Source organism: Nocardia cyriacigeorgica NBRC 100375 (genome assembly GCF_000308555.1).
GTDB classification, from domain to species: domain Bacteria; phylum Actinomycetota; class Actinomycetes; order Mycobacteriales; family Mycobacteriaceae; genus Nocardia; species Nocardia cyriacigeorgica.
Map to the genome: position 1 here is coordinate 1 of NZ_BAFY01000077.1, position 48,168 is coordinate 48,168.

General features: G+C 68.8%; 42 protein-coding genes and 1 pseudogene. 26 read left to right on the forward strand and 17 right to left on the reverse strand.

What is annotated here, in order from left to right; all coding sequences use genetic code 11:
* Positions 1 to 1,059 (forward strand): annotated as a pseudogene (locus RJ05_RS31325) (hypothetical protein); the annotation flags it as partial.
* Between the two features lie 105 nt (positions 1,060 to 1,164).
* Positions 1,165 to 2,970, forward strand: coding sequence for a dynamin family protein (locus RJ05_RS07390; RefSeq protein ID WP_051016324.1), 1,806 nt, complete (start codon positions 1,165 to 1,167; stop codon positions 2,968 to 2,970).
* A 68-nt stretch (positions 2,971 to 3,038) separates the two neighbouring features.
* Here RJ05_RS07390 and RJ05_RS07395 read toward each other — a convergent pair whose 3' ends face one another.
* Positions 3,039 to 5,009, reverse strand: a complete 1,971-nt coding sequence (locus RJ05_RS07395; RefSeq protein ID WP_036534717.1) for a glycoside hydrolase family 15 protein — start codon at positions 5,007 to 5,009, stop codon at positions 3,039 to 3,041.
* An 86-nt stretch (positions 5,010 to 5,095) separates the two neighbouring features.
* Positions 5,096 to 5,752: a class I SAM-dependent methyltransferase gene (locus tag RJ05_RS07400; RefSeq protein WP_036534719.1), complete on the reverse strand. Its 657-nt coding sequence runs from the start codon at positions 5,750 to 5,752 to the stop codon at positions 5,096 to 5,098.
* A gap of 95 nt (positions 5,753 to 5,847) precedes the next feature.
* Between RJ05_RS07400 and RJ05_RS07405 the strand changes: the two genes are divergently transcribed.
* Complete coding sequence (locus tag RJ05_RS07405) at positions 5,848 to 6,126, forward strand: hypothetical protein (RefSeq protein WP_036534768.1); 279 nt, start codon at positions 5,848 to 5,850, stop codon at positions 6,124 to 6,126.
* Positions 6,127 to 6,192: 66 nt separating this feature from the next.
* Here the strand turns inward: RJ05_RS07405 and RJ05_RS07410 are convergent, their stop codons facing one another.
* Positions 6,193 to 7,260, reverse strand: a complete 1,068-nt coding sequence (locus tag RJ05_RS07410) for a M48 family metallopeptidase (RefSeq protein WP_036534770.1) — start codon at positions 7,258 to 7,260, stop codon at positions 6,193 to 6,195.
* 69 nt (positions 7,261 to 7,329) lie between these two features.
* Between RJ05_RS07410 and RJ05_RS32870 the strand changes: the two genes are divergently transcribed.
* From RJ05_RS32870 to RJ05_RS07445, 8 genes are all read left to right on the forward strand, one after another.
* Positions 7,330 to 7,419, forward strand: coding sequence for an Ms4533A family Cys-rich leader peptide (locus RJ05_RS32870; RefSeq protein ID WP_368854415.1), 90 nt, complete (start codon positions 7,330 to 7,332; stop codon positions 7,417 to 7,419).
* A gap of 189 nt (positions 7,420 to 7,608) precedes the next feature.
* Positions 7,609 to 8,655 (forward strand): sulfate ABC transporter substrate-binding protein, encoded by a 1,047-nt coding sequence (locus RJ05_RS07415; protein WP_051016329.1) that lies wholly within the window; start codon positions 7,609 to 7,611, stop codon positions 8,653 to 8,655.
* 98 nt (positions 8,656 to 8,753) lie between these two features.
* Positions 8,754 to 9,602, forward strand: coding sequence for a sulfate ABC transporter permease subunit CysT (cysT, locus tag RJ05_RS07420; protein WP_051016330.1), 849 nt, complete (start codon positions 8,754 to 8,756; stop codon positions 9,600 to 9,602).
* A complete protein-coding gene (cysW, locus tag RJ05_RS07425) occupies positions 9,599 to 10,405 on the forward strand; it encodes a sulfate ABC transporter permease subunit CysW (protein WP_036534720.1) in 807 nt (268 codons plus the stop codon). Before cysT ends, cysW begins: the two co-directional genes overlap by 4 nt.
* A gap of 49 nt (positions 10,406 to 10,454) precedes the next feature.
* The gene (locus RJ05_RS07430) at positions 10,455 to 11,450 is read left to right on the forward strand and encodes a sulfate/molybdate ABC transporter ATP-binding protein (protein ID WP_036534722.1); all 996 of its coding nucleotides are present in this window, start codon (positions 10,455 to 10,457) and stop codon (positions 11,448 to 11,450) included.
* A gap of 274 nt (positions 11,451 to 11,724) precedes the next feature.
* A complete protein-coding gene (locus RJ05_RS07435) occupies positions 11,725 to 12,852 on the forward strand; it encodes an Hsp70 family protein (protein ID WP_228790234.1) in 1,128 nt (375 codons plus the stop codon).
* A 145-nt stretch (positions 12,853 to 12,997) separates the two neighbouring features.
* Positions 12,998 to 14,008 (forward strand): AurF N-oxygenase family protein, encoded by a 1,011-nt coding sequence (locus tag RJ05_RS07440; RefSeq protein ID WP_036534724.1) that lies wholly within the window; start codon positions 12,998 to 13,000, stop codon positions 14,006 to 14,008.
* A gap of 7 nt (positions 14,009 to 14,015) precedes the next feature.
* A complete protein-coding gene (locus RJ05_RS07445) occupies positions 14,016 to 15,602 on the forward strand; it encodes an FAD-dependent oxidoreductase (RefSeq protein WP_036534726.1) in 1,587 nt (528 codons plus the stop codon).
* A gap of 190 nt (positions 15,603 to 15,792) precedes the next feature.
* Here the strand turns inward: RJ05_RS07445 and RJ05_RS07450 are convergent, their stop codons facing one another.
* Positions 15,793 to 16,554, reverse strand: a complete 762-nt coding sequence (locus RJ05_RS07450) for an SDR family NAD(P)-dependent oxidoreductase (RefSeq protein WP_036534728.1) — start codon at positions 16,552 to 16,554, stop codon at positions 15,793 to 15,795.
* 497 nt (positions 16,555 to 17,051) lie between these two features.
* On the opposite strand from RJ05_RS07450, the gene RJ05_RS29255 reads away from it, so the two are divergent.
* Positions 17,052 to 19,376 carry an Hsp70 family protein gene (locus tag RJ05_RS29255; RefSeq protein ID WP_138445777.1) on the forward strand — a complete coding sequence of 775 codons (2,325 nt, stop codon included), beginning with the start codon at positions 17,052 to 17,054 and terminating at the stop codon, positions 19,374 to 19,376.
* 295 nt (positions 19,377 to 19,671) lie between these two features.
* Here RJ05_RS29255 and RJ05_RS07460 read toward each other — a convergent pair whose 3' ends face one another.
* Complete coding sequence (locus tag RJ05_RS07460) at positions 19,672 to 21,213, reverse strand: class I adenylate-forming enzyme family protein (protein WP_234012312.1); 1,542 nt, start codon at positions 21,211 to 21,213, stop codon at positions 19,672 to 19,674.
* 39 nt (positions 21,214 to 21,252) lie between these two features.
* A complete protein-coding gene (locus tag RJ05_RS07465) occupies positions 21,253 to 22,224 on the reverse strand; it encodes a phosphotriesterase family protein (RefSeq protein ID WP_036534730.1) in 972 nt (323 codons plus the stop codon).
* 160 nt (positions 22,225 to 22,384) lie between these two features.
* Between RJ05_RS07465 and RJ05_RS07470 the strand changes: the two genes are divergently transcribed.
* Both RJ05_RS07470 and RJ05_RS07475 read left to right on the forward strand, forming a co-directional pair.
* Entirely contained in the window at positions 22,385 to 22,966 is a 582-nt protein-coding gene (locus RJ05_RS07470) for a QsdR family transcriptional regulator (protein ID WP_036534732.1), read from the forward strand.
* Positions 22,967 to 23,055: 89 nt separating this feature from the next.
* Complete coding sequence (locus RJ05_RS07475; protein ID WP_036534733.1) at positions 23,056 to 23,859, forward strand: HAD family hydrolase; 804 nt, start codon at positions 23,056 to 23,058, stop codon at positions 23,857 to 23,859.
* Positions 23,860 to 23,990: 131 nt separating this feature from the next.
* Here the strand turns inward: RJ05_RS07475 and RJ05_RS07480 are convergent, their stop codons facing one another.
* Positions 23,991 to 24,410: a VOC family protein gene (locus RJ05_RS07480; protein WP_036534781.1), complete on the reverse strand. Its 420-nt coding sequence runs from the start codon at positions 24,408 to 24,410 to the stop codon at positions 23,991 to 23,993.
* A 90-nt stretch (positions 24,411 to 24,500) separates the two neighbouring features.
* Between RJ05_RS07480 and RJ05_RS07485 the strand changes: the two genes are divergently transcribed.
* Complete coding sequence (locus RJ05_RS07485) at positions 24,501 to 25,472, forward strand: helix-turn-helix transcriptional regulator (protein ID WP_036534735.1); 972 nt, start codon at positions 24,501 to 24,503, stop codon at positions 25,470 to 25,472.
* Between the two features lie 126 nt (positions 25,473 to 25,598).
* Here RJ05_RS07485 and RJ05_RS07490 read toward each other — a convergent pair whose 3' ends face one another.
* The 6 genes from RJ05_RS07490 to RJ05_RS32875 form a co-directional block, all read right to left on the reverse strand.
* The gene (locus tag RJ05_RS07490) at positions 25,599 to 26,447 is read right to left on the reverse strand and encodes a sirohydrochlorin chelatase (RefSeq protein WP_081597215.1); all 849 of its coding nucleotides are present in this window, start codon (positions 26,445 to 26,447) and stop codon (positions 25,599 to 25,601) included.
* A 2-nt stretch (positions 26,448 to 26,449) separates the two neighbouring features.
* Complete coding sequence (locus RJ05_RS07495; protein WP_036534737.1) at positions 26,450 to 27,745, reverse strand: sulfate adenylyltransferase subunit 1; 1,296 nt, start codon at positions 27,743 to 27,745, stop codon at positions 26,450 to 26,452.
* A 1-nt stretch (position 27,746) separates the two neighbouring features.
* A complete protein-coding gene (cysD, locus tag RJ05_RS07500) occupies positions 27,747 to 28,676 on the reverse strand; it encodes a sulfate adenylyltransferase subunit CysD (RefSeq protein ID WP_036534738.1) in 930 nt (309 codons plus the stop codon).
* A gap of 72 nt (positions 28,677 to 28,748) precedes the next feature.
* The gene (locus RJ05_RS07505; RefSeq protein WP_036534740.1) at positions 28,749 to 29,468 is read right to left on the reverse strand and encodes a phosphoadenylyl-sulfate reductase; all 720 of its coding nucleotides are present in this window, start codon (positions 29,466 to 29,468) and stop codon (positions 28,749 to 28,751) included.
* Between the two features lie 31 nt (positions 29,469 to 29,499).
* Positions 29,500 to 31,281, reverse strand: coding sequence for a nitrite/sulfite reductase (locus RJ05_RS07510; protein WP_036534742.1), 1,782 nt, complete (start codon positions 31,279 to 31,281; stop codon positions 29,500 to 29,502).
* A gap of 151 nt (positions 31,282 to 31,432) precedes the next feature.
* The gene (locus RJ05_RS32875) at positions 31,433 to 31,534 is read right to left on the reverse strand and encodes an Ms4527A family Cys-rich leader peptide (RefSeq protein ID WP_368854416.1); all 102 of its coding nucleotides are present in this window, start codon (positions 31,532 to 31,534) and stop codon (positions 31,433 to 31,435) included.
* A gap of 212 nt (positions 31,535 to 31,746) precedes the next feature.
* On the opposite strand from RJ05_RS32875, the gene RJ05_RS07515 reads away from it, so the two are divergent.
* On the forward strand, positions 31,747 to 32,175 hold the full coding sequence (locus RJ05_RS07515; protein WP_036534744.1) for an SgcJ/EcaC family oxidoreductase: 429 nt from the start codon (positions 31,747 to 31,749) through the stop codon (positions 32,173 to 32,175).
* A 96-nt stretch (positions 32,176 to 32,271) separates the two neighbouring features.
* Here the strand turns inward: RJ05_RS07515 and RJ05_RS07520 are convergent, their stop codons facing one another.
* The 4 genes from RJ05_RS07520 to hemW form a co-directional block, all read right to left on the reverse strand.
* Positions 32,272 to 33,015 (reverse strand): 16S rRNA (uracil(1498)-N(3))-methyltransferase, encoded by a 744-nt coding sequence (locus tag RJ05_RS07520; RefSeq protein WP_036534746.1) that lies wholly within the window; start codon positions 33,013 to 33,015, stop codon positions 32,272 to 32,274.
* The gene (gene dnaJ / locus RJ05_RS07525; protein ID WP_036534748.1) at positions 33,016 to 34,167 is read right to left on the reverse strand and encodes a molecular chaperone DnaJ; all 1,152 of its coding nucleotides are present in this window, start codon (positions 34,165 to 34,167) and stop codon (positions 33,016 to 33,018) included.
* Between the two features lie 174 nt (positions 34,168 to 34,341).
* Positions 34,342 to 35,373 (reverse strand): heat-inducible transcriptional repressor HrcA, encoded by a 1,032-nt coding sequence (gene hrcA / locus RJ05_RS07530; RefSeq protein ID WP_036534750.1) that lies wholly within the window; start codon positions 35,371 to 35,373, stop codon positions 34,342 to 34,344.
* A 222-nt stretch (positions 35,374 to 35,595) separates the two neighbouring features.
* Positions 35,596 to 36,756: a radical SAM family heme chaperone HemW gene (gene hemW, locus RJ05_RS07535; RefSeq protein ID WP_234012468.1), complete on the reverse strand. Its 1,161-nt coding sequence runs from the start codon at positions 36,754 to 36,756 to the stop codon at positions 35,596 to 35,598.
* A gap of 483 nt (positions 36,757 to 37,239) precedes the next feature.
* Between hemW and RJ05_RS07540 the strand changes: the two genes are divergently transcribed.
* The 10 genes from RJ05_RS07540 to RJ05_RS29265 form a co-directional block, all read left to right on the forward strand.
* Positions 37,240 to 38,328 carry a PhoH family protein gene (locus RJ05_RS07540; RefSeq protein ID WP_051016334.1) on the forward strand — a complete coding sequence of 363 codons (1,089 nt, stop codon included), beginning with the start codon at positions 37,240 to 37,242 and terminating at the stop codon, positions 38,326 to 38,328.
* Between the two features lie 63 nt (positions 38,329 to 38,391).
* Positions 38,392 to 38,940: an rRNA maturation RNase YbeY gene (gene ybeY, locus RJ05_RS07545; RefSeq protein ID WP_014349758.1), complete on the forward strand. Its 549-nt coding sequence runs from the start codon at positions 38,392 to 38,394 to the stop codon at positions 38,938 to 38,940.
* Positions 38,937 to 40,271 (forward strand): hemolysin family protein, encoded by a 1,335-nt coding sequence (locus RJ05_RS07550; RefSeq protein ID WP_036534756.1) that lies wholly within the window; start codon positions 38,937 to 38,939, stop codon positions 40,269 to 40,271. Before ybeY ends, RJ05_RS07550 begins: the two co-directional genes overlap by 4 nt.
* Positions 40,264 to 40,614 (forward strand): cytidine deaminase-like protein, encoded by a 351-nt coding sequence (locus tag RJ05_RS07555; RefSeq protein ID WP_036534758.1) that lies wholly within the window; start codon positions 40,264 to 40,266, stop codon positions 40,612 to 40,614. Before RJ05_RS07550 ends, RJ05_RS07555 begins: the two co-directional genes overlap by 8 nt.
* Complete coding sequence (era, locus tag RJ05_RS07560; protein ID WP_036534761.1) at positions 40,607 to 41,530, forward strand: GTPase Era; 924 nt, start codon at positions 40,607 to 40,609, stop codon at positions 41,528 to 41,530. The genes RJ05_RS07555 and era overlap by 8 nt, the downstream gene beginning before the upstream one ends.
* 142 nt (positions 41,531 to 41,672) lie before the next feature.
* Positions 41,673 to 43,190: a serine/threonine-protein kinase gene (locus tag RJ05_RS07565; protein WP_051016326.1), complete on the forward strand. Its 1,518-nt coding sequence runs from the start codon at positions 41,673 to 41,675 to the stop codon at positions 43,188 to 43,190.
* Between the two features lie 16 nt (positions 43,191 to 43,206).
* On the forward strand, positions 43,207 to 44,463 hold the full coding sequence (locus RJ05_RS07570) for a DUF7373 family lipoprotein (protein ID WP_036534762.1): 1,257 nt from the start codon (positions 43,207 to 43,209) through the stop codon (positions 44,461 to 44,463).
* Positions 44,460 to 46,028, forward strand: coding sequence for a serine/threonine-protein kinase (locus tag RJ05_RS29260; protein WP_051016327.1), 1,569 nt, complete (start codon positions 44,460 to 44,462; stop codon positions 46,026 to 46,028). The genes RJ05_RS07570 and RJ05_RS29260 overlap by 4 nt, the downstream gene beginning before the upstream one ends.
* A 271-nt stretch (positions 46,029 to 46,299) precedes the next feature.
* Positions 46,300 to 47,748: a hypothetical protein gene (locus RJ05_RS07580; RefSeq protein ID WP_051016328.1), complete on the forward strand. Its 1,449-nt coding sequence runs from the start codon at positions 46,300 to 46,302 to the stop codon at positions 47,746 to 47,748.
* Positions 47,749 to 47,792: 44 nt separating this feature from the next.
* Positions 47,793 to 48,168: type 1 periplasmic-binding domain-containing protein (locus RJ05_RS29265; protein WP_506330599.1), on the forward strand; the 376-nt coding region annotated here is incomplete at its 3' end.

The following is a 48,168-nucleotide window of genomic DNA, read 5'->3' on the forward strand; positions in this document are numbered from 1 at the left end:
GTCGCTCCCGCGGCCCCTGCGCCCGCACCCGCGCCGGTCGCGCCCGCCGCAGCCGTCGCGCCCGCCGCGATCGCTCCGGTTCCGGCGCCTGCTCCCGCGGCCGTCGCCCCGGCCGCCGTGGCTCAGCCGGTGGTGGCGACGCCGTTGCAGACCACCATCCAGCCCGATGCCGCGACCTCGCCGATCGCGAACGTGATCGCGCCGCCGCCGGGCCCGTCCCCGCTCACCGCACCCGCCGCCGCGGTCCCGGCGATCTTCGAGCGCTCGGTGCCTGCCGACCGGCCGGCGCCGAAGACCGGCACCGACGACCCGACGCAGATGACGCCCGGCACCACCCCCGGCGGGACGACCACGGTCACCTCGACGGTGCCGACCCCGACCACACCGGGCATGACCACCTCGCCGGACCCGAGTACCTCCACGCCCGATGTGAGCGTCACCAAGCTGCCCGGCGCGAGTGTCACCACCCGGCCGGGCGGCTCGACCTCCGACGATCCGATCACCAAGACTCCGGGTGCGAGCGGCAGCCAGCCGAGCACCCGTCCGTCCACGTCGGACCCGGACGACGACGTCACCACGCCCGGAAACACCGGCGGCGCCACCACCCGCCCGCAGACCACCGACGTCCCGGAGCCGACCACCCGGCCGCAGCCGACCGTCGAAACCCCGACCACGGCGGATCTGCCCTCGACGGTCGATCGGCCCACGGCGGACGTGCCCACCGCCGATGTCCCGACCGCGGACGTGCCCACCGCCGACGTTCCGACCGTGAGTGCCCCCCGGCCCACGGCTCCGACCTACGATCCGCCCAGCCAGGCGCCGACGGTGGACATCCAGCCGAACAACCCGGCGCCGACGATGAAACCGCAGGTCGGGGTGAAGCCGATCGCCGATCACGACTCCGGTGTGCATGATCCGGCGTTGCTCGCGGCGGCCTCGTTCGCCGATCACGGCCTGTACGGCCTGGCCGGCGGTGAGCTCAGCGGCGCCCTGCTGCCGGAGACGGCCATGGCGCAGACCCACCATGTGGTCGCGCACGTGGACCACGTGATCATGTGACCGGGCGAAGCGGGACGGGTTGACGGCGCTCGCGGGCGCCATGATCGAATGAAGGCCGACAGCGTGCGAGAGATTCGACGACAGCGACGATAGTAAGGAGCAGGGTTGTCTGCCGCAGCCGGACTCGAGGCCGCGACCGTGAAACATCCGGACGCCATGGCCCCGCTCATCCGGATCATCGACGAACTGCGGGAGCTGACCCGGTCCGCCGGCCGTGACGATCTCGGCGGCCGGCTGAGCATGGTCCGGGGCAGGGTGAGCGATCCACGGGTGCGGCTCGTGGTGGTCGGTGACCCGAAGAGCGGGATGAGTAGCCTGGTCAACGCCCTGGTCGGGGCGAAGATCAGCGCCACCGACAGCCCGATCAGCGTTCCGGTCATCATCGAGCACGGCCCGGAGCCGACCGCCACCCTGGTGCGGTCGCTGGGCGGCGGCCGGATCGAACGTCAGCCGGTCGACCCGCTCGACCCGGCGCCCGCGCTCAACGCCAAGGGCGTCATCCGGGCCGAGTTCACCCAGCCCAGCCCGCTGCTGGCCGAGGGCGTGGTGCTGATGGACGCACCGGGCGCGGCCCGCGAGGACAACACCACCTGGTCGATGATCGCCGCGGCCGACGCCGTGCTCTACGTCGGTGACGCCGCCGCCGAGCTGACACCCGAGCAGATCAGCCATTTGCAGCGCATCCAGCAGATCTGCCCGACCGTGGTCTGCGTGCTCAACAAGATCGACGTGCACCCGCATTGGGCACACACCCAGCAGCGCAACCGTGATCTGCTCGACGCCGCCGGCCTCGGTTTCGCGGTCGCGCCGGTGTCGGCGGAGATGCATCGCCAGGCCGGACTGGTGGGCAACTACCAGCGCGATATCGAATCCGGTTTGCCGCAGCTGGTCGATCATCTGCGCGATTTCATCGTCAACCGCGCCGATGAGGTCGCCATCGAAGCGGCGGCCGGCGATATCCGCCTGGTCTGCGATCATCTGGCCGCCTCGCTGCGCACCGAAGCGGAAACGTTGCGCGATCCGCGTCGGCGTTCGGAGATCACCGCGCAGCTGGCCGCCGCCCGTGACGAGGCCGATCAGCTCCGTCAGCGCACCGCGAACTGGCAGGTTACCCTCGCCGACGGCAGTACCGAGCTGATGGCCGATATCGAACACGATCTGCGCCACCGTCTGCGCAGCCTGGTCCGCGACGCCGAGGCCGAGATCGCCCAGACCGACCCGGCGCGGCGCTGGAGCGAGTTCGGCGCCGACCTCGATGCCCGCATCTGCGAGGCCGTCGAGGAGAACTTCGTGATGGCGCACTACCGTTCGGTGGAGCTGTCGGAGCAGGTGGCGGCGAAATTCCCGGCCGATCACCGCGCGCCGCAGCTGCCGGAGGTGCGGTTGGAGAAGCCGGGGGAGGTGCTCGAGCAGGTGGCGCCGCTGGAGCCGCTGGAAAGTGCGAAGACCAGCATCACCCAGCAGTTCCTTTCCGCGCTGCGCGGTTCCTACGGCGGCATCCTGATGGTCGGTCTCGCCACCAGCCTGCTCGGTATGTCGCTGGTGAACTGGTATTCGGCCGGCGCCGGTGTGCTGCTCGGTATCAACGCGCTGTGGGACGACCGTCGGGCCCGCAAACAGCGGCGTCAGGCCGAAGCCAAGGTGGCGGTGGCCCGTCTGATGGACGATGTGGTGTTCCAGGTGAGCAAGGAATCACGGAACCGCCTGCGCGCCACGCAGCGTGCGCTGCGCGACCATTTCACCGAGATCGCCACCGACGTGCTGCGCAGCGCCGACGAAGCGTTGCGGGTCGCAGAGGAGGCGGGAGCCAAATACGGCGAGGGCGGCCGCGACCGGCTGGACCGGATCGACGCCGATATGGCGACCTTGCGGTCGGTGCGCGAGCGCGCCGACGCCTTGGTCACCGCCTGAGCCGGGCGCGCATCGCCATCGTGCCGTAGCGCCCGCCCGGGCGATCGCCGATGCCGGCGGCGGGTTCGCTACCCGTGCTGAGTAGCCGGGGTGTGCGCGGGCCGGAACCGTCCGGCCTCACCCGCCTCCTCGGCGCGGATGACGTGGGTGACCGCATTGATCAGCGCCAGATGGGTGAACGCCTGCGGGAAATTGCCGAGATGACGGCCGCTGTGCGGTTCGATCTCCTCGGCGTAGAGCCGCAACGGGCTGGCGTAGCCGAGCAGTCGTTCGCACAGCTGCCGGGCCCGCGGCAGTTCACCGATCTCCACCAGCGCCGACACCAGCCAGAACGAGCAGATGGTGAAGGTGCCTTCGGTGCCGGAGAGCCCGTCGTCGGTGGTCTCGGTGCGGTAGCGCAGCACCAGCCCGTTCTCGGTGAGCCGGTCGGCGATGGCGAGCACGGTGGCGCGGATGCGGTGATCGTCCGGGGGCAGGAAACGGGTCAGCACCGCCAGTAGCAAGGAAGCGTCGAGGGTGGTGCCGCCGTAGGTCTGGGTCAGGACGCCGTCGGCGTCGACGCCGTGGGTGAGGACGTCGTCTTTGATCTCGTCGGCGATGGCATACCAACGGGCCGCGATCTGCAGCTCGCCGTGCAGCTCGGCCAGTTTCGCGCCGCGGTCCAGCGCCACCCAGCACATGATCTTCGAGGAGGTGAAATGCTGCGGCTCCCCGCGCACCTCCCAGATGCCGCGGTCGGGTTCGCGCCAGTGCCGGATCGCCGCACCCACTTGACGTTCCAGCAGCGGCCACAACGTCTCCGGCACATGCTGACGCGATTTGACGTGCAAATACACCGAATCGAGCATGGTGCCCCAGATATCGTGCTGGTCCTGGGCGTAGGCGCCGTTGCCGATGCGCACCGGGCGCGCCGAGTCGTAGCCGGACAGGTGGTCGAGGGTGGTCTCGGTCAGCGTGCGTTCGCCGCCGATGCCGTAGAGCACTTGCAGCGGAACGGGTTCCCCGTCCGGGCCGGTGGTCGCGTCGTTGAGGAAGGCGAAGAAGTCGTCGGCCTCGCGGTCCAGGCCGAGGGTGTAGAGGCCCCACAGGGCGAAGGACGAATCCCGCACCCAGCTGTAGCGGTAGTCCCAATTGCGTTCCCCGCCCGGTGTTTCCGGCAGCGAGGTGGTGGGCGCCGCCATCAGCGCGCCGGTGGGCGCGTAGGTCAGGCCCTTGAGGGTCAGCGCGCTGCGCTGCAGGTAGCTGCGCCAGGGGTGATCGGGGAATTTGCCGAGAGTGATCCATTGCCGCCAGCATTCGGTGGTGGTCCACATCTTCTGCGCCGCTTCGGCGAAGGTCTGCGGGGCGGGCAGCTCCGACCAGGTCAACGCCACATACACCTGATCGCCCTCTTCCATCCTGGTGCGGGCGCGCGCCTCCCGGCCCTCGATGCCGAGGCGCAGGTCCGTGGTGAGCACCAGCGTCGGACCCGCGCTCGGGTCGGCGGCACATTGCGCGGTGGCCTCCTCGTAGACCTTGCCGGTGTACTCCCAGCGAGCCGTCTCCCGGTGATAGTCGAAGGAGGGCTCGCAGCTCATCTCCAGTTCGACCGTGCCGCTGACACATTTCACGGTGCGCAGCAGCATGTGCTCGGCGTCCCAGTCCATCGGAGTGCGCCGATGCGTTTTGCTGCGCTGAAAGTTGTTGTGCCACGGCCCGAGAACCAGCGCGTCGCGCACGATCAGCCAGCCGGTAGCCGTCTGCCAGGTGGTCTCGAGGATCATGCCGCCCGGCAGATACCGCCGCGCCGCCGGCACATTGCGCCCGTAGGGGCCGATCCGGAAATGGCCGGCATTGCGATCGAGCATCGCGCCGAACACGCTGGGCGAATCCGGGCGTGGCACACACATCCACTCGACCGAGCCGTTGCTGGCGATCAGGCAGGTGGTTTCGCAGTCCGACAGGAAGGCGTAGTCATCGATCGGCGGAAAATTCGAGCGGCGCCGGGATTCGATGAGCGAATGCGCCGTCTGCTGGACCTGCTCCTCGGGGATCGCCATAACCTCATGATCGCGTCAGAGCCGGGGTGCGTCCACCGCAGCGCGCCGGTGGCCGCACCCCGCACCCGCCACCGGCGCGGACGGTGTCAGGCCCGGCGGATTCGGGCCAGCCAGGCGGCGGTATCGATCGGTCCCTCCTGCGGCAGTCCGAGCCGGGCGACCTCCTCGGCGACCACTTCGGTATTGCGGCCGCGATACCGGGCCGGACGCAGGTCCTCGAGCTCCCAGCCGTCGGCGAACGACTCCCGGATGATCGACTCGCTGATCCGTGGACCGAAACCGGGCTCGGCATCGGAGAGCGCCAGGATGTGCACCAGCCCGCCCGGCGCGCAGATCGCGTGCAATCCGCGCACGTAGCCGGCCCTGGCCTCCGGGTCCTCGCCGAAGACGTGGAACAGGGCGCTGTCGACGATGGTGTCGAAGGGGCCGAAATCCTGCGGGCGGTGATCGGCGATGGCCAGCACGTCGACCACATCGAACCGGGCGTTCGGCACACCCTTGGTGGCGGCGTTGCGGCGGGCGTAGTCGACCGCGCTGGGCGACAGGTCGATACCGAGCACGTCGTAGCCGAGTGCGGTGAGCAGAATCGTGTGCTCACCGGCGCCGCTGCCGGGATCGAGCACCCGTCCTCGAATCGCGCCGGTGCGCTCGAGCTCGACGATCGCCGGCTGCGGCTCGCCGATCACCCAGGGAGCGGTGTCGTTGTCGTAGACGGTGTTCCAGAATTCCGCTGCTCGTGTCATGTGCTCCAGGTTGCACTCTCAACCCTGGTTGAGGTCAATGCTCGGCGTGTGGCGAGGAGGCGGGCCGCTATCCGGCGTCGATTAGGCTGGTGATCGTGGATCGCATAGCGGGTTGGTGGGACGGCTTCGAACTGTGGGTGGCGGGACTTCCGTTCATCCCCCAGTTCCTGGTGGTGCTGGTGGGCATGGTGCCGATCAGCTTCGCCATCGCCTACCTGCTCGACCGTGCGCTGAAGACCGTCCAGCACCGGGTGGCCCTGACCCAGCATCGGATCCGGGCGGGCCGCTACCGTTCGGCCCGGCTGGCGCAGGCCGCCGCCCCGGTGGAACCGCTGGTCGAGACCCGCGAGCACGCGCAGAGCGGAGCCCGGTGATGCCGCGTTCACGGGTTCAGCTGGCCCTGGTCGCCCTGCTGGTGCTGGTGCTGGTGGCCTGGTTCTTCACTCGCTGACCGAATCCGCACCGCGTCGCCACTCGGTGAACCGTTTACCCAGATCGGCCACCGCACCGCCGACCTCCTGACCGACGGTGTTGACCGCCGCGCCCACCTCACGGCCCAGATTGCGCACCGTGCGGACCAACGGATCCTCGGACTGATCGAAGGTGTCGCGATAGCTGCGCGCCGCCTGCTTGATCTCCTCGCTGATCTTGGCGTTCTTGTCGTGCGCCCGGCGCGGGTAGTCACCGCCGAGGATGCGTTCGTAGTCACCGCTCTGGATCCAGCGCCGCAGCTCGGCGGCGCGCAGCACCGAGAACGGATGGGTCTGCAATTCCAGGTTCAGCAGCTTGAGCACCCCGTCGCGCAGGTCACCGGAACGCTCGTAGTCCTCGGCCTGGGCCAGGAACGCGCCGAGATTCATCTCGCCGACCCGCGCGCCGCCGGCCAGCTTCATATGCACCCGCACCGAGGCCTCCACATCCTGCCCGCACAGCAGGCCGGCGCGATCGCCGGAGAGTTCGGATTTGCGGCTCCATTCCATCAGCGCGGCGACGATGGCGCGCAGGGCCCAGCCGCCGATCGGCATCCAGCCCATGCCGTCGGCCATCCGCAGCAGATGCATCAGCATCGTCCTGTAGACCGCATGTCCGGACAACGCATGGCCGAGCTCATGACCGATCGTGAAACGCATCTCCTCGTGGTCGAGCAGATCGACCAATCCGGTGGTGAGCACGATGAACGGCTTGTCCATCCCGATGGTGAAAGCGTTCACCTCGGGGCTTTGCACCACGAACAGCTCCGGTGTGGTGGGTGCGTCGAGGATCTCGGCACAGTCCTGGCGCAGCAGGTGCAAGGAACGGAACTGGCGTTCGTCGACGCGGACCGCGGTCGCCAGATACATCAGCCGGTACTGGCGTTCGCGCAGCAGCCCCGACAGGGTGCGCAGGACCAGGTCGAACCCGCCGAGCGAACGCAACGCCACCAGCGCGGTGCGGTCGGCCGGGTGTTCCCAGGCGCGCGTGCTGATTTCGGGCAGCCGGGTGCGCAGGCGGTCCGGGCTGGTGGTCATGGTTGGTCCCCCGTCGATCTGGGATTCGTCGATTCGAATCGGCTCGAGTGCTCTGCTACAGTCTGCCGGGTGTCGACGAGTGTTGTTCCGCAGGTCCGCCATGAATTGGCGTTGATCGCGGTCGGCTGCCTCGTCGTCGCGGATATTCACTGTCGGTGATCGGATCCGGGCAGTTCTGCGCGTCCCCTCCTAGACTGGTGCGCACCTTTTTCGCAGCAATGCCCGAACCCAGCGGCCCTTCCGGCCGGCAAGTCGCGCCACTGCCGTAACGGCAGGTCTGTTCTCGATCCCGATGTGTTTCCGCCATCCCCTTCCCAGGTCATGGCGGCCCCGAGAAAGGTCCAACCCATGTCACGCACCAGCCGGCTCACCGCACGCCGACGCCGCGCCGCCATCGCCCTCACCGCGATCGCGGCGTTCGCGCTCAGCGCGTGCAGCGGCGGCGCCAGCGATTCGGTCGACGGCCACGTCGCCGACGGCAGCGGCGGCACCATCAACCTGTATGCCTACGCCGTGCCCAAGCCGGGTTTCGACAAGGTGATCCCGGCCTTCAATGCCACCGAAGCGGGCAAGGGCGTGGCGGTCCAGCAGTCCTACGGCGCCTCCGGCGACCAGTCCCGCAAGGTCAAGGACGGCGCTCAGGCCGACGTGGTGAACTTCTCCGTCGAACCCGATGTCACCCGCCTGGTGGACGCCGGACTGGTCGACGAGAGCTGGAATGCCGACGCCACCAAGGGCATTCCGTTCGGCTCGGTGGTCGCGATCGTCGTCCGCGAGGGCAACCCGAAGGGCATCAAGACCTGGGACGACCTGCTGAAGCCCGGCGTCGAGGTGGTGACCCCGAATCCGTTCAGCTCCGGTTCGGCCAAATGGAACCTGCTGGCGCCGTACGCGGCGAAGAGCGAGGGCGGCAAGAACCCGCAGGCGGGCCTGGACTACCTGTCGAAGCTGATCTCCCCGGAGCACATGCGGGTACAGCCGAAGTCCGGCCGCGACGCCACCGAGACGTTCCTGCAGGGCACCGGTGACGTGCTGCTGAGCTACGAGAACGAGGCGATTTTCATCGAACGCAACGGTGATCCGGTCGAGCACATCGTCCCGGCCGACACGTTCAAGATCGAGAACCCGGTCGCGGTGCTGAACAACAGCCAGAACAAGGAGAAGGCCACCGCCTTCCGTGACTTCCTGTTCACCGCCGAGGGGCAGCGGGCCTGGGCGCAGGCCGGGTTCCGTCCGGTCGATCCGGGCGTGGCCGCCGAGTTCGCCGCCGACTTCCCGCAACCGGAGAAGCTGTACACGATCGCCGATCTCGGTGGCTGGAAAGCGGTCGACGCCGACCTGTTCGCGCAGGGCACCGGCAAGATCGCCATCATCTACGACAACGCCACCAAGTAGACGGGTGATCCGGCACACACGCGATACTCGACACCGTGACAGACAGTAGTAACAGCGCCGGAACCGAACCCGCGCCCGGTTCCGGCGCCACCACAGAGCTGAGCAAACCCGCCGCCGCGGGCTCGCGGGGACCGAACTGGTCGTGGCTGCGGGTGACGGGCTCGGTGGGCCCGCTCGGCATCGCGACGGCGGTGCTGTGGCTCAGCATCATCGTGCTGTTGCCGCTGGCCGCACTCACCGTCAGCGCCTTCGACGAGGGCTGGGCCGGCTTCTGGGATGCGGTCACCTCACCGGTCGCGCTGGCCTCGCTGCGGGTCACCGTGTTCGTCTCGGTGATCGTCGCGCTGATCAACGTGGTGATGGGCACCCTGATCGCCTGGGTGCTGGTGCGCGACGATTTCCCCGGCAAGGGCATCGTCAACGCGTTGATCGACCTGCCGTTCGCGCTGCCGACGATCGTGGCCAGCATCGTGCTGCTGTCGCTCTACGGCCCCGAGAGCCCGATCGACATCCACCTCAATGCCACCCAGCCCGGCCTGGTGGTGGCACTGGCCTTCGTGACGCTGCCGTTCGTGGTGCGGTCGGTGCAGCCGGTGCTGATCGAGGTCGACAAGGAGGTGGAGCAGGCCGCACTGTCGCTGGGCGCGGACAACTGGACCACGTTCCGGCGGATCGTGCTACCCACCCTGACCCCCGCGATCATCAGCGGCGGCGGCCTGGCCTTCGCCCGCGCCATCGGCGAATACGGCTCGGTGGTGCTGATCGGTGGCAATATCCCGCGCGAGACCCAGATGGCCTCGCAATACATCCAGCAGCAGATCGAGATCGACCGGCCGGTCGCGGCCGCCGCGGTCTCGGTGGCGCTGCTCGTCATCGCGTTCGTCTCGCTGCTGGTGCTGCGGTTGTTCGCCGAGCGGTCGGCCAGGAAGGAGCAGGAGGCGCGATGAAACTCTCGACTCCGGTCCGGCTCTCGCTGCGCGTGGTCGCGCTCGGGTACCTGTTCATCCTGCTGGTGCTGCCGCTCGGGGTGATCCTGTACCGCACCTTCGGCGACGGGATCGGCGCGTTCCTCGATTCCATCAGCACGCCTGCCGCCATCTCGGCGTTCAACCTGTCGATGATCATCGTGGCGATCGTGGTCCCGGTGAACGTCGTGTTCGGCATCATCACCGCGCTCGCGCTGGTGCGCGGGCGTTTCCCCGGCCGCAGCCTGGTGCAGGGGATCGTCGACCTGCCGTTCGCCGTATCACCGGTGGTGGTCGGTGTCGCGCTGATCATGCTGTGGGGCGCGGGCGGCTGGTTCGGCGGCCTCGAATCGGCCGGTTTCCGGGTGATCTTCGGGCTGCCGGGCATGGTGATCGCGACGATCTTCGTGACGCTGCCGTTCGTGGTGCGCGAGGTCGAGCCCGTGCTGCACGAGATCGGCGACGATCAGGAGCAGGCCGCCGCGACCCTCGGCGCATCCCAGTGGCAGACCTTCTGGCGGATTACGCTGCCGGCGATCCGCTGGGGGCTGACCTACGGTGTCGTGCTGACCGTGGCCCGCGCGCTCGGCGAGTTCGGCGCGGTGATCATGGTGTCGTCCGGGTTCGCCGGCGTCTCCCAGACCCTGACACTGCTGGTGCACGCCAGGTACATGGACGACCACAACACCTTCGGCGCCTACAGCGCCGCCACTCTGCTCATGGGCATTGCCCTGGTCACCCTGCTGCTGATGACCCTGCTCGAACGCAAGCGGGGCAACAAATGATCGGCACTGCCGTGCGCAGGGCACCGATGTCGACTGCCGGAGGCAACCAATGATTACCGTGACCAACGCGCGCAAGAATTACGGATCGTTCGCCGCGCTGGACGACGTCAGCATCGACATCCCCTCCGGTGAGCTGACCGCGCTGCTCGGCCCGTCCGGTTCCGGCAAGTCGACGCTGCTGCGTTCGATCGCCGGCCTGGAGACGCTGGACTCGGGTGTCGTGGTCATCTCCGATCGCGACGTCACCCGGGTGCCGCCGCAGAAGCGCGATATCGGCTTCGTCTTCCAGCACTACGCGGCCTTCAAGCACATGACCGTGCGCGACAACGTGGCGTTCGGGCTCAAGATTCGCAAGCGGCCGAAGGCCGAGATCGCCAAGCGTGTCGACGAGCTGCTCGGCATCGTCGGCCTGGACGGTTTCCAGCATCGCTATCCGGCGCAGCTGTCGGGTGGTCAGCGTCAGCGCATGGCGCTGGCGCGGGCGCTGGCCGTCGATCCGCAGGTGCTGCTGCTGGACGAACCGTTCGGCGCGCTCGACGCCAAGGTGCGCGCCGACCTGCGTACCTGGCTGCGCCGGCTGCACGACGAGGTGCACGTCACCACCGTGCTGGTGACCCACGATCAGGAAGAGGCCCTGGATGTGGCCGACCGGATCGCGGTGATGAACGCCGGGCGCATCGAGCAGGTCGGCACCCCCGAAGACGTCTACGACCGGCCCGCCAACGAGTTCGTCATGTCCTTCCTCGGCGCGGTGGCCCGGCTCAACGGTCATCTGGTGCGCCCGCACGACATCCGGGTGGGCCGCGATCCCAGCATGGCGCTGGCCGAGCACGAGGGCACCGCGGAATCGGCCGGGGTCACCCGTGCCACGGTGGAGCGGGTGGTGCACCTGGGTTTCGAGGTGCGGGTCGAGATGCGCAATGCCGCAACCGGCGATCTGTTCGCGGCGCAGGTGACCCGCGGCGACGCCGAGGCGCTGCGGTTGTCCGAGGGCGAGACCGTCTACGCGCGGGCCACCAGGATCCCGGAATTGCCAACCAGCTGAGCGCTTCTCGGCGCTCGACGGAGCAGTGGGCAGTGTCCGGCCGGCAAACCGGGTCAGGTCATCCGGCGTGTCCGGTTCGCTTCCGCGCGGACGTCGGCGTGTCAGCATCTCGCCTGCGACCGTGCTGGTGAGAGCACCGGAGGAGCGTCGATTCACCAGGGTGGGGGAGAGGCGATAGAGGACAACCTGATGTCCGGTGGTTGGCAGGCCGATCGCGGAATGATTGCCTGATGGGCGTTCGAAGCATGTCCGCTCGGCGATCAGGTGGATTTCGATGGCGTTTGGTCTCGGATTGAGCATCGGCACGGTGAACACGGTTTCGGCAGTCGCGCAGGATGATTCGGTGAAGGCGCCGCCCGGGCGCCGCCGTCGCGCGGTCCGGCCACCGGCCCGCACCCACCGCACCACCCTCGCCTTCGACAGCACGGGCACGGCCAGGCTCGGCATCATTCCCCGGCACGGCCGGGTGGTCACCGAATTCGCGGATCTGACCCAGCGCGGCGCGACCGCGGCCCGGATCGGCAATCGCCGCCTCACTCCCGCCGATCTGGTGGCCGTCGTCGCCGACTGCCTGATCGCGGACGCCCGCGACGACCTGCACGACGACCCGGCCGGTATCACGCTGACCCACCCGGTGGGCTACAGCGACGAACAGGTGACCGCGCTCCGCACCGCGCTCGACGTCGCGGGGTTGGAGCGGGTGGCCTTGGTGGCCGAACCGGTCGCCGCTGCCGCATGGCTGGAGGCCGAGCACGGTCCGCTCATGCCCGGGCTGGCCCTCGTCTACGACCTGGGCGGGGCGAGCCTGGATGTGACGCTGGTGCGGGTCGGGGCCGGATGTCCGGACAATCCGGTGATGGGCACGCTGCGGTCCAGGGATTTCGGTGGGCGCGCGTTCGGGGCGTCGATGACGGCGGCGGCCGGCCACGGCCGCTCGGGCGGTGCCTCGGCGGTACCGGGCTGTTCCTCGGTCCAGGATGTCGCGGGTGAGCTGCGCGCCGAGCATGTGCGCGACTCGTTGGAGCTGGTCTATCGGTGCCTGCGGTTGGCCGATGTGACGATGGCCGACGTCGACCGGGTGCTGGTGGTCGGTGGTGCCGCACGCCCGGCCGAGGTGGCACTGGTGCTGGGTGCGGAGTTGGCCCGGCCGATCGTCACCGCGCCGGATCCGGAGCGCACCGTCGCCACCGGCGCCGCGCTCATGGCCAGGCAGGCGGCCGTGTCCGCGGAGCAGGCGACCCGGGCGCCCGGATCTCGTCCCTGGGGCTTCTCCCGGCGAGGAGCCCGCAGGAGCGCGCGTCTCGCGGCCGCGGCGGCGGTCTGCGGGGGTGCCGTCGCGCTGACGCTCGCGGTGCCGGGTGATGCGGTCTTCGCGGCGCTGTCCCAGCTCGGAGCGGGGTAGCGGCAAAGACGGCGCCGGGCGGCGAGGCGGACGCGTTGCCAGAATCCGACCCGCCGCCCGGACCAGCCCATGTTGACGTGACTCTCGGTTGATGTAACTATTGGGAACAGTAATAGGTATTCCCGACCGAGAGGCAGTGACGACGATGTCCGCAGCCACCACGACACCCGACACCGACCCGGTGGTCGCGCAGGCCCAGGAGTACGCCCAGAAGCTGCTGCTGCTGTCGGAGGGCTCGGTGAACCGGCACTTCGATCCCTTCGAAGACATCGACTGGGAGAACCCGGACTTCGACGCCGACACCAAGCCCGAGCGCTGGATCCTGCCGCAGTCCGCCGATCCGCTCGGCCGCCACCCCTGGTACCTGGCCCTCTCGGACGAGCAGAAGATCGCGGTCGGCAAGTACCGCCAGTCGAACGTGGCCAAGGTCGGCCTGCAGTTCGAGGCCATCCTGATCAGCGGCATGATGCAGCACGTCTTCGGCCTGCCCAACGGCTCGCCGGAATTCCGCTACTGCTCCCACGAGATGATCGAGGAGCACAACCACACCCTGATGTTCCAGGAGATGGTCAACCGCATCGGCATCGACGTGCCCGGCATGGGCCCGCTGGTGCGCCAGCTGCGCCACCTGGCCGTCCCGGTCGCGGTGCTGACCCCGAACCTGTTCTTCATGGCCGTGCTCGCCGGCGAGGAGCCGATCGACCACATCCAGAAGGACATCCTGCGCTCGGGCGAGGACGTGCACCCGATCATGCGTGGTGTCATGGCCATTCACGTCGCCGAGGAAGCGCGCCACATCTCCTTCGCGCACGAGTTCCTCAAGCAGCACGTGCCGGAGGGCAACGCGGCCAACCGCTTCGTCCTCTCCATCGCGATGCCGATCATCATGTGGATCCTCGGCCGCGCGATCGCGACCCCGCCGCGCAGCTTCTTCGACGAGTTCGACATCCCGGACTCGGTGCGCAAGGAGCTGTTCTACGGCTCCAAGGAAGCCAAGCAGGTCTTCAGCGACTACTTCGCCGACGTGCGTTCGCTGGCCAAGGAGATCGGCCTGATGAACCCGATCTCCAAGCGCGTGTGGAAGCTGCTCGGTATCGACGGTCACGCGACCCGCTACCGTTCCGAGCCGCTGCGCGTGGTCGGCAAGGCTGCGTGAGGTAGCCGTGCCCTACGTTGTCACGCAGTCCTGCTGTAGCGACGCCTCCTGCGTCTACGCCTGCCCGGTCAACTGCATCCATCCCACGCCCGACGAGCCCGACTTCCTGAGCGCGGAGATGCTCTACGTCGACCCGCAGGCGTGCGTGGACTGCGGCGCCTGCGCCTCGGCCTGCCCGGTGGACGCGATCACCTCGTCGAAGAAGCTGACCGAAGAGCAGAAGCCCTTCATCGAGATCAACGCGAATTTCTACCGGCAGTCGCGCCCGCGGCCCATCCTGGCCAAGCCGGTGCCCGCGCCGGAGATCCGCACCGAACGCGAACCGCTGCGGGTCGCCATCGTCGGCTCCGGCCCCTCGGCCATGTACGCCGCCGACGAGCTGCTCACCCAGCCCGACGTCACCGTGACGATGTTCGACCGGCTGCCGGTGCCCTACGGCCTGGCCCGCCACGGCGTCGCCCCCGACCACGGCAAGACCCGGCAGGTCAGCAGGCTCTTCGACGTCATGTCGGCCCAGCCCGGCTTCGGCTCCTACCTGAATGTCGAGGTGGGCAAGCACATCTCGCACGAGGAGCTGCTGGCCTACCACCACGCGGTGATCTACGCCGTCGGCGCCTCCTCGGACCGCAAGCTCGGGATTCCGGGCGAGGGGCTGGCGGGCAATGTGTCGGCCACCGATTTCGTCGCCTGGTACAACGGCCATCCCGACCACGCCGGCCGCAGCTTCGATCTGTCGAGCACCCGCGCGGTGATCGTCGGAAACGGCAATGTGGCGCTGGACGTCGCGCGCATCCTGACCATCGACCCGGAATCGCTGGTCGGCACCGACATCTCGGAGACCGCGCTGGACGCCCTGCGCGAGAGCCGGATCGAAGAGGTCGTCATCCTCGGCCGGCGCGGACCGGCGGAGTCGGCGTTCACGGTGCCGGAATTCGTCGGCCTGCTCGGTTCCGATGTCGATATCGTCATCGAGGGCGAACTGCCCGAGATCACCGATGATCTGCCGTACCAGGTCGAGCAGAAGCTGCGCCTGCTGCATTCGGTGCGCAACCGCCCGGTCGGGCAGCGTCGCCGGATCGTGTTCCGCTACCTGTCCTCGCCGACCGAGATCCTCGGTCCGGACCAGGTCAGCGGGATCGAGGTGGTCCGCAACGAGCTGGTCACCGATGCCGACGGCAACGTCCGCGCGGTGGCCACCGATCAGACCGAGCGGCTCGACGCCGGACTGGTGCTCACCTCGGTGGGTTACCGCGGTGTGCCGTTGCCCGGTCTGCCGTTCGACGAGCGGGCCGGCGTCATCCCGAACCTGGACGGCCGGGTGCTGGACCAGCCGGGCGGGTCGGTGCTGTCGGGCACCTACGTCACCGGGTGGATCAAGCGCGGTCCCACCGGATTCATCGGCACCAACAAGTCCTGCGCCCAGCAGACGGTGCAGCAGTTGGCCGACGATTTCAACGCGGGCCGGTTGCGTGAGCCGTCGGGTGGTGCGGCCGGATTCGACCGCCTCGTCCGCAGCAGGCAGCCCGACTTGCGGGCCGGCGGCGCGGTGCTGCGTCCGACCGGACCGGTTCGCCGCCTGCTCAATCGGATCTGACCCGATCCGAGCTGATACCGCCGATCGCGCCGGAGCCGAGTGCTCCGGCGCGATCGCCTTGTCCGGCCGCTGGAGTCCCGGCATCGCGGTGCGGGGACGCCGCACCGTATCGTTCGTGTTCCCCGAGGCCCGGAGGTCGCCTCGCCCGCCTCGGCCGATGAGGGGCCGGTGCGGGCGAGGCGACCGCTGTTCACTTGGCCGTGAAACCGCCGTCGATGGTGAGCGCCGCGCCGGTGACGAAGCTCGACTCCGGGCTCAGTAGATACGCGCACAGCGACGCGATCTCCTCCGGACGGCTGATGCGGCCCAGCGGATGCAACGCCGCGATCGCGGCCTCGCCTTCCGGGGTGGCGCCCATCGAGTTGCGGAAGGCCGGAGTATCGACGGCCCCGGAGACCAGAGCGTTCACTCGCACACCCTGATCGGCCGCTTCCAGCGCGACGGCACGCGACAATCCGACGACGCCGTGCTTGGCCGCGACGTACGGAGCCACCGACGCCATCCCCACCACGCCCAGGTTGGACGCGTTGTTCAGGATGGCGCCACCGCCGGAGGCCGCCAGCGCCGGAACCTGATGGCGCAGACCGTAGAAGACGCTGGTCAGGTTGAGTTCGAGTTCGTTGCGCCAGGCGGCATCATCGATCTCGGCGACCGGCCCGTACGCGGTGACGGCTCCGACATTGTTGAACGCGGCGTCGAGCCGGCCGAACTCGTCGACGGCCACTCGCGTCAGCGCGGCGACTTCCTCCTCGTTGCGGACATCGGTGGGTACGAACACCGCGCGCCCGCCATCGGCTCGGATCTGCTCGGCCACCCGCCCGCCGGCTTCTTTGCCGCGCGCACCGAGGACCACCGCGGCGCCCTCGGCCGCCACCCGCCGCGCCACCGCCTCGCCCACGCCCGAGGTGGCTCCGGTGATCAGGACGACCTGGTCGGCGAATCGTTGTCCCATGGAATTCGGTTTCCCTTCTGGTGCTTACCTTTTGATGTGCGCTACGACGTCGTGCTGACCAGTCAACTCGGTGGCGGCTGCTGCTGCTGGCGGGAATCGGTCGTTGCGTTGACGTGTCACTCAACACACTGGAAGCGACCGCTCGGTCGAATTCGGCTATACGGGCAACGCTTTGGTTACCGACTGGTAGGTGTGTACTCGACGGGCGTCCGAAGCGTCGTTCCGCTTGCGCGCCTTCGGGTATCGCCGAACGCCGAATGATTGCGGAGTGCGACACGAGATCTCCGAATCGCATCGATCCAGGGGTCTGAACTCATCCGACGCGATCCCGTGAGCAGGGCTTTTGCGGGATGGTCGCAATCAGTTGAACCTTTCATATCAAATGGGCATCCGAACGGAGTCGAAACAGCTAACCTGTGGGAGCTGTTTGGAAGACGACCGCGGCCCATGGTTCTTCACATGAGGGACGTGGTCTCGGTGCGTTGACGGGATAGCGAATGACTACAGGGCTGGGCTTCAGCATCGGCACAGTGAACTCCGTCTCGGCGGTGGCGACCGCCGAGCAACCGCGGCCGACGGTGCGCACCAGGCGCACCACCGCCGCATTCGACGGCAGCGGCGTCCGCCTCGGCGCCATCCCCGAATTCGCGGGAGCCGTCACCGATTTCGCCGATCTCGCCCGCGACCCCGACTCGGTGACGATCGGCGGGCGCATCTGGTCACCGGCGAACATGATCGCGGCCGTGGTGCACAGCCTGCTCGCCGCCGCCGAACCCTCGGCGGGCGTGGTCGCCACCTACCCGGCGGCGTATTCGAACAAGCAGGTCGCACTGCTGCGGCAAGCGCTGGAGTTGTCCGGCATCGGCCACGTGGAGCTGGTGCCAGAACCGGTGGCCGCGGCCGAATGGCTCGAACGCGAACACGGGCCGCTGCCTTCGGAATTCGTGCTGGTCTACGACCTGGGCGGCAACAGCCTCGATATCACCGTCGTCCGGGTCGGCCCCGACTGGCCCGATCATCCGATGGTCGGCAAACCGGTGCGCTGCTACGACTTCGGCGGGCGCCCACTCGGCGCGATGATCGCCCGCTACGCCGGCGGTAAGACGAAGGCGGCGGGCAGGGTCGCGATGACCTCCATCGTCGACACCGACGGCCTGCGAGTGGAGCAGGTCCGCGATTCGCTGGAAGTGGTGCGGGCCGCGGTAGGCGCCGCCGGAATCACGATGTCCGACATCGGCCGGATTCTGGTGATCGGCGGTGCGGCGCGGCCGCCGGAAGTCGCCCGCACGTTGTCCGAACTCGGCAAGCCCGTGATCATGTCGGCCGATCCAGGACAGACCGTCGCCGCGGGCGCCGCCTACATCGCCGCGCGCACCGCCACGCCGGCGGCGCCGGGGGCGAGCTTCCATCCGCCGGTGTTCTCCGGTGCCGCAATCGTTTCGGCGATCGCCATGTCGGCGGCCACGATGTTCGGCAGCGGCACCGTCGACACCCAGCTCTCCCCGGTGCTCGACCGGTTCCCGCGCTTGGACATCCCACGCGACGCGCTGCTCATCGAACTCGACGGCAGCGCCCTGACCGATCACGATCTCGCCCGCCATCTCCACGCCGTCGGCTACACGGCGTCCGGCGTCGTCCGTACCGTCTCGGCCGTGCCCGCGCGGTTGACCGGCTATGCCGGAATGGTCTCGCCCTCGGCGTATTCCCGGCCACACGGCCCGACCATGGCCGAGAGCCGAGGCAGTACCCGCATCGATTCCCATTCCGATACCAGGCACTGGCGTCATCGGACCGACGAATCGGGCACGTATGCCGACCCGGCACGGTTCCGCAATCCGATGCCGTTCGGCCAGCCCGACCGAACGGTGCGTCCGCCGAGCGATCCGGTCGACGGCACTCCATCGACACCCGGCCTACCCGGCGCCGGTGACGGGTCGAGTCCTGTTCCCGGAACACCGGGTTCGGTACCCGGTGGCGCAACCGGCCCCGGTCCCGCTGAACCCGGCACCACCCCCGGCGTTCCGACCGCACCGGGCGATACGACGGTGCCGGGCGGCACAGCTCCGGGCGGATCGACCGGCGGCATTCCTGCCGGTGACCCCACGCCCGGTGGGATGGATGTGCCCGGTGGTTCGACCGGGAGCGACGGGCCAGGTGACACGCCGAGCGGTGGGGGACTGGGTGATGGCGCGTCCTCGGGCACCGATTCGGGTGATGGGGGCTCCGCCGGCGGCGGGACCGGCGGTGCGGCGTCGGGCGGCGCGACCGGCGGATCATCCGGAGCCGGCAGCGGGGGCTCGACTTCGGCGGGAACCGGCTCGGACGGCTCGGGGTCGGGTGGGTCTACGTCGGGCGGATCTTCCTCCGGTGGTTCCGCGTCGGGCGGGTCCGCGTCGGGCGGTTCGACGTCGGGCGGGTCTGCGTCCGGTGGTTCCGCGTCGGGCGGATCTGCCTCCGGTGGCGCTACATCCGGCGGTTCGGCCGGCGGGTCGACGGCGGGCGGATCATCCTCGGCAGGCGGCTCGACCGGTGGAAGTTCCACTGGTGGAGCCACTTCCGGTGGAAGCTCGGGCCGCTCGACCGGCGGCGGGTCGCGCGGTTCGAGCGACTCGGATGGCGGTAGTGCATCGGGTGGATCGCGCAGCGGCGGCTCGCGGAGCAGCTCGGGCGGCGATTCCGACGGCAGCAGCTCGTCGGGCGGTTCGCGCGGCGGTGGCTCCAAGGGCGGCTCCGGCGGATCACGCGGCGGCTCCGGCGGGTCCGGTGGATCGGGCGGGTCGGGTGGTTCCGGCGGCTCGGGTGGCGGTTCGGGCGGCCGCTGAATTCTGATCGCCCGCAGCAGGCGCCGACGGTGCCGCGCCGGTAGTCCGGTGGCGGACCGTCGGCCGCTGGCTCCGGCTCCAGCGTCGAGGGGTTCTGGTTGTGGCAGCCGGGTAGTCGCCACAACGGGGAAGCAGGACCCTTCTCGAATCCCATGACCCAGCGCCGGTTCTGGTGGCCTGGTGCGACTCGCGGTGACGGAGAGCAGCTTTCGGCGACCGAACCGGTCTACTCACCTCGTTGCGGTTCACGTTGACCGGCTCAACCGTCTGATGCCAGGGCGCCCTCGGTGGTGGCTCACCGCAGCGGCGCGCCCCACCGAATCTGCTCACGCAACTGCGCCTTGAGCAACTTGCCGCCCGCATTGCGCGGCAGGGCCTGGTCGACCACCGTGACGTACTGCGGAACCTTGAAGTCGGCCAATTGCTCCCGGCAATGCGCGATCACGGCGTCGACGTCGACCTCCGCGCCATCGGCGAAGAGCACCGCACCGACCTTCTCGCCCATCACGTCATCGGGCACGGCGAGGACGGCCGCGTCCGCGACGTGCGGCGCCGCGAGCAGCGCCGCTTCCACTTCGACGCTGGAGACGTTCTCGCCGCCGCGATTGATGATGTCCTTGATCCGGTCGACGATGTGCACGCGCCCGGCCGCGTCGACCCGCACGACGTCGCCGGTGCGCAACCAGCCGTGCAGGAAGGCCGCATCGGTGGCCTCCGGCCGATTCCAGTACCCGCCGGTGACATTGGCGCCGCGGGCCAGCAGCTCGCCGACCCCTGGATCCGCATCGATCGGCGCCACCGCAAGCCGCACCGACGGCACCGCGTAGCCGACCGAATCGGCGTGGTCGACGGCATCGCCGTCGGGGAGCACCGTCATCAGTGAGGCGGTTTCGGTCATGCCGTAACCGTTGAACACGATCGCGGCCGGGAACGCCGCCTGCAACTGCCGGACCAGCGCGGGCGCGATCGGCGCGCCGCCGTATCCGACCCACCGCACCCCGGACATATCGGTGCCGGCGAAGTCCGCGTGCCGCAGCATCAGCGCGTACATGGCGGGCACCGTCACGATGAACGAGATGCGTTCGGCGGGTACGGCGGCGATCATCGCGGGCACATCCCGCCCGGGCATGATCACCGAGGTTCCGCCGAGATAGGCGGCGACCAGCAGTTGGGAATTGCAGCCGGTGACGTGGAACAGCGGTACCGAGATCAGCGTCCGCAACCGCGCGCCGATATCGCGGGGCAGGTCGAGGCAGCGAACCATGTTCTCGGCATTGGTCAGGAACGCCTCATGGGTGGTCGGCACGCCCTTCGGCTTTCCGGTGGTGCCGGAGGTGTAGAACAGCGCGGCGATATCGTCGTGACGTAACCCTTCGGCGAGGTAGGGCTCGCCGTCGGGCAGCGGGGTGCCGGGCGCCAGGTCCACCCGCACGCCCGCATCCGCCAGCACGAACTCTATTTCGGGTTCGGCCGAGCGGGTGTTGACCGCGACAGCGATCCCGCTGGCCAGCACCACTCCCCAGAAGGCGAGCACCCAGTCGGCGCCGGCCGGGTAACGGATGGATACCCGATCCCCGCGAGTGAGCCCCTCCGCGCGTAAGCCGCCGGCGATCCGCGTGGCCCGATCCCATAGCTGCCGGTAGGTCAATCGCTGCGCGCCGGTTTCCACGACCGCCTCGGTGTCGGGGACGGTCTCGGCGCGGCTGCGCAACAGGTCGGGCAGGGTCGCGAGCAGGTCGGCGTAGTGCGGTACGCCGTTGGCGTCGAGGGTGATGCCCGCGGTGTCGAACGGGTTGTCGGTACGGGCGATTTCGATCACGGTGGCGTCAGTGGTCATGGTGTCTCTGCTGGAATTCGTCGGTGACCGGTCGGTGAGTCATGCGGTGAAATACCGGCGGGGATTGTCGACCAGCATGGTGGTGATCTGTTCCTCGGTGACGCCGCGCGCCCGCAGGGCGGGCAGGACGTCGTCGCTGATGTGGGTGAAAATCCAGTTCGGCACGGCCGCGGCCTTGCCTTCCTCGCTGAACCAGTCGATGAAGCACGCCGCGTCGTGGGCGAGCACCATCTTCTCGGCGTAACCCCGTTCGGCCAGCGTGGCGACCGTGGCGACCCGCTCCTCGAACGGCAGCAGCACGTCGAGTCCGAAACGGTCCATCCCGAGATACGAGCCCGCATCGGCGATTTCACACAGGTAGTCCAGGTCGGTGCTGTCGCCGGAGTGCCCGATGACGACCTTGGTCAGGTCGGCGCCCTCGTCGGCGAGGACCTTCTGCGCCACCAACCCGGAGCGGGTGTGCGGATTGGTGTGCACGGTGATCGGCGCACCGGTTTCGACGTGGGCGCGGGCCACCGCGCGCATCACGCGCTCCACCCCTGGGGTCAAACCCTGCTCCTCGATTGCACATTTGAGGAACGCCGCCTTCACCCCGGTGTCCGCGATGCCCTCGCGGATGTCCTTGACGAACAGCTCGACCATCGGTTCGGGCATATCGAACAGCAGTCCGGGGCCGGTGTAGTGGAACTGGAACGGCACCTCGTTGTAGGTGTAGATGCCGGTCGCGGCCACGATGTTGATGTCGACCTGTTCGTTGATGCGCTGAATTCGCGGCAGGTAGCGGCCGAGCCCGATCACCGTCGGGTCGACGATCGTGTCGATGCCGCGCGCCTTGCACTGCCGCAACTTCTCGACGGCATCCGCGACCCGCGCGTCCTCATCCCAGTGGTTCGGGTAGTCCGGATAGTTCTGCTGGATTTCGCTGCCGAGAACGAAGACGTGCTCGTGCATCAACACCTGCCCCAGGGCATCGGTGTCGACGGGGCCGCGGACGGTTTCAACTGTGGGCATCGGGATTCCTCTGCGCTATCGCCGGTCGAAGAGGTGCGAATGTGATGCGCACCACCCTTCGTGAGACACTGATGGAGCGTGTCTCACCTGTCGGTCATCCGTCAACCCCCGCTCGGGGGGTTGGTTCGCGGTACGTCTCCGGATATGAGGAGATGGACGGGTGATCGCTACTTCCGAAGGGCGTCGTGCGATCGATGCCGCCACGAAGCTGTATCTGGCGGGAGAACCGCTGGACATGTCGGTGCTGGCCCGCACGCTCGGGATCGGCCGCGCGACGTTGTACCGGCATGTCGGCAACCGCGACGAGCTGATCGCGACGGTGCTGGCCGAGGCCACCGAGCGCACCTACCGCAAGGCGATCGCCGCGGGCTCGGGCACCGGCGCCGAGCTCATCCTCGATGTGCTGGAACGGCTGATGCGGGCGGTGTCCGGTTCGGCGCCGCTGCTCGCGCTGACGCGCCGCGAGCCGCAGGTGTTCATTCGGCTGGCCCTGCTGCCCGGCGTCATCGAATCCACCTCCGCGCGGTTGATCGCGGAGATGCTCGACGAACAGCAGCGGCTGGGGCATCTGCGGTTGCGCATGTCGAGCCGGGTGCTGGCCGATGCCATCGTCCGCATCTGCGATGTGCATCTCTACGCGCCGTTGCTGGGTGGGGACGTGCCGCAGATCGACACCGCGCTCGACATCGTCGCCCTGCTCCTCGGGCACGACCGGCACCCGCCGGAAGGCCCGGCGGAGTAGGTATCCGATTTCCCCTGACGCATCACGATTTTCGGTACTGCCGGATGAATCCGGATGTCGAATATGCACTCGGACGGCACAATAGGTAAGTGGAAGCCAATGGGGGAGCGCCTGAGCTGATCGCGCTGGACGTCGATGGAACGCTCATGCCCACCGGTGAGCCGATCAGCGAACGGGTCGTCGCCGCGGTACGGGCCGCCGTCGACGCGGGCGCGCACGTCGTCATCACCACAGGTCGCACCGTGCTCAAAACCCGGCCGGTGCTGGCCGAACTCGGTCTCATCGAGGGGCACGCCCTGTGTTCCAACGGTGCCGTGCACATCGACGTCGCCGGTGGTGATCCGCTCGCCGTGCATGCCTTCGACCCCCGACCGGCCGTGCGGGCACTGCGCGATCTGTTCCCCGAGATGATCCTTGCCGTCGAACGAGTCGGAATCGGCACCTGGGCCACCGGATTCAGCCCCGGCGAATACGACGTCGGCGGCGAATACCTGGTCGTCGACGACCATACGCTGTGCAGTGCCCCGACACCGCGGCTCAACGGCTGGTGGCCGGAAGGCTCCACCGAAGAACTGCGCCGCCTGCTCACCTTCCTACGCGTGCCCGACGCCGGCTGGGTGTACGGCGAATACGGCCCCTGGCTGACGGTCTCGCGGCTCGGAGTGTCCAAAGGCTGGGCGCTGGAACGTTTGCGCACCGCCCTCGGAGTTCCCGCCTCGGCCACACTGGCCATCGGCGACGGGTACAACGATCGGGAAATGCTCGGTTGGGCAGCGCATTCGGTGGCCATGGCCAACGGCCCGGCCGAGATCCGGGACCTGGCCGATGAAGTGACCGCCGATGTCACCGCGGACGGGGTCGCGAAAATCCTCGAGCGCTGGTTCCGTCCGTAGACCGGGGCAGTGCCCACGATCTTCATTGCCCCGGAGTCCGAGGCGGTGGTTCCGCGGGCCGGCTCATCCCGCGGTGCGATTCGAGGACCCGGCCCGCGTGCACGGTGACGCGAGCCGGATCGCGCCCGAGATCAGGCGGGCGCCGTCGCCGGACCGGTCTCTGCGAGCACCTCGAGATAGTGCGGATTCGACATGATGCCCAGCACGTTGCCGAACGGATCGACCACCGAGGCGGTGATGAAGCCGGTGCCGTCGCCGTGCTCGGTGATCGGGTCGTAGACGGTGGCACCGAGTTCGAGCAGTCGGTCGAACGCGGCCTGCAGGTCGTCGACATGCCAATGCAGGATCGCGCCACCGGGCGTCTTCCTGTCCCCGGGTGCGTACGCCCCGGCGATCAGCCCGAATTCCTGCTGATAATCGCCGATGCGGAACTCGTAGTAGCCGCCGGGCACGTGAAAGTAGGGCGGGATGCCGAACACGTCGGTGTACCAGTCCTTCGCGGCCTCCAGATCATCGGCGTAGAAATTCACGGTCGCCATGCCTCGCAACATCGTCGTCTCCTTCGGTTCGGTGGGTGATGAATCCATCCTCTCGGTCAAAGTGCGCACCGAATGAGCACTTTTACCGGCAGAATGAGGTGTATGCGAGCCGACCGTCTGGTGGCCACCCTGCTACTGATGCAGAACCGGGGCAGGGTCACCGCCGCCGAGATCGCCACCGAACTCGAGGTGTCGGTGGCCACCGCCCGCCGCGATCTCGAGGCGCTGTCGGCGGCGGGGATCCCGGTGTATCCGCAGCCGGGGCGGGGCGGCGGGTGGCAGTTGATCGGTGGTGCCCGCACCGATCTGAGCGGGCTGACCGCAGGCGAGGCGCGGGCATTGTTCCTGCTCGCGGGCCCATCGGCGGGCGCCCAGCCGGAAGCGAAAGCGGCACTGCGCAAGCTCGTGCGTGCCTTGCCGCAGACCTTCCGCGGCGAGGCCGAAGCCGCCGCCGATGCCGTCGTCATCGACCCATCACGCTGGGGCGCCACCGAACGCGCGCTTCCCGTCGAGGTCCGCACGCTGCAACGAGCTGTGGTGCAGCGCAACAAGGTTCGCCTGAATTACCGCACCCGCACCGGAGAGCAGTTCGAGCGCCTGGTCGACCCACTGGGCCTGGTCGACAAGGATGGCATCTGGTATCTCGTCGCCGGCACCGAGCGCGGCAGGCGCACCTACCGTGTCGACCGGATCGGCGAGATGGCCGTGACCGATGAGCCGGCCGAGCGCCCGGCGGACTTCGATCTCGCCCAGGCGTGGGAGCAGGTGGTCGACGAGGTCGAGCGGCACCGTTCCACCGTCGCCGCGACAGTGCTCATCAGCGAGCGTCTGCTGCCGATCCTGCGCGATCAGCAGGGACGCCACTGTGTGGTGGACGGCCAGGTCGACGACGGGCGCATCCGAGCCCGGGTCACCGCGCCGACGGCCTGGATGGTCGCCCAGCAACTGGCCGGCTGGGGTGACTCGATCGAGGTTCTCGGGCCCGACGAGGTGCGGGCCGAACTGGCGAGGATCGGGGCTCAGCTCGTCGGACGCTATGGCGCGACGTCACCGTCTGCCACGCACCTCTCCTGAGCGAAGCCTCGCGAGCCGTGCCGCGAGCCAGTGGGGTGGTGCCGAATGCGAACGCGCGGGCCGACGACATCCGGAGCGTCGCTCATAAACCGCGCGAACGCGAGCCCGACAGCGGTCGAAACCGATTCAGGCAGTACGCAACAGGGATACACCGACGGCGGCGCGATAGCGATCCAGGATGACGTCGGTCAACGCCGGATGCGGGCCGAGCACACGGGTGTGTTCGAGGTCTGGTGCCTGCCGCATCAGCCGGTCGGTGAGCAGACCGGGTGCGAGGAACCAGGGCGCCACCAGGACCCGTTCGGCGCCGCGCGCTCGCAGCCGGGCGGCGGCCTCGGTGAGGGACGGGCCGGTGGTGGCGAAGCAGATCTCGGTGGCCCATCCGGTAGACGCGGCCAGCATTCGAGCGACCTCGGCTGTGCGCACATTCGCCGCCTTCGATGAGGAGCCCACGGCGGCGACCGCTATGCCGAGGCGTGAATCGGACGGTGCGGCCACCGAACTCGCGCCGCCACCGACCTGGCCGGCGCTCGAGTCGGCGACGGACGGTGGCGCACCCGCACCGAGTTCTGCGACCACCCGGTCGCGCAACGCCGAGACCAAGCGCGTGTCCGCACCGAGAACGTCGGCTTGGATCAACTCGAGCCGCGGATGCCGGGCCGAGGCGCCCGCGAGCATCCCCGGCAGATCCACTCGCGCGTGAAAGGCGCTGCCGAGCAACAGCGGCACCACGATCGCGCGCGTGTGGCCGTGCGCCGCGACGGCATCGATCACCTGATCGACCGACGGCGCGTTCAGATCCAGAAAGGCCAGTCGCACATCCAGATCGGGGCGCGCCGCCGCCAGTTGCTCGGTCACCGCGGCCATGGTGGCCGCCGAGCGCCGGTCGCGACTGCCGTGCGCGACCGCGATCAGTGCGGGCGCGCCGAAGCCGCCCGCACCGTGCGCGGTTCTCGCGTGGACAGCCGCGGTCACCGTCAGGCCCCGGTTCCGACCTCGACGGCGGTCAGCGCATCGCCCACCAGGCCCGCGGCCAGGGTGTTGCCGCCGGCCGGGTCGATCAGCAGGAAGCTGCCGGTGTGCCGGTTGACCCGGTAGTCGTCGGCGGCGATCGGCTCGGCGACGCGCACCGAGATGCGGCCGATGTCGTTGAGCTCCAGCGCTTCCGGGTTCGGCGCCGCGGACAGCCGCTGTTCGTCGAAGCGTTCGATCAGCTCGCCGACGATGGCCTGGGTGGTCTTGGTGCCGTGCTTGAGCAGCAGCCGGGCACCGGGCCGCAATGGCTTGTCGCCCAGCCAGCACACGGTGGCGTCGAAGGTGTCGATCGGCTCCGGCGCGTCGGCGGGGGAGGCGATGAGATCACCGCGGGAGATGTCGACGTCATCGGCCAGGATCAGGGTGACGCTGCGCCCGGGCTGCGCCACGGCCAGCTCACCGTCGGGGGTGTCGATGCGTTCGACGGTGGTGCGGATACCCGAGGGCAGCACCACCACTTCGTCGCCCGGCGCGACCGAACCGGCCGCGATCTGACCCGCGTAGCCGCGGTAGTCGGGGTATTCGGCGGTGCGCGGGCGGATGACGTACTGGACCGGGAAACGCAGGCCGAGCGAATGCGTGCCCGAGCTGTCGGCGTCGACCGGCACCGATTCCAGGTGCTCGATCAGCGAGGGACCGTCGTAGTAGGGGGTGTTGTCCGAGCGCGTGGCGATATTGTCGCCGTGCAGCGCGGAGACCGGGATCTCCAGCACATCCTCACTCGACCAGCCCAAGGTGCTGGTGAGCTTGTTGAACTCGGCGGAGATCTCGGCGAACACCGTGGCCGCGTCGTCCACCAGATCGATCTTGTTCACCGCGAGCACCAGCTTCGGCACACCCAGCAGCGCGAGCACCGCGGCGTGGCGGCGGGTCTGCTCGATGACGCCCTTGCGCGCGTCCACCAGCAGGATCACCAGCTGCGCGGTCGACGCGCCCGAGACGGTGTTGCGGGTGTACTGCACGTGGCCCGGGGTGTCGGCCAGCACGAACGAACGCTTCGGCGTCGCGAAGTAGCGGTAGGCGACGTCGATGGTGATGCCCTGCTCCCGCTCGGCGCGCAGGCCGTCCACCAGCAGCGAGAGATCCGGCGTCGACAGACCCTTGTCCACCGATGCGCGGGTGACGGCGTCGATCTGGTCGGCCAGCACGGATTTGGTGTCGTAGAGCAGACGTCCGACCAGGGTGGACTTACCGTCGTCGACAGAACCGGCGGTGGCCAGCCTCAATAGGTCGGACATGTCAGAAATAACCCTCTCGCTTGCGGTCTTCCATGGCGGCCTCGGAGACACGGTCGTCTCCGCGAGTGGCCCCACGTTCGGTGAGTCGTGACGCGGCGACCTCGGCGAGGATCGCCTCGTTGTCGGCGGCGTCGGACAGGATGGCGCCGGTGGTGGAGCCGTCGCCGACGGTGCGGTAACGCACCGAGCGGGTCTCGAGCACCTCGCCCTCGGCCGGGCCACCCCAGACGCCGGGCGTCATCCACATGCCGTCGCGCTGGTACACCGGGCGCTCGTGGGCGTAGTAGATGCTGGCCAGGTCGACGTTCTCGCGGGCGATGTAGCGCCAGATGTCGAGCTCGGTCCAGTTGCTCAGCGGGAACACCCGCACGTGCTCACCGGGGGCGTGGCGGCCGTTGTAGAGGTTCCACAGCTCGGGGCGCTGCCGCTTCGGATCCCACTGGCCGAAGGCATTGCGCAGCGAGAAGATCCGCTCCTTGGCCCGCGAGCGCTCCTCGTCACGGCGGCCGCCGCCGAAGACGGCATCGAAACGGTTCTCGCTGATCGCGTCCAGCAGCGGGACGGTCTGCAACGGGTTGCGGATGCCGTCCGGACGCTCGGTGAGCCTGCCGTCGGCCAGGTAGTCCTCCACCTTCGCCACGTGCAGGCGCAGCCCGTACCGCTCGACCACCTTGTCGCGGAACTCGAGCACCTCGGGCAGGTTGTGCCCGGTGTCCACGTGCAGCAGCGCGAACGGCAGCGGCGCGGGCCAGAACGCCTTGAGCGCCAGATGCAGCAGGACCGTGGAGTCCTTGCCGCCGGAGAACAGGATGACCGGACGCTCGAATTCGCCCGCCACCTCGCGGAAGATGTGGATCGATTCCGATTCCAGTGCCGCGAGGGTGTCGAAATCGGTGAGGCCGAGGGTACGTTCGCTGATTGTTTCGGTCATGAGCTGTGTCCTATCTGCCTGCCCGAGGGCCCTGCGTGGTTACGCAGGCTGCCTTCTCCGGGCCTGACTCGGTCAGGCGGTGTGCAACCCGCATTCGGTCTTGGCGAGGCCGGCCCAACGGCCGCTTCGCGGATCGGATCCCGGCTCCGGCTTCTGCGTGCACGGAGCGCAGCCGATGGACGGATATCCCTCTTCCACCAGAGGATTGACGAGGATCGAGTGCTTGTCGATGTAGTCCTGCATCTCGTCGTCGGACCACGGCGCGATCGGGTTGATCTTCACCAGGCCGAACGCCTCGTCGAAGGAGATGAGCGGTGCGTTGGCCCTGGTCGGCGCCTCGACCCGGCGGATGCCGGTGACCCAGGCGTTGTAGCCGGCCAGCGACTTCTTCAGCGGCACCACCTTGCGCAGCCGGCAGCATTCGCCGGGATCGCGGGCGAACAGGTCCTTGCCCAGCAGCTGGTCCTGTTCGGTGACCGAATGCTCCGGACGCACGTTGATCACGTTCACCCCGTACACGGCCTCCACCGCGTCACGGGTGCCGATGGTTTCGGCGAAGTGGTAACCGGTGTCCAGGAACAGCACGTCCACGCCGGAACGTACCTGTGCGGCCAGGTGGACCAGCACACCGTCCTGCATATTCGACGCGACGATGTAGCCGGTGCCGAAGGTGTCCTCGGTCCAGCGCAGCAGGTCGATCGCCGAGGCGTCCGGGCCGAGTTCGGCGGCACCGCGTTCGGCGATGGCGCGCAGCTCGTCCTCGGACAGCTTGTTCGCGAGTTGTGTTGTCACTGTTGATCTCCCGTCACCTGATCAGGCGTGCTCATCGCAGATCGGCCTCGTCGGCGCGCACTGCCCACTGCGCGAAACGCTCGCCCGCGTCGCGGTTCTTGACGAAATTGCGCACCACACGCTCGATGTAGTCGCCGAGCTCGGCGCTGGTCACCTTGTGCTGGCGCAGTTTCCGGCCGAAACCGCTGTCGAGGCCGAGGCTGCCACCCAGATGAACCTGATAACCCTCGACCTGATTCCCCTCGCCGTCGTCGACCAGCTGGCCCTTGAAGCCGATATCGGCGATCTGGGACCGGCCGCAGGAGTTCGGGCAGCCGTTGATGTTGATGGTGATGGGCACGTCGAGTTCGGCGTTGATGTCGGCCATCCGCTGCTCCAGTTCCGGTGCCAGCACCTGGGAACGCTTGCGGGTCTCGACGAACGACAGCTTGCAGAACTCGATCCCGCTGCACGCCAGCAGGTTCTTGCGCCAGATCGACGGACGCGCCTGCAAGCCGAGCGGTTCCAGCTCCGCGATCAGTTCCTCGACCTTGTCGTCGGCGACGTCGAGCACGATCAGCTTCTGGTACGGAGTGAACCGGACCCGATCGGAACCGATGCGCTCGACGGCCTCGGCGACCTTGGTGAGGATCGTGCCGGACACGCGACCGGCGATGGGGGAGAAGCCGACGGCATTGAGTCCGTTGCGCAGCTTCTGCACGCCGACATGGTCGATCGGCTTGGCCGGCTGCTCGGGCGCGGGGCCGTCGATCAGCTTGCGCTTCAGGTACTCGTCCTCGAGCACCTGGCGGAACTTCTCGATGCCCCAATCCTTGATCAGGAACTTCAGCCTGGCCTTGGTGCGCAGGCGGCGGTAGCCGTAATCGCGGAACACCGCGACGACCGCCTCCCACACCTCGGGCACCTCGTCCAGCGGCACCCATGCGCCGACGCGCTGAGCCAGCATCGGGTTGGTCGACAGACCGCCGCCGACCCACAGATCCAGGCCGGGCCCGTGCTCGGGATGCTCGACGCCGATGAAGGCGACGTCGTTGATCTCGTGCACCACGTCCTGCTGCCCGGAGATGGCGGTCTTGAACTTGCGCGGGAGGTTGGAGTACTCCTTTTTCCCGATGTAGCGGCGCACGATCTCTTCGATCGCCGGCGTCGGGTCGATGATCTCGTCCAGCGACTCACCGGCCAGCGGGGAACCGAGGATCACGCGTGGGCAGTCGCCGCAGGCCTCGGTGGTGTGCAGGCCGACCTGCTCGAGCCGCCGCCAGATCTCCGGGACGTTCTCCACCTCGATCCAGTGGTACTGAACGTTCTCGCGGTCGGACAGGTCGGCGGTGTCGCGGGCGAACTCGGTGGAGATCTCACCGATGGTGCGCAGCTGCGCGACATTGAGCGCGCCGCCGTCGCAGCGCACCCGCATCATGAAGTACTTGGCTTCGAGTAGATCGATGTTCTCGTCGCCGGTGTAGGTGCCGTCGTAGCCCTGCTCACGCTGGGTGTAGAGGCCCCACCAGCGGAACCGGCCGCGCAGATCGCCCTTGTCGATGCCGTCGAAACCGGTCTTGGAGTAGATGTTCTCGATGCGCGCGCGCACATTGAGCGGGTTGTCGTCCTTCTTGGACTGTTCGTTGGGGTTCAGCGGCTCGCGGTATCCGAGCGCCCACTGGCCCTCGGCGCGACGCTTCACCGGCTTACCGGTCCGGGCGCGCGGGGCGGCCGACGCCTCGGCGCGCGGGCGGTCCGGGCGGACCCGGCGCTCACGAGCGGGCGTGGCGGTTTCGGGCTGATCGGCGGGGCCGGCGTCGGTGCTCGACGTCATGGGGGCTGCTCCTGCTGGGTGTGTCGTACGTCCGTGCTGAAGGCGTGAGATGGGCTGTGCTCACGCCCGCGGTGTCAGCGGGCCGATGTCCTCGATGTCGGAATGGCCGAAGAAGGGGATGGCCGGGGGTCCGGGAACGGGCGCAGCTGAGCTACCGGGAAGAACCGGGCAGACAACAGGCGCTGCAGACGCGCTTGAAGTCGACGTGGCGACGTGCCACCAGTCGTACTCCGTTTTCGCGCATGGGCTTCATTGTGCCATGTCAGAACCTATGTTCCGACCGCCCTGCCAGTATTTTCCGCTCACAAGGGGGAAATTCCCTGGATTCCGGGGGTGATTTGTGACCGCTGTCATAGTTCGGGTGTGCGGCGGACGGGCGCTGGGCACGGGAAGCGTTCGGCCGTCTGTGATTCAGGCCACAGATGCGTTGACCTCGAGCTCACTCGAGGTCGCACGCTCGACGGCATGAGCATCGATGTGACACCCACCGACTACGCGCCCGCCGACCTCGAGACCGAAATCGCCGCGATCCGCGCGGTCGTCGACACCGTCGCCCACGCGCAAGCCAACGAACTCGTCGACGAATTCACCGGTCTGTTCCGAGCGGACGCCGTGTGGACCACCGCGCACGGCAAGCGGTTGTTCGGCCGGCCCGCCATCGCCGAATTCACCGCGAAAGTGCTGCCCGGCGCCACGGCGGACAGCACCGCGACCTACGAGGTGGAGCACGTGCTGTTCCTGCGTCCCGATGTGGCGGCGGTCAAGATCCGGCAGCGCTATCACACCCATGAGGGCGAGCTCGTCAGCGAGGGCAGCCCGCTGTATGTGATGACCAAGGAGGACGGGCGCTGGACGCTGACGGCGGGGCAGAACACGCCTGTCGTCACCGAATAGCCGCATGGGGGCGCCAGGCTGTGCTGATCAACCCGCAGCGCGCCGTTTCAGGTCAACGTGGTGCGGCGTGCTGGTCAGCGCGGCACGGCGTGGTGATCAGCCCCAGCGCGCCGTCAACGCCCCCAACGCGCCGAGGGCGACGGCAGCTGCCGTGGAGGTCCGCAATACCGTCGGCCCGAGCAGCACCACCTCGGCGCCGGCCTCGGCCAGCGCCGACAACTCCGCATCGTCGAGCCCGCCCTCCGGCCCGACGATCAGCATGATCGCCGATGCCTCGCGCAGCGGGAGCCGGGTGAAGCGGGACTCGCCGGATTCGTGCAGCGCCGCCACCACCGCGCCGTCCGCCTTCGCGGTGCGCACGGCGGTCAGCAGGTCGGCCGTGCGGTGCAGGCCGGTGACCTCGGGAATGTAGGCGCGCCTGGACTGCCTGGCCGCCGACTTGGCCGCGGCCCGCCATTTCCCGATGCCCTTGTCGGCCTTGGCTTCCCAGTTCGCCACGCAGCGGGCGGCCTGCCAGGGCACGATGACGTCGGCGCCCGCCTCGGTCATCAGCTCGACCGCCAACTCGGACCGATCGGATTTGGGCAGCGCCTGCACGACGGTGACCGGCGGCTGCGCCGGTGGGGCGACCGCGCTGGCCCGCACCGCGAGTTCGAGCCGGTCGCGCTGGGCGGCAACGACTTCGGATTCGGCGAGCAGGCCACGTCCATCGGACAGGGTGATCTGCTCGCCGACCCGGATGCGGCGCACGGTGGCGGCATGCCTGCCCTCTGGCCCGTCGAGCACGGCGATACCCCCGGGGGCGGGGATCTCGTCGAGATAGAAGACGGTCGCGGCCACTCAGCGTCCGCTGAAGGAGGCGCGCAGCCGGGCGAACAGGCCGCTGTTGTGCTCGGACTGCGCCGACATCACCTCGGCCCGCTCCCGGTCGCGCATGCCCTTGTACTTGCGCAGCAGATCGGTCTGCTTGCTGTCCAGCTTGGTCGGGATGACGATGTCGAGGTGGGCGAGCAGATCACCGCGCGCGCCCGAACGCAGCCGCGGCATACCGTGCCCGCGCAGCACCGACACCTCACCGGGCTGGGTACCGGGGGCGATGGTGAGCTCGGTGGGTCCATCGAGGATCGTGTCGATGACGACCGTCGTGCCGAGAGCCGCGTCGACCATCGGGACCCGCACCGTGCAATGCAGATCGTCGCCGTCGCGGACGAACACATCGTGCGGCTGCTCGACGACCTCGACGTACAGATCGCCGGCATGGCCGCCGCCGGGACCGACCTCACCCTGGGCGGCAAGCCGCACCCGCATACCGTTCGCGACGCCGGCCGGGATCGGCGCGGCGATCTCACGGCGGGCGCGCACCCGGCCGTCACCGCCGCACTTGTGGCACGGATCGGGGATGGTCTCACCCGCGCCACGGCAGGTGGGGCAGGGGCGCGACGTCATCACCTGGCCGAGGAACGAGCGTTGCACCGACTGGACTTCGCCGGCGCCGCCACAGGTCTCGCAGCGCACCGGCTTGGAGTTGCCGTTGGTGCCGGCGCCGTGGCAGCTGTCGCAGAGGATGGCGGTGTCGACGGTCAGGTGCTTGGTGACACCGACCGCGCATTCGGCGAGGCTGAGCCGAGTGCGCACCAGTGAATCGGCGCCCGGCTGCACGCGCCCGCGCGGCTTACGGGCCCCGCCGGTACCGCTCATACCGCCGAAGAAGGCCTCGAACACATCGCCGAGGCCGCCGAATCCGGCTCCGGTGAAGCCGGCGCCGCCCCCGCCGGACTCGAGCGGATCGCCGCCCATGTCGACAATGCGCCGCTTCTCCGGATCGGTCAGCACCTCGTAGGCCGCCGAGACCTCTTTGAAGCGCGCCTGGGCCGCCTCGTCGGGGTTGACGTCGGGATGCAGTTCGCGAGCCAGCTTGCGGTATGCGCGTTTGAGCTCCTGGTCGGTCGCGTTCTTCGCGACGCCGAGCAGTCCGTAGTAGTCCCGTGCCACTTGAGTTCTCTAGTCCTTGATCGCTGTCCACAGTTCCGACCGCGTACCGCCGGAGGCTGTTGGGCTCGTCCCTGGCCCGTGCCGCTCCAACCGCACAGCATTAGTCGGGTTCACTCAACTTTATCCGGCCGGAGATTCGAGCGTATCAGCGGAGGCGAGGACCGGGCTCGGTCGTCAGCGTTCGGCCAGGACCTCGCCGATGTACTTGGCCACCGCGGCCACCGAAGCGATCGTGCCCGGATAGTCCATCCGGGTCGGACCGAGCACACCCATACCGCCGAGGACCGCGCCGGAGGCGCCGTAACCGGTGGATACCACCGACGTTCCGCGCATCTGCTCGACCTGGGTCTCCTCGCCGATGCGGACGGTCACCGTGCCGGGCTGCTGCGCCGCCGCGAGCAGTTTGAGCACCACCACCTGCTCCTCGAGCGCCTCCAGCACCGCGCGCAGCGAACCGGGGAAACCGAAGTCGGCGGCATTGCGGGTGAGGTTGGCGGTACCGCCGAGCACCAGCCGCTCCTCGGGATGTTCGACCAAGGTCTCGACCAGCACCGTAGCCACCCGCACCAGCACGTCACGCAACCGCGGCGGCGCCTGCTCGGGCAGCTGCGCGACCGCGGCGGAGGCATTGGCGAGCCGCTTGCCGTCCATCGCGCCGCCGAGCATTCCGCGTAACGCGGCCAGGTCTTCGTCGTCGACGAGTGCGCCGAGCTCCACGATGCGCTGATCGACGCGGCCGGTATCGGTGATCACCACCAGCAGCAGCCGAGCCGGGTTGAGCGCGACGACCTCGATATGGCGCACCGTCGACGCCGACACCGTCGGATACTGCACGACGGCGACCTGACGGGTCAGCTGGGCCAGCAGGCGCACCCCGCGGCGCAGCACATCGTCGAGGTCGACGCCGGACTCCAGGAATTCCAGGATGGCGCGGCGTTCGGCGGCCGAGAGCGGTTTCACATCGGCGATCCGGTCGACGAACTGCCGGTAGCCCTTGTCCGTCGGTACCCGCCCGGAGCTGGTGTGCGGCTGGGTGATGTAGCCTTCGGCCTCCAGGACAGCCATATCGTTGCGCACCGTGGCGCTGGATACGCCCAGATTGTGCCGCTCGACAAGGGTTTTCGAGCCGATCGGCTCCTTGGTCGAGACGTAGTCGGCAACAATCGCCCGCAGGACCTCGAACCGTCTGTCCTCGGTGCTCGACATCGGCCCCACCTCCTCGCTCGCGTGGGCACGCAGTCGCGGCCGTTCAGCGCGCCACCATACTGGGCCCGGCCGACTTTCACCGGACCTCACCCATCCATTTTAGTGGGCCGCGCGCGATCGGCAGCCGGTCCCGCACCGGCGCGGCGACCGAGTGCCCGCGCGCGAGCCGGGCAGCGACGGTATCGACTGGTCGTCGAACACCCGTGGCGAGATGACCGGGATTCAGCTCACCAGGTCGCGCACCACGCCGTCGGCCAGCAGCCGTCCCTGTTCGGTGAGTACCAGGTGATCATCGCGCAGCGCGGCACGGCCGTCCGCGATGATCTGCAGAGCCTTCGCCTGTCCGGCGGGGTCCAGATCACTCATCGGCAACCCCGTGCGCAACCGGACGGTGAGCATGATCCGTTCGAGATAGCGCTCGTCGTCGGTGAGCGATTCCCAACCGGCCGCGGGCAACCCGCCTTCGGCCACGCAGTCTGCATACCGGGCCGGATGCTTGACGTTCCACCAGCGCACTCCGCCGAGATGGCTGTGCGCACCGGGGCCCGCGCCGAGCCAGTCGCCGCCGTCCCAGTAACCGAGATTGTGGCGGCAGCGGGCGGCGTCGGAGGCGGCCCAGTTCGAGACCTCGTACCACGTCAGGCCTGCGGCACCGAGCCGCGCGTCGAGGCGTTCGTAGCGGGCGGCGAGGACGTCGTCGTCGGGGGCGGGTAGTTCACCGCGGCGGACGCGCCGGGCCAGGGCGGTGCCGTCCTCGACGATGAGCGAATAGGCGGACACGTGGTCGACGCCCGCCTCGAGCACAGCATCGATGCTCGCGTCCAGATCGCTGTCGCGCTCGCCGGGGGTGCCGTAGATCAGGTCGAGGTTGACGTGCTCGAAGCCGGCCGCGCGAGCCTCCTTGGCGGCGGCGACCGCACGACCCGGGGTGTGGGTGCGGTCGAGGACTGCCAGCACATGCTGAGCGGCGGACTGCATGCCGAGGGACACGCGGGTGTACCCCGCGGAGCGAATGCGCTCGAAGAACGCGGGCGAGGTCGACTCGGGATTGGATTCGGTAGTGATCTCCGCGTCGGCGGCCAGGGTGAATTCGGCACGCACGGCGTCGAGCACCTCGGCCAGGCCGTCGCCGCCGAGCAGCGAGGGCGTTCCACCGCCGACGAAGATGGTGGCCACCTCGGGCGTGGCGCTCGGCAGTGCCGCGAACTGCCGCGCCGCTGTCGCCAGTTCGCCGCGTAGCGCCGTCATCCAGGATTGCGGCGACGAGGAACTACCCAGCTCACCGGCGGTGTAGGTGTTGAAGTCGCAATACCCGCAGCGGGTCGCGCAGAACGGCACGTGTACGTAGATGCCGAAGGGCCCGCCACCGAAATCGCGCAGCACCGGGACGGAGGCGTCGGTGTGCGATGCGGTGGAAGCGGGGGAACTCACTGCTCCAGTGTGCCCGTTCCGGTCCGGCCCGACGCACCCGACCTGGGTGTTTGCCGCCACGTCTGCCACCTGCCGGATCCTGGCGAGCACCGGAGCGGGCAGGTGGGACGAGTCGCTGATCCTGCGACGCGCCACGTGTCCCGCAACGCGAGCCGCCGCTCCCGGACGGTGCGACGGTGACCGCTACCCAATCGCGGGGAGCTTCACCATAGTTGCTGGTAGGACGCCCGACAGTAGCCCGCGCCCGCATAATCGGTGGGCGGCTGTCGGTGCCGCGCGTTAAACTCGGAGCATCCACAGCGCATCATCTCCACCGCGCCGGAGCAGGGTCGATGCCGCCGAATGGGCGGCGGTCAGCACGGTGCGGGACAGGTGATGCGACGGCTCCGAGACCGGAAAGCAGGCTAAGGCCACTACGTGAGAACCCAAGGTGAGATCGGTGACCCGGCGACCCCAGCGGCCGGCAACGGTGCGGACGTCAGCAGCACGGGTCCCGCGGCGCGCACCGTACGTTCCAGTATCGAACTCGCACCGGAGTCCGTTTTCCCGTTCCTCGGCTCGGCCGACCAGAACCTGCGTGAACTCGAGGAGCTGCTCGACGCCGACATCCATGTGCGCGGCAATTCCGTCACGCTCACCGGTAAGGCCGCCGATGTGGCGCTGGCCGAGCGCGTCGTCGAACAGCTCGTCGCGCTGACCGGCCGCAACCGGGTGATCACCCCGGAAGCCGTTCGCCACACCGTGTCCATGCTCACCGAGGGCACCGCCGAATCGCCCGCCGAGGTGCTCAGCCTCGACATCCTGTCCCGACGCGGTAAGACCATTCGCCCCAAGACGCTCAACCAGAAGCGCTACGTCGACGCCATCGACGCCAACACCATCGTGTTCGGCATCGGTCCGGCGGGCACCGGCAAGACCTATCTGGCCATGGCCAAGGCCGTGCAGGCATTGCAGTCCAAGCAGGTCAACCGGATCATCCTCACCCGCCCGGCCGTCGAAGCGGGCGAGCGGCTCGGCTTCCTGCCCGGCACCCTCAACGAGAAGATCGACCCGTACCTGCGGCCCCTCTACGACGCCCTGCACGACATGATGGACCCCGAAGCCATCCCGAAACTGATGGCGGCGGGCGTCATCGAGGTCGCGCCACTGGCATACATGCGCGGTCGCACGCTGAACGATTCGTTCATCATCCTGGACGAGGCGCAGAACACCACGGCCGAGCAGATGAAGATGTTCCTGACCAGGCTCGGGTTCGGCTCGAAGATCGTCGTCACCGGTGACGTCACGCAGGTCGACCTGCCCAACGGCTCGCGCTCCGGGCTGCGGGCAGCCAGCGAGATCCTCACCGAGATCGAAGACATCCATTTCGCCGAACTCACCAGCAGCGACGTCGTGCGCCACCGGCTGGTCTCCGACATCGTCGACGCCTATGACCGCTTCGAAGCCGAAACGCGCCCGGTCGGCCCGCACATGCCCGGCAACCGTGCCCAGCGCCGGGCCGCCAACCGCACCGGACGCCGCTGAACGCCGCACACATCGCGGGGTTGCGGTCGGACGGTGACCGGCCGCACCCATTAGGCTGACCTGGTGAGTATCGAGATCGCCAACGAGTCGGGCATGGACGTGCCCGAGGAAGATCTGGTCGGTGTCGCACGGTTCGTCATCGCGCGAATGGATGTGCACCCGGCCGCGGAGCTGTCCATGGTGCTGGTCGATCTCGACACCATGGCCGACCTGCACATGCGCTGGATGGACCTGCCGGGGCCGACCGACGTGATGTCGTTCCCGATGGATGAGCTCGAGCCGGGTGGGCGGCCCGACAGTCCCGAACCCGGCCCCTCCATGCTCGGCGATATCGTGCTGTGCCCCGAGTTCGCGCTCGGCCAGGCGCGCAAGGCCGGCCATTCCCTCGATCACGAACTCGCCCTGCTCACCGTGCACGGCGTGCTGCATCTGCTCGGCTACGACCACGCCGAGCCGGAGGAGGAGAAGGAGATGTTCGCGCTGCAGGCCAGGCTGCTCGAGGAGTGGTACGAGAGCCTGCGTGAGGCCAGGCGCCGCGCCGAACTCGCCGAACGCGATGCCCGCCTGCTCGGAAAAGCGGGCTTCACGACGCCGGGTGATGCTCAGGCGTGAACGCGCTGACTCTGATCGTCCTGGCGGTCCTGCTGGTTCCCGTCGGTGGTGTGTTCGCTGCCGTCGACTCCGCGCTCAATACGATTTCCCCTGCCCGCCTCGACGACATGGTGCGCGCCGAACGGGCCGGCGCCGCGCGGTTGAGTCGCATCGTCGACGACCGGCCGCGCTATGTGAATCTCATGGTGCTGCTGCGCATCCTGTGCGAGATCACCGCGACGGTGCTGCTCGCGGCCGCACTGGCCACCATGCTGTCCGACGGGCTCGCGCTGCTGCTCACCGCGGTCATCATGGTGCTGGTCGATTACGTGGTGATCGGGGTCGGGCCGCGCACCCTCGGCCGCCAGCACGCCTATTCGATTGCGCTGGCCGCCGCCTTGCCGTTGCAGTTCATCGGCGCGCTGCTCGGGCCGGTCAGCAGGCTGCTGATCCTCATCGGTAACGCGATCACCCCGGGTAAGGGGTTCCGCAACGGACCGTTCGCCTCGGAAATCGAACTGCGCGAGGTCGTCGATATGGCCCGTGAACGCGGCGTCGTCGCCGATGACGAGCGGCGGATGATCCAGTCGGTGTTCGAGCTCGGCGACACCGCGGCCAGGGCGGTGATGGTGCCGCGCACCGAGATGGTGTGGATCGAGCAGGACAAGACGGCCGCGCAGGCCACCTCACTCGCGGTGCGCAGCGGGCACTCGCGGATCCCGGTGATCGGCGCCAACGTCGACGACATTCTCGGCGTCGTCTACCTGAAAGATCTTGTGCAGTACGGCGATCGCGGCCGAAGCGTGCTGGTGCGCGAGGTGATGCGGTCCGCGGTGTTCATGCCCGATTCCAAACCACTGGACGCTCTGCTGGACGAGATGCAGCGCCGTCGCAACCATATGGCGTTGCTGGTCGACGAATACGGCGGTATCGCCGGCCTGGTCACCATCGAGGACGTGCTGGAAGAGATCGTCGGCGAGATCGCCGACGAATACGACACCGACGAGATCCCGCCCATCGAGAAGCTCGACGACGACCACTTCCGGGTCTCGGCACGGCTGTCGATCGAGGATCTCGGCGAACTGTACGGCCTCGAGATCGACGAAGAGGATGTCGACACCGTCGGCGGGCTGCTCGCCCATGAGCTCGGCCGGGTCCCGCTGCCCGGCTCGGAGATCACCGCCCACGGATTGCGATTGCGTGGCGAAGGCGGACCCGATACCCGTGGCCGGGTGCGCGTGCACACGGTGGTGGTGAGCCGGGCGGTCGACGGCGAGACGGCATCGAACGGCAACGGCGTGGCCGGGGCGATCCCGGCCGGCCGAGACGAACAGGAGACACCGAATGACTGAACTGGATGCCGAGGACAACAAGCTGCTGGTGCTGGCGCGTGGCGCCATGGCGCGCACCGAGGGCTCCAGCGGCGCCGCCGTCCGCGACAGCGAGGGCCGCACCTACGCCGCGGGCGAGGTGAGCCTGGACGCGTTGCGGCTCACCGCATTGCAGGCCGCCGTCGCGGCCGCGCTCTCCAGCGGCGCGGAGGGTTTCGAAGCGGCCGTGGTGGTCGGCGGCAAGTTCTCCGATCCGGGCGTGACCGCGGTGCGCGAGGTGTCGGCGCAGGCGCGGATCGTGTTCACCGACCGCGCGGGCGCGGTGTTCGACATCGCCGAGGGTTTCGAGGTGCAGGGTGGCTGACGGATCCGGTTCCGGTAAGGACGAATTCCGTTCCGGGTTCGTCTGTTTCGTCGGCAGGCCGAACACCGGCAAGTCGACGCTGACCAATGCGCTGGTCGGCGCGAAGATCGCGATCACTTCCTCGCGGCCGCAGACCACCCGCCACACCATCCGCGGCATCGTGCATCGCGAGCACACCCAGCTCATCCTGGTCGACACACCGGGGCTGCATCGTCCGCGTACCCTGCTCGGCCAGCGGCTCAACGATCTGGTGCGCGACACCTACTCCGAGGTCGACGTGATCGCGCTGTGCATACCGGCCGACGAGAAGATCGGTCCCGGTGACCGCTGGATCGTGCAGCAGGTCAAGCAGATGGCGCCGAAGACGACCGTGCTCGGTGTGGTCACCAAGATCGACAAGGTGAGCCGCGATCAGGTCGCCGCGCAGCTGCTCGCGGTGTCGCAGCTGCTGGGACCCGACGCCGATGTGGTGCCGGTGTCGGCGGTCAAGGGCGAGCAGGTCGAGGTCCTGGTGGACGTCATCGCGTCGAAGATGCCGGAGGGTCCGGCGTTCTATCCCGACGGTGAGCTGACCGATGAGCCGGAGGAAACCCTGATGGCCGAACTCATTCGTGAGGCGGCTCTCGAAGGGGTGCGCGATGAGCTGCCGCATTCGCTGGCCGTCGTGATCGAGGAGGTCCTGCCGTACGAGGGCCGCGAGGACATGCTGGAATTGCACGCGCTGCTGTATGTGGAGCGGCCAAGCCAGAAGGCGATCGTCATCGGTAAGGGTGGTGCCCGGCTCAAGGAGGTCGGCACCAACGCCCGCAAGCAGATCGAGCACATTCTCGGCACCCGCATCTACCTGAACCTGCACGTGAAGGTGGCCAAGGACTGGCAGCGCGACCCGAAACAGCTGGGCAAGCTCGGTTTCTGAGCCGTCGCCGTCGGTGCGGGCTGCTATATTCCCGGGCGTGTTCGTTGTCATCGACGGCGCTGCTCGCGGGCCTGTGCCGAGATGACGCACTCGGCGCCGGAAGGGTCCCGGCGTCGACGCGGGTGTGGGAGGACGGTGCCGGGTGGAAATCGCCGAGGGCATGGATTTCGCCGGGTACCGGATCGAGCGCAGGCTCGGAGTAGGCGGCATGGGGGCCGTCTATCTCGTCCAGCATCCGAGGTTGCCGCGCAAGGACGCGCTGAAGGTACTCGCCGACAGCCACCACGACGACCCCGAGTTCCGCGCGCGTTTCCTGCGCGAAGCCGAGATCGCCGCCCGGCTGCAGCATCCCAATCTCGTCGCGGTCCGCGATCGCGGTGAGTTCGACGGCCGGTTGTGGCTGACGATGCAGTACGTCGACGGGGTCGACGGCGCGCAGTTGATCCGTCGTGGTCCGCAGGCATTGCCGCCGCAGCGGGCGGTGTACCTCATCGGGGAGGCCGCGCGCGGTCTCGACGAGATCCACCGTGCGGGACTGTTGCACCGGGACGTGAAGCCGGCCAACATTCTCATCGCCGAGCAGCCGGGCGAGCCCGATCGCGTGCTGGTCACCGATTTCGGCATCGCCCGCCCCGCCGACGATTCGACCACCCTCGGCGATCCGGGCGGGCTCACCGCGAGCCTGGCGTATGCGGCTCCCGAGCAGATTCGCGGCGAGGTGCTCGATCAGCGCGCCGACGTGTATGCGCTGGGCTGCACGCTCTTTCACCTGCTGACCGGCTCGGTGCCGTTCCAGCGCGACACCCCCGGCGCGGTCATGTTCGCCCATCTCAACGAACCACCGCCGCGGCCGGCACAGATCGATGCCCGCTTGCCCGCGGGATTCGACGAGGTGATCGCTACCGCGCTGGCCAAGGATCCGGCGCGGCGCTATCCCAGCTGCGGCGCCCTGGCCGAAGCGGCGCATCGCGCGTTGACCGACGCGGAGGCGGAAACCGTCCGGCTCACCGCGCCTACGGCAGCGGCGACCGTTCCTGGTGGGCCAGGACCGATTCGCGGGTCCGGCGGGCGGGCGTTGTTGTGGGCGGGGACAGCTGCGGCCGTTGTGCTCGCGGTGGTCCTCGCGGTCGTGGCCTGGCCCGATCGGGTGGAATCGGCTGCGGCCGTGCGGCTGCCGACACCATCGGGTCCGGCGCCGAACGTATCGCCGGACTGGGCGGCGTACTCGTTCATGGTCGAACCGTTCGCCGAGCTGCTGCCCTATTCGCCGGATGGCTACGGCTACCGCGAACTCTCGGTCTGCCAGGCCACCGACGAAAAACGCGAGCTGTTGCCGATGGATACCGTCTTGCCGCTGAGCGTGATTCGCTGCACCGGCGATCAGGACCCGGTCTCCATGATGTTCCTGCACTGCACCGCCGACCGGAGCCGGCTCGGGCCGCTGCCCTGGCCGGGGATGGAAGGCGACGAGCGCTGGGAAAGGGAATCAGGGTCGGGCTATCTGCGGTGGGGCAGCTACACCACGGTGCACAACGAGAAGTTCGGCAGACTCGAGGTGTTCTTCGACGCTCCGGAACGAAACTTCTGCGCCATCCAGGTCAATGGCGCCGTCGCGGCCGCCGAACTGCGCGCCCGCTGGTGGTTCGATGCTCCGCTGTGACAGGGGAATGCGAATAATGCTGCGCACCGATCTTTCCCGCACGCTGTGTGCTCTCGCGCTCATCCTGGCGACCGCTACGACCGGATGCGCGGTAGCCGGACATCCACGGCCGGAGCAACCCGATCTCAGCCGCCTCGACGTCGGGACCCACGGCGTCGGTCCCCTGACCGAGCCGGCCGATCAGAGCGAGCGCTACGGCCGGGTGATCGAATCGGTGCGGATGGGCGAAGCGGTGATCGACCCGGCCGAAGTGAATCCCGACCTCGGCTACGCGCTGGGCACAGTGCGCGCCTCACCCCTGCCGACGCCGGTGAAGACCAACGGTCTGCTGGCCGCGCCTGCCCGCGCGGTGCTCCAGCGCTACGGCATGGTGGCCGGCTTCGTCGTCGGCGGGGCCGATCGTGACGTCAGCTCGATCCCGGTCGTCGGCTCCGGCCGCATGATGACGCTGCTGCTGCTGCGCCTACCGGACGCCGATGCGGCGCGGCAGGCCGCGCAGGAGATCGACGCGATCGATGCGGCGGTCAGCCCCGACAATGTCGGTGTCGTCATCGACCGCCACCCGTCGGCCCACGCGCACTGGCGTCCGGCGGTGCCCACTCTCGCCGCGACCATGGCAGACGGACCCTTCGTCATCAGTCTGCTGATCGGGCACACCTCGCCCGACCGTGCCGCCATGGCCGGTCTGGCCGCCGACACCTTCGACGCACAGCTGGCGCGCCTGCGTGACTTCCGGCCGACACCGCGTGACGAGATCGCGCGCCTGCCACTGGACCGGGACGGCATGCTGGCGCGGATGGTGCCCGAAAAGCCCGGGCAGTGGCAGTATCCGGCGGCGATCTCGGTCAGCACGGTCGAGACCGCGGGCTGGAACAGTGCTGTCATACCGAAGGGCGTGGTCTTCGGTCCGCGCGCCGCGCACCTGCGGATCGGGCGCGCCAGCGAGCACGGACCGGCCGGTGAGCCCCTGGAGTTGCTCGGCTACAACGGCGGCAACGACTCGCTCGGCCGCTTCGCCGACGCGGCCACGGCTCGACGGGATTTCGACGCCTTCGCCGACGAAGCCGAGACGCCCGGGTACGGCCCGATCGACGCGCCGAAGGGAATCCCGGATGTCCGCTGCGTGCAGTATCTTTCGGCCGGTCCGCAGTGGCCTCGATACTCCTGCCGTCTCCTGTACGGCCGCTACCAGGCCTTCCTGCGCGGACGCACGATCGAAAGCACCCACCAGCGAACGGCTGCCCAGTACGCCCTGCTCGTGAGCACGGCATGAGCGGACGGCTCACGCCGGGTGCGGTGTTCGCGGGCTACCAGATCGAAGGTGTCCTCGGCAGCGGCGGGATGGGGACGGTGTACCTCGCGCGGCACCCACGGCTGCCACGCCGTGAGGCGGTGAAAGTGCTGTCACCGCAACACAGCTCCGACGACGAATTCCGCGCCAGGTTCGTCCGGGAGGCCGAGCTCGCCGCCCGCCTCGACCATCCCAACATCATCGCCGTACACGATCGCGGGGTCGCCGAGGACCTGCTGTGGATCGCGATGCAGTACGTCGACGGGGTCGACGCCGCCGAACTCATCCGGCGGCATCGGTCCGGGCTGGCGCCTGCGCGCGCCGCCCGGATCGTGACGCAAGCGGCACGCGGGCTGGACGCCGCCCATCGAGCCGGGATGCTGCACCGGGATGTCAAACCGGCGAACCTGCTCATCGAGGCACGCCCCGGTGGGGACGAGTGGGTGTATGTCACCGATTTCGGCATCGCGAGAGCCGCCGGATCCGCGACCGCGCTCACCGAATCCGGCGTGGTCGTGGCGACGTTGGCGTATGCCGCACCGGAACAACTCGCCGCGCGGCCGGTGGATCAGCGGGCCGACGTCTATGCGCTGGGCTGCACCCTGTACGAACTGCTGACCGGAGCCAAGCCGTTCCCCCGGCCGACCGCCGCCGCGGTACTGCACGCCCACCTCCACGACCCGCCACCGCGGGCCACGGCGGTGAATCCGGGGCTGCCCGCAGCGATCGACGCGGTGGTGATGCGGGCATTGGCGAAAGACCCCGAGCAGCGCTTTCCGACCTGCGGTGCGCTGGCGGCCGCGGTCTCGGCCGCCTTGCTCGAGCCGGGGTCACAGTTCGCTGCGCGGCCGGCCGACACACCGGCCCCTGCGCCCACCCCGGCTGCGGAAACCGTGCCCGCGCCCCGGCGACGGCACATCGGCCGAGCCGGCCTGGTCGCGTCGGCGCTGGGTTCGGCGTTGGTCCTCGCCGTCGTCGCGGGCACGATCTGGGTGGCCTCCGGTGGCGAGGAAACGTCTTCGACCGCTGTGGCAGTCACGACCACGTCCACGGTGGCCCGACCCAGTACCGCGCCTGCCGGCGGGAAGACCTGGGGTAGCCACGATTTCGTCGTTCGCTCCTTCCCGCAGCTGCTGCCTGCCACTCCGGACGCACGTGGCCATCAGGGACTGCGATGCACGGCCGTCGACCAGGACATGCGTCCGGTGGACGTGGCGGAGCCGGTCGGCCCGGTGGCCCGGCTGAGCTGTAGCGGAAACGGTGCGCCCGTGCAGGGGCTCACGGTGGACTGTTTGGGTGACCGCTCGCCGAATCCGGTGGCGCCGTTCTCGGATATGACCGTCACCGGTGATCAGCCATGGAGCCGGGTGTCCGGTAGTGGCCGGGTGATCTGGGGCGATGTCGTCAGCGACGGCCGCACCGCGGGGACCATGCTGATCGGGTTCGACCTGGCCGGCCCCGGCCGCGAGCATTGCCGGATATTGGTGTTGGGCGGGGCAAACGGACAGGAACTCTACGACACCTGGTGGCCATCGGTTCCGATCTGACCCGGGCACCGGATTTCGCCGAGGGTCGTGCCCGCCATGCCGGGCGCGGCGTGCTCGCCGACTGGACAACTTCGCGGCGAAAGTACCGGGGCGCGGATTCGGTTCCGTGGCTGTGGTGCCGGCCCCTCGATCGGGCGGGTCGGGGGTCACGACCTTCGTTCTGCGCCGCGCGCACGATGCTTCGTCACCGAACGCGGATGTCGGTGCCGCGCGGTACAGTTCAGGTCCGCGCGCAGACAGCGCGTGGCGCTGCCGGACCAGGGGAGGGTCGATGGCGAACCAAGACGAGGTCGTCGCCTTTCTCCGGTTGCTGCGTGGGCTGATGGTGCCCGACGAGCGGCCACGAATCCTGCGCACACTGCTACGCCGGCGGCGTCCGCTGCCGCCGCCGATGGTCTGCCTCGTCTCCGGCGAAGCCGATCCGCTGCTCGAACAGACCCATGAATGGCTCGGCCGATCCCCGCGCCGGGCCGCGCCGCGCGCCTACGTCGACGTAGCGGCATTGCCCGCGCCCGCGCTCACCCCGGATCTCTCATCGGCGACCCGCTTCGACGGTGAGGAGTCGGCCGAGAACTGTCTGCCCGTGCTCGAAGCGCTGAGCCGGCGATTCATCTCCGACAACACGGCCATGGGCCCCATCGACTTTCCGCGCTACCACGCCGCCGACTGGCTCACCCGCCAGCGTGCCGCGGGCGCCCCGCTCGACGCCGCCGAATTACGCGGCAGGCTGCCTCGGCTGCTGCGCATCGGTCGCCGCGACTCGGAAACCAATCCGCCGCCCTTCGGCGCCCTCGGCGCCACCATCGAGCGGATAGCCCTCGCGGTCTGGGCGATCGTGCCGATGGTGCGGTTGTGGCTGTGGGTCAGCGGCATCGTTCCCGGCGTCTCGCGGGAGCCGCGCTGGTTCATGCGCCAGCGGTATCTGGCGCCTGAACTGTCCGACAGCTTTGTGGGTTTCGCGTTGCGTCTCACCGAGCAGGGCCGCGAACGAGAAAACCACGAGCAGATCGCCAAACTCCTGGTGCACGCCTTCCTGTCGGACCTCGCCGACGCCTATCGTCGTCGATTGCTGCGGCCGTCGAGCTGGCGGCGCACCGCGTATCCGGTGGCGTTGCTCGACGGTGTCGCCCACAGCGGTCAAGGCGCGGAACTGCTGCGCTGGATCAACGACATCCGCAATGAGACGGGCAGATTCGACCCTCTCGTAATCGTCGCCGCGGTCGACCGGGCGCCGTCGGACGAGGAACCGGCAAGTCTCGGCCGCACCACCGGCGAGGCTCGCGACCCGCTGCGACGGTGGCGCGACACCATCGAAGTCCGGCGCCGCAACCGTGAGGCCACCGCGTGGTATCTCCCGCTTCGAATGCCGAGCCGAGGCGACGACGTCACCGGTGAACTCGGCGAAAATCATCTCGCTCGCCCGCCCCGCCGTGGGCCGCCCGCCGATCGGTGGTGGCGGCGTTCGCGCTGGTCCCGGTCGTCGCCCTGGTGGCGGCGGCTGCGGTCTATGTGCAACCGCGCACCGCGGTCGGCTGTACTGCCTGGCCGTTCTGGTCCGGGGTCGGTGTGGCGGTGCGCGACGGCGAATGCGTCGACTACAGCGACAACGCTCGCCAGATCTTCGCCGACGACCCCGAACTGTCGGAGATGCAACGAGAGGTGTTCCGCCAGAACGCGATCGCCGACCGCATCCGTCGCGCCAACCCGAAGCGCCCGGTGATCGCGCTGGTCTACTTCGCCGGGCTCACCTAAACCGACCGCAACATGCGTTATCCGCATGCCCAGGTGGAAGAACTGGCCGGGCTGGTGCTGCGCCAACGCAATGCGAACGCCCAGAGCAGCGAGGCCGAGCCGCTGCTGCGCATCGTCATCGCCAACGGTGGATCCGGGATGCGGCAGGCCTCCTGGGTGGTCGACAACCTGCTCAGCGACTTGATCAGGGACGATTCCGAGGTGCTCGGCGTCATCGGACTCGATCGCAGCAATGCCGAGACCCGCAGAGCCATCGCCCGCCTCGGCGATCTCGGCGTGCCGACCTTCGCCACCACACTATCGGCGGACGGGCTGGACGAGGTGTCGCCGACGTATTTCCAAGCGGCCCCGAGCAATCGGGTGCAGGCCAGGCTGGTGGGCGACTATG

Bases quoted from the DNA above. Each gene is read 5' to 3' on its own strand.
- RJ05_RS07395 (WP_036534717.1), bottom strand. From the start codon at position 5,009: ATGGCGATCCCCGAGGAGCAGGTCCAGCAGACGGCGCATTCGCTCATC.
- RJ05_RS07400 (WP_036534719.1), bottom strand. From the start codon at position 5,752: ATGACACGAGCAGCGGAATTCTGGAACACCGTCTACGACAACGACACC.
- RJ05_RS07410 (WP_036534770.1), bottom strand. From the start codon at position 7,260: ATGACCACCAGCCCGGACCGCCTGCGCACCCGGCTGCCCGAAATCAGC.
- RJ05_RS07415 (WP_051016329.1), top strand. From the start codon at position 7,609: ATGTCACGCACCAGCCGGCTCACCGCACGCCGACGCCGCGCCGCCATC.
- cysW (WP_036534720.1), top strand. From the start codon at position 9,599: ATGAAACTCTCGACTCCGGTCCGGCTCTCGCTGCGCGTGGTCGCGCTC.
- RJ05_RS07430 (WP_036534722.1), top strand. From the start codon at position 10,455: ATGATTACCGTGACCAACGCGCGCAAGAATTACGGATCGTTCGCCGCG.
- RJ05_RS07435 (WP_228790234.1), top strand. From the start codon at position 11,725: ATGGCGTTTGGTCTCGGATTGAGCATCGGCACGGTGAACACGGTTTCG.
- RJ05_RS07440 (WP_036534724.1), top strand. From the start codon at position 12,998: ATGTCCGCAGCCACCACGACACCCGACACCGACCCGGTGGTCGCGCAG.
- RJ05_RS07450 (WP_036534728.1), bottom strand. From the start codon at position 16,554: ATGGGACAACGATTCGCCGACCAGGTCGTCCTGATCACCGGAGCCACC.
- RJ05_RS29255 (WP_138445777.1), top strand. From the start codon at position 17,052: ATGACTACAGGGCTGGGCTTCAGCATCGGCACAGTGAACTCCGTCTCG.
- RJ05_RS07460 (WP_234012312.1), bottom strand. From the start codon at position 21,213: ATGACCACTGACGCCACCGTGATCGAAATCGCCCGTACCGACAACCCG.
- RJ05_RS07465 (WP_036534730.1), bottom strand. From the start codon at position 22,224: ATGCCCACAGTTGAAACCGTCCGCGGCCCCGTCGACACCGATGCCCTG.
- RJ05_RS07480 (WP_036534781.1), bottom strand. From the start codon at position 24,410: ATGTTGCGAGGCATGGCGACCGTGAATTTCTACGCCGATGATCTGGAG.
- RJ05_RS07485 (WP_036534735.1), top strand. From the start codon at position 24,501: ATGCGAGCCGACCGTCTGGTGGCCACCCTGCTACTGATGCAGAACCGG.
- RJ05_RS07495 (WP_036534737.1), bottom strand. From the start codon at position 27,745: ATGTCCGACCTATTGAGGCTGGCCACCGCCGGTTCTGTCGACGACGGT.
- cysD (WP_036534738.1), bottom strand. From the start codon at position 28,676: ATGACCGAAACAATCAGCGAACGTACCCTCGGCCTCACCGATTTCGAC.
- RJ05_RS07510 (WP_036534742.1), bottom strand. From the start codon at position 31,281: ATGACGTCGAGCACCGACGCCGGCCCCGCCGATCAGCCCGAAACCGCC.
- RJ05_RS32875 (WP_368854416.1), bottom strand. From the start codon at position 31,534: ATGAAGCCCATGCGCGAAAACGGAGTACGACTGGTGGCACGTCGCCAC.
- RJ05_RS07515 (WP_036534744.1), top strand. From the start codon at position 31,747: ATGAGCATCGATGTGACACCCACCGACTACGCGCCCGCCGACCTCGAG.
- hrcA (WP_036534750.1), bottom strand. From the start codon at position 35,373: ATGTCGAGCACCGAGGACAGACGGTTCGAGGTCCTGCGGGCGATTGTT.
- RJ05_RS07555 (WP_036534758.1), top strand. From the start codon at position 40,264: ATGACTGAACTGGATGCCGAGGACAACAAGCTGCTGGTGCTGGCGCGT.
- RJ05_RS07570 (WP_036534762.1), top strand. From the start codon at position 43,207: ATGCTGCGCACCGATCTTTCCCGCACGCTGTGTGCTCTCGCGCTCATC.
- RJ05_RS29260 (WP_051016327.1), top strand. From the start codon at position 44,460: ATGAGCGGACGGCTCACGCCGGGTGCGGTGTTCGCGGGCTACCAGATC.
- RJ05_RS07580 (WP_051016328.1), top strand. From the start codon at position 46,300: ATGGCGAACCAAGACGAGGTCGTCGCCTTTCTCCGGTTGCTGCGTGGG.